The sequence below is a fragment of the Pseudomonas sp. HMSC066A08 genome (assembly GCF_001813025.1).
GTDB classification, from domain to species: Bacteria; Pseudomonadota; Gammaproteobacteria; order Pseudomonadales; family Pseudomonadaceae; genus Pseudomonas; species Pseudomonas aeruginosa.
This window is the reverse complement of record NZ_KV811312.1, coordinates 1-57,671: the sequence shown is the minus strand read 5'-3', so window position 1 is coordinate 57,671 and position 57,671 is coordinate 1. Positions and strand designations below refer to the sequence as shown.

44 protein-coding genes and 1 tRNA gene (1 of these 45 running past the window's edge) are annotated in these 57,671 nt (G+C 62.7%); 16 read left to right on the top strand and 29 right to left on the bottom strand.

Annotation, left to right across the window (positions count from 1 at the left end; translation table 11 throughout):
- A protein-coding gene (aguB, locus tag HMPREF2886_RS19460; RefSeq protein WP_033972827.1) for an N-carbamoylputrescine amidase crosses the window boundary here: on the top strand, positions 1-51 show its final stretch. 828 nt of this gene lie to the left of the window's left edge; 51 of the gene's 879 nt are visible here — the last part of the coding sequence; its start codon lies off the left edge, out of view; the stop codon is at positions 49-51.
- 87 nt (positions 52-138) lie between these two features.
- Complete coding sequence (gene aguA / locus HMPREF2886_RS19455) at positions 139-1,245, top strand: agmatine deiminase (protein ID WP_070748116.1); 1,107 nt, start codon at positions 139-141, stop codon at positions 1,243-1,245.
- A gap of 134 nt (positions 1,246-1,379) precedes the next feature.
- Here the strand turns inward: aguA and HMPREF2886_RS19450 are convergent, their stop codons facing one another.
- The 6 genes from HMPREF2886_RS19450 to desA all read right to left on the bottom strand — a co-directional run bounded on the left by HMPREF2886_RS19450 (position 1,380) and on the right by desA (position 9,278).
- Entirely contained in the window at positions 1,380-2,762 is a 1,383-nt protein-coding gene (locus tag HMPREF2886_RS19450; RefSeq protein WP_033972829.1) for an OprD family porin, read from the bottom strand.
- 612 nt (positions 2,763-3,374) lie between these two features.
- Positions 3,375-4,346 (bottom strand): GGDEF domain-containing protein, encoded by a 972-nt coding sequence (locus HMPREF2886_RS19445; protein WP_033972830.1) that lies wholly within the window; start codon positions 4,344-4,346, stop codon positions 3,375-3,377.
- Positions 4,347-4,458: 112 nt separating this feature from the next.
- Positions 4,459-5,421 carry a LysR family transcriptional regulator gene (locus HMPREF2886_RS19440; RefSeq protein ID WP_073649689.1) on the bottom strand — a complete coding sequence of 321 codons (963 nt, stop codon included), beginning with the start codon at positions 5,419-5,421 and terminating at the stop codon, positions 4,459-4,461.
- Positions 5,422-5,473: 52 nt separating this feature from the next.
- On the bottom strand, positions 5,474-6,430 hold the full coding sequence (gene speB, locus HMPREF2886_RS19435) for an agmatinase (RefSeq protein WP_033977394.1): 957 nt from the start codon (positions 6,428-6,430) through the stop codon (positions 5,474-5,476).
- Between the two features lie 55 nt (positions 6,431-6,485).
- Entirely contained in the window at positions 6,486-7,871 is a 1,386-nt protein-coding gene (locus HMPREF2886_RS19430; protein ID WP_033972833.1) for a sodium:solute symporter family protein, read from the bottom strand.
- A gap of 228 nt (positions 7,872-8,099) precedes the next feature.
- Positions 8,100-9,278 (bottom strand): delta-9 fatty acid desaturase DesA, encoded by a 1,179-nt coding sequence (gene desA, locus HMPREF2886_RS19425; RefSeq protein ID WP_033972834.1) that lies wholly within the window; start codon positions 9,276-9,278, stop codon positions 8,100-8,102.
- A gap of 171 nt (positions 9,279-9,449) precedes the next feature.
- Here desA and HMPREF2886_RS19420 point away from each other — a divergent pair, with 171 nt between their 5' ends.
- The 6 genes from HMPREF2886_RS19420 (at position 9,450) to HMPREF2886_RS19395 (ending at position 16,106) form a co-directional block, all read left to right on the top strand.
- The gene (locus HMPREF2886_RS19420; protein ID WP_070748114.1) at positions 9,450-11,732 is read left to right on the top strand and encodes a putative bifunctional diguanylate cyclase/phosphodiesterase; all 2,283 of its coding nucleotides are present in this window, start codon (positions 9,450-9,452) and stop codon (positions 11,730-11,732) included.
- A gap of 163 nt (positions 11,733-11,895) precedes the next feature.
- Positions 11,896-12,078, top strand: coding sequence for a sulfur starvation response protein OscA (oscA, locus tag HMPREF2886_RS19415; RefSeq protein ID WP_003084246.1), 183 nt, complete (start codon positions 11,896-11,898; stop codon positions 12,076-12,078).
- A gap of 176 nt (positions 12,079-12,254) precedes the next feature.
- Positions 12,255-13,253 (top strand): sulfate ABC transporter substrate-binding protein, encoded by a 999-nt coding sequence (locus tag HMPREF2886_RS19410; RefSeq protein ID WP_003084243.1) that lies wholly within the window; start codon positions 12,255-12,257, stop codon positions 13,251-13,253.
- Positions 13,254-13,414: 161 nt separating this feature from the next.
- Positions 13,415-14,233, top strand: a complete 819-nt coding sequence (gene cysT, locus HMPREF2886_RS19405) for a sulfate ABC transporter permease subunit CysT (RefSeq protein ID WP_003084241.1) — start codon at positions 13,415-13,417, stop codon at positions 14,231-14,233.
- A 10-nt stretch (positions 14,234-14,243) separates the two neighbouring features.
- The gene (gene cysW, locus HMPREF2886_RS19400) at positions 14,244-15,113 is read left to right on the top strand and encodes a sulfate ABC transporter permease subunit CysW (protein WP_033972836.1); all 870 of its coding nucleotides are present in this window, start codon (positions 14,244-14,246) and stop codon (positions 15,111-15,113) included.
- A gap of 3 nt (positions 15,114-15,116) precedes the next feature.
- Complete coding sequence (locus tag HMPREF2886_RS19395) at positions 15,117-16,106, top strand: sulfate/molybdate ABC transporter ATP-binding protein (protein ID WP_003084237.1); 990 nt, start codon at positions 15,117-15,119, stop codon at positions 16,104-16,106.
- 13 nt (positions 16,107-16,119) lie between these two features.
- On the opposite strand, the gene HMPREF2886_RS19390 is transcribed toward HMPREF2886_RS19395, so the two are convergent.
- Positions 16,120-16,818 carry an ArsR/SmtB family transcription factor gene (locus tag HMPREF2886_RS19390; protein ID WP_070748112.1) on the bottom strand — a complete coding sequence of 233 codons (699 nt, stop codon included), beginning with the start codon at positions 16,816-16,818 and terminating at the stop codon, positions 16,120-16,122.
- A gap of 93 nt (positions 16,819-16,911) precedes the next feature.
- On the opposite strand from HMPREF2886_RS19390, the gene HMPREF2886_RS19385 reads away from it, so the two are divergent.
- Positions 16,912-17,664, top strand: a complete 753-nt coding sequence (locus HMPREF2886_RS19385; protein WP_039027388.1) for a sulfite exporter TauE/SafE family protein — start codon at positions 16,912-16,914, stop codon at positions 17,662-17,664.
- Between the two features lie 170 nt (positions 17,665-17,834).
- Positions 17,835-18,593 carry a metalloprotease LoiP gene (locus tag HMPREF2886_RS19380; protein ID WP_033972838.1) on the top strand — a complete coding sequence of 253 codons (759 nt, stop codon included), beginning with the start codon at positions 17,835-17,837 and terminating at the stop codon, positions 18,591-18,593.
- A 39-nt stretch (positions 18,594-18,632) separates the two neighbouring features.
- Here the strand turns inward: HMPREF2886_RS19380 and HMPREF2886_RS19375 are convergent, their stop codons facing one another.
- Complete coding sequence (locus HMPREF2886_RS19375) at positions 18,633-19,148, bottom strand: Mpo1 family 2-hydroxy fatty acid dioxygenase (RefSeq protein WP_003084225.1); 516 nt, start codon at positions 19,146-19,148, stop codon at positions 18,633-18,635.
- A 76-nt stretch (positions 19,149-19,224) separates the two neighbouring features.
- On the opposite strand from HMPREF2886_RS19375, the gene HMPREF2886_RS19370 reads away from it, so the two are divergent.
- The 4 genes from HMPREF2886_RS19370 to HMPREF2886_RS19355 all read left to right on the top strand — a co-directional run bounded on the left by HMPREF2886_RS19370 (position 19,225) and on the right by HMPREF2886_RS19355 (position 23,149).
- Positions 19,225-19,911 carry a Crp/Fnr family transcriptional regulator gene (locus HMPREF2886_RS19370; RefSeq protein WP_003128506.1) on the top strand — a complete coding sequence of 229 codons (687 nt, stop codon included), beginning with the start codon at positions 19,225-19,227 and terminating at the stop codon, positions 19,909-19,911.
- Positions 19,912-20,019: 108 nt separating this feature from the next.
- Complete coding sequence (locus HMPREF2886_RS19365; protein WP_070748110.1) at positions 20,020-20,790, top strand: hypothetical protein; 771 nt, start codon at positions 20,020-20,022, stop codon at positions 20,788-20,790.
- Positions 20,791-20,952: 162 nt separating this feature from the next.
- Positions 20,953-22,167 (top strand): cyanate transporter, encoded by a 1,215-nt coding sequence (locus tag HMPREF2886_RS19360; protein WP_070748108.1) that lies wholly within the window; start codon positions 20,953-20,955, stop codon positions 22,165-22,167.
- Between the two features lie 49 nt (positions 22,168-22,216).
- Positions 22,217-23,149, top strand: a complete 933-nt coding sequence (locus HMPREF2886_RS19355) for a LysR family transcriptional regulator (RefSeq protein ID WP_058017062.1) — start codon at positions 22,217-22,219, stop codon at positions 23,147-23,149.
- On the opposite strand, the gene HMPREF2886_RS19350 is transcribed toward HMPREF2886_RS19355, so the two are convergent.
- The 3 genes from HMPREF2886_RS19350 to HMPREF2886_RS19340 are packed head-to-tail and all read right to left on the bottom strand — an operon-like array spanning position 23,146 to position 24,320.
- Complete coding sequence (locus HMPREF2886_RS19350; protein WP_033977404.1) at positions 23,146-23,430, bottom strand: antibiotic biosynthesis monooxygenase family protein; 285 nt, start codon at positions 23,428-23,430, stop codon at positions 23,146-23,148. The two genes, HMPREF2886_RS19355 and HMPREF2886_RS19350, sit on opposite strands and share 4 nt — an antisense overlap.
- 33 nt (positions 23,431-23,463) lie before the next feature.
- The gene (locus HMPREF2886_RS19345) at positions 23,464-23,871 is read right to left on the bottom strand and encodes a cupin domain-containing protein (RefSeq protein WP_033972843.1); all 408 of its coding nucleotides are present in this window, start codon (positions 23,869-23,871) and stop codon (positions 23,464-23,466) included.
- 11 nt (positions 23,872-23,882) lie between these two features.
- Entirely contained in the window at positions 23,883-24,320 is a 438-nt protein-coding gene (locus HMPREF2886_RS19340; protein ID WP_003106260.1) for a carboxymuconolactone decarboxylase family protein, read from the bottom strand.
- A gap of 126 nt (positions 24,321-24,446) precedes the next feature.
- On the opposite strand from HMPREF2886_RS19340, the gene HMPREF2886_RS19335 reads away from it, so the two are divergent.
- Entirely contained in the window at positions 24,447-25,868 is a 1,422-nt protein-coding gene (locus HMPREF2886_RS19335) for a MocR-like pyridoxine biosynthesis transcription factor PdxR (protein ID WP_033972844.1), read from the top strand.
- Between the two features lie 170 nt (positions 25,869-26,038).
- Here HMPREF2886_RS19335 and HMPREF2886_RS19330 read toward each other — a convergent pair whose 3' ends face one another.
- From HMPREF2886_RS19330 to gabD, 3 genes are all read right to left on the bottom strand, one after another.
- Positions 26,039-27,238, bottom strand: a complete 1,200-nt coding sequence (locus HMPREF2886_RS19330) for an HDOD domain-containing protein (RefSeq protein WP_033977408.1) — start codon at positions 27,236-27,238, stop codon at positions 26,039-26,041.
- A 325-nt stretch (positions 27,239-27,563) separates the two neighbouring features.
- Positions 27,564-28,844: a 4-aminobutyrate--2-oxoglutarate transaminase gene (gene gabT / locus HMPREF2886_RS19325; RefSeq protein ID WP_003106268.1), complete on the bottom strand. Its 1,281-nt coding sequence runs from the start codon at positions 28,842-28,844 to the stop codon at positions 27,564-27,566.
- Between the two features lie 244 nt (positions 28,845-29,088).
- Positions 29,089-30,540: an NADP-dependent succinate-semialdehyde dehydrogenase gene (gene gabD / locus HMPREF2886_RS19320; protein WP_003106269.1), complete on the bottom strand. Its 1,452-nt coding sequence runs from the start codon at positions 30,538-30,540 to the stop codon at positions 29,089-29,091.
- Between the two features lie 732 nt (positions 30,541-31,272).
- Here gabD and HMPREF2886_RS19310 point away from each other — a divergent pair.
- Positions 31,273-31,349, top strand: a tRNA-Arg gene (locus HMPREF2886_RS19310).
- Positions 31,350-32,178: 829 nt separating this feature from the next.
- Here the strand turns inward: HMPREF2886_RS19310 and HMPREF2886_RS19305 are convergent.
- The 15 genes from HMPREF2886_RS19305 to HMPREF2886_RS19240 form a co-directional block, all read right to left on the bottom strand.
- On the bottom strand, positions 32,179-33,999 hold the full coding sequence (locus HMPREF2886_RS19305; protein WP_256562552.1) for a hypothetical protein: 1,821 nt from the start codon (positions 33,997-33,999) through the stop codon (positions 32,179-32,181).
- Entirely contained in the window at positions 33,999-36,470 is a 2,472-nt protein-coding gene (locus HMPREF2886_RS19300; protein ID WP_070748103.1) for an AAA family ATPase, read from the bottom strand. The genes HMPREF2886_RS19305 and HMPREF2886_RS19300 overlap by 1 nt, the downstream gene beginning before the upstream one ends.
- Positions 36,470-37,960, bottom strand: coding sequence for a hypothetical protein (locus HMPREF2886_RS19295; protein WP_041110560.1), 1,491 nt, complete (start codon positions 37,958-37,960; stop codon positions 36,470-36,472). Before HMPREF2886_RS19295 ends, HMPREF2886_RS19300 begins: the two co-directional genes overlap by 1 nt.
- Entirely contained in the window at positions 37,944-41,339 is a 3,396-nt protein-coding gene (locus HMPREF2886_RS19290) for a DEAD/DEAH box helicase (protein ID WP_070748101.1), read from the bottom strand. The genes HMPREF2886_RS19295 and HMPREF2886_RS19290 overlap by 17 nt, the downstream gene beginning before the upstream one ends.
- A 6-nt stretch (positions 41,340-41,345) precedes the next feature.
- On the bottom strand, positions 41,346-42,782 hold the full coding sequence (locus tag HMPREF2886_RS19285; protein ID WP_041110531.1) for a protein kinase domain-containing protein: 1,437 nt from the start codon (positions 42,780-42,782) through the stop codon (positions 41,346-41,348).
- Between the two features lie 5 nt (positions 42,783-42,787).
- The gene (locus tag HMPREF2886_RS19280) at positions 42,788-43,483 is read right to left on the bottom strand and encodes a PP2C family serine/threonine-protein phosphatase (RefSeq protein ID WP_065278677.1); all 696 of its coding nucleotides are present in this window, start codon (positions 43,481-43,483) and stop codon (positions 42,788-42,790) included.
- The gene (locus HMPREF2886_RS19275; protein WP_038664489.1) at positions 43,483-44,148 is read right to left on the bottom strand and encodes a vWA domain-containing protein; all 666 of its coding nucleotides are present in this window, start codon (positions 44,146-44,148) and stop codon (positions 43,483-43,485) included. Before HMPREF2886_RS19275 ends, HMPREF2886_RS19280 begins: the two co-directional genes overlap by 1 nt.
- 199 nt (positions 44,149-44,347) lie before the next feature.
- Positions 44,348-46,144 carry a GmrSD restriction endonuclease domain-containing protein gene (locus HMPREF2886_RS19270; protein WP_070748099.1) on the bottom strand — a complete coding sequence of 599 codons (1,797 nt, stop codon included), beginning with the start codon at positions 46,142-46,144 and terminating at the stop codon, positions 44,348-44,350.
- Between the two features lie 29 nt (positions 46,145-46,173).
- On the bottom strand, positions 46,174-49,104 hold the full coding sequence (locus HMPREF2886_RS19265) for a UvrD-helicase domain-containing protein (protein WP_083318581.1): 2,931 nt from the start codon (positions 49,102-49,104) through the stop codon (positions 46,174-46,176).
- A 48-nt stretch (positions 49,105-49,152) separates the two neighbouring features.
- Positions 49,153-49,299, bottom strand: coding sequence for an ATP-binding protein (locus HMPREF2886_RS34330; protein ID WP_139148410.1), 147 nt, complete (start codon positions 49,297-49,299; stop codon positions 49,153-49,155).
- A 14-nt stretch (positions 49,300-49,313) separates the two neighbouring features.
- Positions 49,314-50,525: a restriction endonuclease subunit S gene (locus tag HMPREF2886_RS33540; protein WP_083318580.1), complete on the bottom strand. Its 1,212-nt coding sequence runs from the start codon at positions 50,523-50,525 to the stop codon at positions 49,314-49,316.
- On the bottom strand, positions 50,522-52,105 hold the full coding sequence (locus HMPREF2886_RS19255; RefSeq protein ID WP_070748093.1) for a type I restriction-modification system subunit M: 1,584 nt from the start codon (positions 52,103-52,105) through the stop codon (positions 50,522-50,524). The genes HMPREF2886_RS33540 and HMPREF2886_RS19255 overlap by 4 nt, the downstream gene beginning before the upstream one ends.
- A gap of 32 nt (positions 52,106-52,137) precedes the next feature.
- Entirely contained in the window at positions 52,138-55,521 is a 3,384-nt protein-coding gene (locus HMPREF2886_RS19250) for a type I restriction endonuclease subunit R (protein WP_070748120.1), read from the bottom strand.
- A 48-nt stretch (positions 55,522-55,569) separates the two neighbouring features.
- On the bottom strand, positions 55,570-57,051 hold the full coding sequence (locus HMPREF2886_RS19245) for a sigma-54 interaction domain-containing protein (protein ID WP_083318582.1): 1,482 nt from the start codon (positions 57,049-57,051) through the stop codon (positions 55,570-55,572).
- Between the two features lie 224 nt (positions 57,052-57,275).
- Positions 57,276-57,560: a hypothetical protein gene (locus HMPREF2886_RS19240; RefSeq protein WP_043105886.1), complete on the bottom strand. Its 285-nt coding sequence runs from the start codon at positions 57,558-57,560 to the stop codon at positions 57,276-57,278.
- Positions 57,561-57,671 lie beyond the last annotated feature (111 nt).

Genomic DNA, 57,671 nt, shown 5'->3' with positions numbered 1-57,671 from the left:
CCGAACCTCTACGGTCCGCTGAAGACCCTCGACGGTTCGCTGGAGTCCTGAGGCCTCGGGAAACGATCCGCGCGGGAACGCCCCGCGCATCCCGCGCCGGCGCCCCCGCCGCGCATAGCAACGATTTCAGGAGCAGCGATGAGCAACCCGACCAGCACCCCACGCGCCGACGGCTTCCGCATGCCCGCCGAATGGGAACCCCACGAGCAGACCTGGATGGTCTGGCCGGAGCGCCCGGACAACTGGCGCAACGGCGGCAAGCCGGCCCAGGCCGCCTTCGCCGCGGTAGCCAAGGCCATCGCGCGCTTCGAGCCGGTCACCGTCTGCGCCAGCGCCGGGCAGTACGAGAACGCGCGCGCGCGTCTCGACGACGGCAACATCCGCGTCGTGGAAATCAGCAGCGACGATGCCTGGGTCCGCGACACCGGCCCGACCTTCGTCATCGACGACAAGGGCGATGTACGCGGCGTCGACTGGGGCTTCAACGCCTGGGGCGGCTTCGAAGGCGGCCTGTACTTCCCCTGGCAGCGCGACGACCAGGTGGCACGCAAGATCCTCGAGATCGAGCGACGCGCCCGCTACCGCACCGACGATTTCGTCCTCGAGGGCGGTTCGATCCACGTCGACGGCGAAGGCACGCTGATCACCACCGAGGAATGCCTGCTCAACCACAACCGCAACCCGCACCTGAACCAGGCGGAGATCGAACGGACCCTGCGCGACTACCTCGCGGTGGACAGCATCATCTGGTTGCCGAACGGCCTATACAACGACGAGACCGACGGCCACGTCGACAACTTCTGCTGCTACGTACGCCCCGGCGAGGTGCTGCTGGCCTGGACCGACGACCAGGACGACCCGAACTACCTGCGCTGCCAGGCCGCCCTCCGCGTGCTGGAGGAAATCCGCGACGCCAAGGGACGCAAGCTGGTGGTGCACAAGATGCCGATCCCCGGCCCGCTGTACGCGACCCAGGAAGAGTGCGACGGCGTGGATATCGTCGAGGGCAGCCAGCCGCGCGATCCCTCCATTCGCCTGGCCGGCTCCTACGTGAACTTCCTGATCGTCAACGGCGGCATCGTCGCGCCGAGTTTCGACGATCCCAAGGACGCCGAGGCCAGGGCGATCCTCCAGCGCGTATTCCCCGAGCACGAGGTGGTGATGGTCCCGGGGCGCGAGATCCTCCTCGGCGGCGGCAACATCCATTGCATCACCCAGCAACAACCGGCGCCGCGCAAGGCCTGACGGGCATCCCGCAGGGCGGATGGCCAACCGCGGCGCTGTTCGCCCTGGCCGGCCCGGCACCCCGAGTGGCGCCCTGAATGAAAAAAGCCCGCGTCCTCCAGGAGGACGCGGGCTTTTTCCTGTCCGGCCGGAGCTTACAACAGCGGCAGGGTGTAGCTGACGATCAGGCGATTCTCGTCCTGATCGCGCTGGTTGTTGCTCGAACCGGCGGCCGGCAGGCCGCTGCGGAAGGAGGCGTTCTTCCAGGTGAAGCCCAGGCCCTTGAAGGTGCCGTCCGGGATCACGTAGGCCAGGGAGATATCGCGTTCCCACTCGCTCTGGTCGCCGCGGGCGGTCTTGATCTTGTCGCCGCTCAGGTAAATGGTATTGAAGGTCAGGCCCGGCACGCCGACGCTGGCGAAGTCGTAGCCGTAGCGGACCTGCCAGGTGCGCTCGCCGGCACGCTGGAACTTGCCGATCTGCACGTCGGTGATCAGGTACGCGGTGGAACCTTCGCCATCGCCACGGTTCAGGAACGGGAAATCGCTGTCGCCGTTGAGGATCTGGTAGCCGGCGCCGATGCTGTGGCCGCTGACGGTATAGGTGAAGAGACCGCTGAAGGCGCGGTTGTCGACTTCGCCCTTGGTCACGCCGCTGCCGTAGTAGCCGCTGCTGACGTAGCCGTCGGCACGGCCGGAACGGCTGCCGTTCTTGCCGTCGGAGCTGCTGTCGAAGGCGCGCAGGTCGGTCTTCAGGACGCCCGGGCCGATCTGCCAGTTATGGATCAGGCCGAGGAAGTGCTGCTTGTAGAAGTCGTCCAGGTTGCCGTAGTAGTACTGCAGGGTCAGGTCCTTGTTGACCTTGTAGTCACCACCCGCGTAGTAGAACTTGTTGCTGTCGCGCGAACTGGCGCTGCTGCCGTTGGCGCCGGCGATGCTCAGGCTGCGGTTGTCGGTGGAGTTACGGCCCTTGGAGTGCTCCAGTTGGCCGGCAACCAGGGTGAAGTCCTTGAGGTCGGTCGAGGTGACCTGGCCGCCTTCGAAGGTGACCGGCAGCAGGCGGCCGTCGTTGTAGGTGACCACCGGCAGCTTCGGCTGCAGGGTGCCGTAGCGGAACTCGGTGTTGGATACCTTGGCCTTGGCGGTCAGGCCCAGGCTGGCGAAGTCGTGCACCGGCTCGCCGTCGCTTTCCAGCGGGAACACGGTGCCCGGCTGGCGGTCCAGGCCGCTCTTGCCGGCACGGCCGCCGCCGTCCAGGCGCACGCCGAGCAGACCCAGCGCGTCGACGCCGAAGCCGACCGTGCCCTGGGTGAAGCCCGACTGGTAATTCAGGATGAAGCCCTGGCCCCACTCTTCCTGCTTGCTCGGCGAGGCGGTGCCATTGCGGTTGTCGGTATTGATGTAGAAGTTGCGCAGGGTCAGCGATGCCTTGCTGTCCTCGATGAAACCGGCGGCGACCGCCTGTTGCGCCAGGGCACCGAGGGTACCGGCAGTGATGGCCAGGGCCAGTCGTGACTTGTTGATCTTGCGACTCTTCATTGGTCTTTTCCCCATTGGTATTGCTAATTGTCTTCCGGTCGGGGGAAGTGGAACGCGTGGGCCCGACCGGTCGTTGAAACACTGAGCGCCGTACCATCCCGGAAGATGGCGCGCGCGAAACTCGGCATTCGATGGATCAGGAAACGGCGCAACCCGCGACGATGGAACGACGGGGCAGGCAAGCAGGCAGGGAGGCAGCGAACGGAAGCGTGTGCATGGGCGTACTCGTGTCTTGTTATTGTGCGGCGGGTGTCTCGACCCACCGCCAGTGAAGGCAATTTGTAAGCCAATCTTTCCATCGGGCTCCGCCTTCGCGTCCTCTCGGGTTTCCTGCCCTTCTCCCGGCTGACGGGCCGAAGGGTATCGGCAGAAAACCGCCTATTACAGCTTCCTTTCTGGCGAGTTACCGCCACGTTTCAGAAGTCGTTATTTCCCACGCTTTATAACGCGTGGGTAATAAACAGTAAAATATTCGCAATAAACCTAAAAAGAATTAATTATTCATATTTAATATCTTTAAGGAATATTGTACCGCAGCCGCGACCTACCGGTCGCCTCCCCAAAGAGGTATTCCGTGGCGCCGTCGACAAAACGGAAACGTTTGCCCAGCGGTCAGCCCACGACGATGCAGTCCTTGCCCTGGCGCTTGGCCGAGTACATCGCGGCGTCGGCCCGGCTGTAGAGGGCGCCGAGCCCCTCGTCATCGGCCTGGAGGACCGTCAGGCCCTGGCTGACGGTGATCCCGAAGCTGTGCTCGCCCTCCTGGAAGCGCAGGCGTTGCACCTCGCGCTGCAGGCGTTCGCCGATCTGACGCGCGGTCTGCTCGTCGCAGCCGGGCAGCAGCACGGCGAACTCCTCGCCGCCGATCCGCCCGAACAGGTCGCCACGGCGCAGCGCGGCACTGCCGCTCTGGGCGATACGCTGGAGGACCTGGTCGCCGACCTGGTGGCCGAAGCGGTCGTTGATCTTCTTGAAGTCATCGACGTCCAGCAGCAGGAACGCCAACGGTATCCCCTCGCGGCGACACTCCTTGAAGGCCGCCTCGGCACTGTCGAAGAAATAGCGACGGTTGCTGCTCTGGGTCAGCACGTCGGTGGTGGCCAGCCGTTGCAGCTCGCTCTCCATGTGCTTCTTGTCGGTGATGTCCTCGGCGATGCCCACCACCATCAGCGGCAGTCCCGCCTCGCCCTGGCGGCTGACGAAGCACTTGTCGTTGAGCCAGCGGACCTCGCCGTCGCCGCGCACGATGCGGTATTCGCGTTGTTCCACGGCGCCACGCTCGAGCACCTGCCGCAGGCTGCTGTCGGCGTAGTCGAGGTCGTCCGGGTAGATGCTGTTGCGCCATTCCTCATAGTCCGCCAGCAGCAGTGCCGCGGAACGGCCGAAGATTTTCTCGTAGGCGGGACTGACGTAGACCATCCGCCGGTTCTGCCAGTCGTAGGCCCAGAGCACCGAGTTGACGCTGGCCAGCAAGGCGCTGAAGAGTTGCTCGCGCTCCTTCAGCCGGGCCACTTCGGCACGGCTGTGCAGCAAGGCCAGCGCGGCCTCCTGCGGGTCTTCGGGAATGCCGGTTAGGTCGTCCATGGATCGTCGCTCTGCTCGCGGAACGGGTTCGACCGCCAACTTAGCGCAGGGGTCGCGGCGATACAGAAATGCCCGCCGAACGGCAGGAAAAGCCTCTGGCCAGTGCGCTCGATCACAATTGCCGAGCGATGCCGTTCGTATTCGCCGGAACCTGCACGCCCAGTTGTTTCTGCGCCTCGAACAGCGAGCGCAGGAACAGGGTCAGGGTCGGTCGTTCTTCGTGCCCCTGGCGGGTAATGCAATGGAATTCCGAGTCGTAGGCCAGTTGCCGTGGCCGGATCGCCCGCATGCGCCCTTCGGCGACCCAGGTGGCGGCGTAGTGCGTCGGCAGGTAGCCGATGTAGGTGCCGCTGAAGACCAGGGTAGCGATGGCCTCCATGGTGTAGGCGTCGGTCCCCTGGTTGAAGCGCAGGTCGTGCGGGCGATGGTTTTCCGCCATGTAGCCGCGGCCGACATAGTCGGCCGCGCAGATCTCGTCCAGCGTCGGCTCGTCGCCCGCCCGGGCGAAGAAGGGGTGCGCGCTGCCGCAATAAAGGTTCTGCTCCTCGCGGAACAGGGGTTGGTAGTAGAGCCCGGACAACCGGTGGTGAAAGGCCCCCACCGCCAGTTGCAGGCGCTCTTCCAGCACCGCGTGCTCGAGTTCGTCGGGACGCCGCGTGTGCAGCTTGAGCAGCACCTCCGGGGCGCGCTGGCGAAACAGCCGGATGGCCAGCGGCAACGGCAGGCAATGCTGGCCGATGACGCCATCGACGCAACCCAGGTGCAACGCCTCGCGATCGCGCCCGCCGAGGCCGCGGACCTGCTCGCGGAAACGGGCGATGTCGCTGAACAGGCCGAGCGCGGCGTCGTATAGCTCCTGCCCCTCCTCGGTCAACTGGAAACCGCCGTTGCCGCGCCGGCACAGGGAATAGCCCAGGCGCACCTCCAAGTCGCGCACCAGCACGCTCAGGCGCGACAGGCTGGTGTTCAGGCGAGCCTGGGCGGCAGTGAAGCCGCCGGCCTCGACGATGGCGCAGAAGGTGCGCAGCATGCGCAGGTCGATGTCGTTGAGGTTGCCCAGCATTCCCGCCCCCATGGCGTTCGGTCCGCCTTCGTTATAGCGCCAAAGCCAGGCCGGCGGAACGCCGTCAGGCGCTTCGCGCGGCCGACTCGGCAAGCAGGCAGAGCAGTTCGAACATCATGGTCGCCCCCACCAGCGCCGTGGCGCCGCCGACATCGAACGGCGGCGAGACTTCCACCACGTCGGCACCGACCAGGTCCAGCCCGCGCAGACCGCGGACCAACTGCTGGGCCTGGAGGCTGGTCATGCCGCCGATCTCCGGGGTGCCGGTGCCGGGCGCGAAGGCCGGGTCGAGCACGTCGACGTCGAAACTCACATAGGTCGGCCCTTCACCCACCACCCGCCGCGCTTCGGCCAGGGTCGCCTCGACGCCCAGTTCGACGAACTCCTCCATGTGGATCACGCGGATGCCGCACTCGCGCGCGAAAGCGTCGTCGTCCGGCGAATACACCGAGCCGCGGATGCCGATCTGCACCGTGCGCCGCGGATCGAGCAGACCTTCCTCGATGGCCCGGCGGAATGGCGTGCCGTGGGTGTAGGGGTTGTCGCCGAAATAGCGGTCGTTGGTATCGGAATGCGCATCGAAATGCACCATGCCCAGCGGCCGCTCGCGCCCCAGGGCGCGAAAGATCGGCAGGGTCACCAGGTGGTCGCCACCGACCGACAGCGGCAGGGTGCCGGCGGCATGGACCTGGCGATAGAAGCCTTCGATGCGGCGCAGCGAATCGAGCAGGTCGATGGGATTCACCGGCGCGTCGCCGAGGTCGCCGACCCGTACCAGGTCGTAGGGCGCGATGCGGCTGACGTGATGCACCTTGCGCATCAGGCTGGACAGGTTGCGCACCTCGCGCGGGCCATGGCGGGCACCGGCTCGGTTGGTGGTGCCGCCGTCCCAGGGCACGCCGATCAGGCCGACCTGCACCGCCGCCGGGTCGGTGAACGCCGGCAGGCGCATGAAGGTCGGGATGCCGGCGAAGCGGGGAATCTCGGCGGCGTCGAGGGGCTGCGGATGGTCGTTCGACATGGGGCGTCTCCGTGTGGCAGGAAGAAAGCGCCGGGCGCCGCCCGGCGCGGTGGGTTCATTCCGGCTGGGCTCGCAGGCTGGCGGCAGGACGAGTGGCCAGGCTGACCGCGACGAAGGTCGCCAGGCTGGCCAGCAGGCCGTAGACGATCGGCGAGTTGGCGAGCAGGCCGTCGCGGGCCATGCAGGCGATCACCGCCAGGCAACCGGCGACGATGCTGGCGATCGCCCCCTGCGGACTGGCCCGGCGCCACAGCAGCGCGCCGACGATCGGCACCAGCAGGCCGCCGACCAGCAGGTTGTAGGCGATGCTCAGGGCCGCGATGACATCGTTGACCAGGCACGCCAGGACCAGCATCGCCACCCCCATCAGCAGGGTGATGCAACGGCTCAGGCGGATGTCGCTGGTGGTACCGGGGCGCAGGAAGCGCGCGTAGATGTCTTCCTGCAGCACAGTGGCCGCCGCCAGCAGGCACCCGCTGGCGGTGGACATGATCGCCGACAGCGCGGCCGCCACCACCAGGCCGCGCAGGCCCGGCGCCAGTACCTCGCGGGTGATCTCGGCGTAGGCGTTCTCCGGCACTGCCAGGTCCGGCAGGAGGACCCGCGCCGCCGCGCCGATCAGCGCGCAGGCGGCGCCGTAGAGCATGCAGTAGATGCCGGCGCCAAGCCCGGCGTAACGCACCACCGTCTCGCTGCGCGCGGTGAATACCCGCTGCCAGATGTCCTGGCCGATCAGCGCGCCGAAGAAGTACAGGAGGAAGTAGGTGAGGATGGTATCCAGGCCGATGTGGCCGAGGTCGAAGAAGCCCGCCGGCAGCACCTCCTGCATGCGCGCCAGGCCACCGGCGCCATCGATCGACAACGGCAGCAGGACCAGGAAGATACCGACGGTCTTGATCACGAACTGGATGATGTCGGTCAGCGTAAGCGACCACATGCCGCCGATCACCGAATAGACGATGACGATCCCGCCACCGCAGAGGATCGCCGGGATCCGCGGGATGCCGAATACCACTTCGGTGACCGAGCCGATGGCGATGGTCGCGGTGACCGCCACCATCAGGTCGTAGGCGACCATGACCACCCCACCGATCAGGCGCGAGGAGGCCTGGTAGCGCTGCTCCAGCACCTGGGTCACGGTGAACACCCGCAGGCGCGCGATCTGCCGCGAGAACACCAGGCTGAGGACGATGATCCCCAGGCCGAGCATGAACACCAGCCACAAGCCGGACAGGCCGAACTGGTAGCCGAGCTTGACCGTACCGATGGTCGACGCGCCGCCGAGCACCACCGCGGCCATGGTTCCCAGGTAGAGGCCGGGGCCGAGGCGGCGTCCGGCGACGAGGAAATCGCTCTGGCTCTTCGCCTTGCGCATTCCGTACCAGCCCAGGCCCAGCATGGCCAGGGCGTAGACCAGCATGATCAGGTAATCCAGCAACATCGCCCGCGCTCCTTTTCTTGTTGTTCTGCGTGACGCCCGGCGTGGCGCCTGGGCACGCCGAAGATAGGCCGGGCGCCGCCCGGGCTGAATCCCGGATCGGGCAAGTCGACTTGCGGAGGAAGAAAAGTATCGGCGGGGCGTCGCACTGGCGACGCCGAAACGCAACGCGCCGGCAGGAGCCGGCGCGTTGCAGAGGCGGCTGACGCACCCGCGAGGGCGCGCCAGGCGTCAGGCGGGACGCAGCGAGTAGGTCTTCAGTTGCGCGGCGAACTCCTTCAGCGACTGGATACCGCTGGCTTCCGCCTCATGCACCCAGTCCTTGATCGCCGCCAGCATGTCGTGGCCGTTGGCGCTGGTCTTGGCCCAGATCTGCTGCAACGCCAGGCGCTTCTCGTAGATCACCTTCAGCGCCTGGCTGTGGGCGAGCATCGAGTCGATGCGCACGTGGTGGCGGTCCTGCAGCAGGCTGGTCTCGCGCGACAGCAGGCGCTTGGCGCGGCGGAACAGGTGGCGCACCGACTCGTCGGCCTTGGCCACCTCCTGCTTGACCAGCGGCGCGATCACCAGCTTGCGGTACTGCGCCATGATCTGGAAGCGGTTGTTGAGGATCGCCATGGCGGTGTCCATGTCCAGGCTGTGCTTGCCCTCGACCCGATGGGCGATCGGCGCGACCCGGGCGACCCTGGCCAGGCGCAGGAAGCTGAACAGCTTGATCCAGGCCCAGCCCAGGTCGAATTCCCACTTCTTCACCGATAGCTTGGCCGAGTTCGGGTAGGTGTGGTGGTTGTTGTGCAGCTCTTCGCCGCCGATGAGGATGCCCCAGGGCACCAGGTTGGTGGCGGCGTCGCGGCATTCGAAGTTGCGATAGCCGACCGCGTGGCCGAGGCCGTTGACCACGCCGGCGGCCCAGAACGGAATCCATGCCATCTGCACGGCCCAGACGGTCAGGCCAAGGGCGCCGAACAGGGCCAGGTCGATGAGCGCCATCAGCACCACGCCGCCGATCGGGAAGCGCGAGTAGAGATTGCGCTCGACCCAGTCGTCCGGGCAGTTCTTGCCGTAGATGCGCAGGGTGTCCTGGTTCTTCGCCTCGGCCTTGTACAGCTCCGCGCCTGCGCGCAGGACGGTGAACAGGCCCTTGTGCACCGGGCTGTGCGGATCCTCGACGGTCTCGCACTTGGCATGGTGCTTACGGTGGATCGCGGTCCATTCGCGTGTGTTCATCCCTGTGGTCAACCACAACCAGAAACGGAAGAAGTGCTGCAGCGCGGGGTGCAGGTCGAGTGCACGGTGGGCGGAATAGCGATGCAGGTAGACGGTCACGCTGACGATGGTGATATGCGTCAGCACCAGGGTAACTGCCACCAGTTGCCACGGCGACAGGTCGAGAAAACCGTTGAACCACATAGGCGGTACTGAACCTCGGGGGGATTTGGGAGTGATGAGGGCCTTGTCTGACAAAACCTGGGGGCATTATCACCAAGCGGCTGGGGATTACCATCCGTTCTTTTAGATATGAACAGGGCCGGATGGCCATCATTTATACTGCCCGGCCAATAATTGCCCACTGAAAATCCCATGAGCCCCCGCCTGAGTGCCCTTCGCCTGAGCCTGGCTTATCTCGCAATCGCCATCGCCTGGGCGTTCCTGAGCGATCATTTGTTACAAAACCAGGTCCAGGACCACGACCAACTGGTGTTCTGGATGACCGCCAAGCGGCTGTTCTTCTTCGCCGCAACCGGCCTGCTCCTGTACCTCTACCTGGTACGCCAGTTCCGCCGCAAGGCCCAGGCCTACGACGAACTGCACGGCAGCGAGCAGCGCCTGAACCGCGCCCTGGAAGCGGTGCGCGACGGACTCTGGGATTGGGACCTGGTGACCGACCGGATGTTCGTCTCGCCGGGCTACGCCGCGCTGATCGGCCTCGCTCCGGAGGAACTCGGCGACCCCATCGAGACCTGGAAGAAGCGCCTGCACCCCGAAGAGTACGCCACCGTGCTGGAGGCCCACCGCAACCACCTGCAGGGCCTGACCGACAATCTCGACCACATCTACCGCCTGCGCCACAAGGACGGCGACTACCGCTGGATCCACTCGCGCGGCCGGGTCCTCCGCAACGCCCTGGGCAAGCCGCTGCACTATACCGGCGTGGCCCGCGACATCACCCTGCAGCGGCTCAAGGAAGACCACCTGCGCCAGGCCGCGGCGGTATTCGACAGCACCCGCGAGGGCGTTCTGGTCACCGACGCCCAGGCGGTGATCGTGCACGTCAACCCTTCCTTCGAGCGCATCACCGGCTACCGTTCCGAGGACGTGCTCGGCAAGACCCCGGCGATCCTCCGCTCCGGCCGCCAGGACCAGGCGTTCTACCAGCGCCTGTGGCTGGCCCTGCGCGAGCAGGACGTCTGGAGCGGAGAAATCTGGAACCGTCGCAAGAGCGGCGAGATCTACCCGCAGTGGCTGCACATCCGCGCGGTGCGCAACGACCAGGGCCAGCTGACCCACTACGTCGGGGTGTTCTCCGACCTGAGCAGCATCAAGCGCTCGGAGAACGAGCTGGACTTCCTCGCCCACCACGACTCGCTGACCGGCCTGCCCAACCGCGTGCTGCTGCGCGAGCGCATCGAGCAGGCGCTGGAGAACGGCAAGGACCGGACGGTGGCCGGGGCCCTGCTGCTGATCGACCTCGACCACTTCAAGCACATCAACGACAGCCTCGGCCATACAACTGGCGACATGCTCCTCAAGGAGGTCAGCAAGCGCCTGCAACACCAGCTCGACGAGCGCTGCCTGCTGTCGCGACTGGGCGGCGACGAATTCGCCATCCTCGTCGAGAACGACGACCCGGAAGCCGTCGCGCGACTCTCGCAGCGCATCCTCGACGGTTTCAACGCGCCGTTCGACATCCACTGCCAGCCGATCTATATCAGCGCAAGCCTCGGTGTCAGCCTCTACCCGGAAGACGCCAGCGACGTCGACCACCTGATGCAGCACGCCGACGCCGCGCTGTTCCAGGCCAAGGACAGCGGGCGTAACGCCTACGCCTTCTACACCCGCGTGCTGACCGCCCGGGCCCGCGCCCATGTCCAGGTGGAATCGGCCCTGCGCCATGCGCTGGAGCACGACGAACTGCGCGTCCACTACCAGCCGGTGCACGACCTGGCCAGCGGACGGATCGTCGGCGTCGAGTCGCTGGTGCGCTGGCAGCATCCCGAGCGCGGCCTGGTGCCGCCAGGCGAGTTCGTCCCGGTGGCGGAGGAATGCGGGCTGATCGCCGCGCTGGACAACTGGGTGCTCAAGCGTGCCTGCCGGCAGATGCGCGAATGGCAACAGCGCGGCGTCGAACTGGAGTTCGTCGCGGTCAACGTCTCCAGCCGGCTGTTCAACCGCGGCGGCCTGGAGGAAAGGATCGCCAACGCCCTGGAAGAGTCCGGACTGGAGCCCCGCTACCTGGAGCTGGAAGTCACCGAAAGCGCGGTGATGGAGGACTTCGAGCAGTCCCTCAACCTGCTCTGCCGCCTGCGCATCCTCGGCGTGAACCTGGCCATCGACGACTTCGGCACCGGCTATTCCTCGCTGATGCGCCTCAAGCGGCTGCCGGTGCACAAGCTGAAGATCGACCAGGGCTTCGTCGCCGGCCTGCCCGGCGCGGTGGACGACGCCGCGATCGCCCGGGCGATCGTTGCCCTGGCGCAAAGCATGGGGCTGCGGGTGGTTGCCGAGGGCATCGAGCACCAGGACCAGGCGCTGTTCCTGCGCGAACATGGCTGCGACTTCGGCCAAGGCTACTGGTACGGACGGCCGCAACCGGCGGAAGCGCTGCGCTTCGACCTGCAGCCCGTGGCGCTGCCGGAAGACTGAGCCTGGCGGCGAAGCCGGGCCGCTTCGCCGCCTTATAACCACTTTACCTATAAAGATTCTTAAACAATATTTTTAAGAATATTGCCCACTGCTTACTATGCACCTCACGCCGCCTCCACTTCGTCGAGCAACGCGGCACCTCGAGCCACAGGAGCAGAGACCCATGAGCGCAACCCTCAGAAGCCTGGATGGCCAGGACGAAGCCACCATCCTGCGTGAAATCCAGAGTGCCCTGCGCGGCCTGCGCTTCGGCGCCGTCGAGATCACCGTGCACAACGGCCAGGTGGTGCAGATCGAGCGCAAGGAAAAATTCCGTCTGCAGCAACCGGCCGTCAAGCAGGCCTGAAACACACGACCCGACTGGACCACCGGAGGCGTCTCGCCATGAACATCCGTTCGATACCCCATCCGCACCGGTACTGCAGCTGTCGGCCGCGAATGCGCGCCTGACGCCCCGTGTTCCCGTCGTTCCGCCAACACCCCATTAGAACAATCGAAACAGCACACACCTAGGAGCTGCACATGTCCCTTCGTCGTTTCGCCCTGGCCGCACTCGCCAGCGCCCTGGTCTCCGGCCCGGTTGCCGCAGCCACGCAACTGCTGAACGTTTCCTACGACCCGACCCGCGAGCTGTACCAGGCCTACAACGCGGCCTTCATCAAGCACTGGAAGGCCCAGGGCGGCGAGGACCTGACCGTCCAGCAGTCCCACGGTGGCTCCGGCAAGCAGGCCCGCGCGGTGATCGACGGGCTCAAGGCCGACGTGGTGACCCTGGCCCTGGCCGGCGACATCGACGAACTGCACAAGCTCGGCAAGCTGCTGCCGGCCGACTGGCAGGCACGCCTGCCGGACAACAGCACCCCCTACACCTCGACCATCGTGTTCCTGGTGCGCAAGGGCAACCCCAAGGGAATCAAGGACTGGGGCGACCTGACCAAGGAAGGCGTGGAAGTCATCACGCCGAACCCGAAGACCTCCGGCGGCGCGCGCTGGAACTTCCTCGCCGCCTGGGCATGGGCGAAGAAGCAGTACGGCAGCGACGAGAAGGCCAAGGACTACGTGCAGGCGCTGTACAAGCATGTGCCGGTGCTCGACACCGGCGCCCGCGGCTCGACCATCACCTTCGTCAACAACCAGATCGGCGACGTGCTGCTGGCCTGGGAGAACGAGGCGTTCCTGGCGAAGAAGGAACAGGGCGGGGAAAACTTCGAGATCGTCGTACCCTCCATCTCCATCCTCGCCGAACCACCGGTCGCGGTGGTCGACAAGGTGGTCGAGAAGAAAGGCACCCGCAAGGTCGCCGAGGCCTACCTGCAGTATCTGTACAGCGAGGAAGGCCAGCGCATCGCCGCGCAGAATTTCTACCGGCCGCGCAACCAGAAGGTCGCCGCCGAGTTCGCCACGCAGTTCCCGAAACTGAACCTGGTCACCGTCGACTCCGATTTCGGCGGCTGGAAGACGGCCCAGCCGAAGTTCTTCAACGACGGGGGCATCTTCGACCAGATCTACCAGGCGCAATGATCGCGACGGCAGACCCGTCGCCCGAACCACGGCCCCTCTCCCAGACCCACTCCCGGACGGGCGAGGGGGCTAGCAGGCCCGGTCCCGTACCGGGCCCACTGCCGGAAGGAACCGGCACCGGGAGAGCCACCAAGCGTTCCAACGCAGAGTAAGGACAGAACATGTCACGACGCATTTCCCCGGTCATACCCGGCTTCGGGCTGACCCTGGGATACACCCTGGTGTACCTCAGCCTGCTGGTCCTGATCCCGCTGGGGGCCATGTTCCTCAAGACCACCCAGCTCAGCTGGGAGCAATTCTGGGCCATCATCAGCGCGCCGCGGGTGCTCGCCGCGCTCAAGCTGAGCTTCGGCACCGCGCTCGCCGCCGCCGTGCTCAACGGCTTGATCGGCACGCTGCTGGCCTGGGTCCTGGTGCGCTACGAATTCCCCGGACGGAAGATCATCGATGCCATGATCGACCTGCCCTTCGCCCTACCCACCGCCGTCGCCGGCATCGCCCTCACCGCGCTCTATGCGCCGGCCGGCCTGGTCGGCCAGTTCGCCAGCGACCTCGGCTTCAAGATCGCCTATACCCCCCTGGGGATCACCCTGGCGCTGACTTTCGTGACCCTGCCGTTCGTGGTCCGCACGGTGCAGCCGGTGCTCGCCGACATTCCCAAGGAAGTCGAGGAAGCCGCCGCTTGCCTCGGCGCCAGGCCGCTGCAGGTGTTCCGCCATATCCTCGTGCCGGCTCTGCTGCCGGCCTGGCTGACCGGTTTCGCCCTGGCCTTCGCCCGGGGCGTCGGCGAATACGGCTCGGTGATCTTCATCGCCGGCAACATGCCGATGAAGACCGAGATCCTGCCGCTGCTGATCATGGTCAAGCTGGACCAGTACGACTACACCGGCGCCACCGCCATCGGCGTGCTGATGCTGGTGGTGTCCTTCATCCTGCTGCTGCTGATCAACCTGCTGCAGCGTCGCATCGAAACCCCGTAAGGAGGGCGCCATGTCCAGTGCAAGCATTTCCGCTGCCACCGCCAGCGCCTCCCGCCGCGGCACCGCCGGCGGCCGCCTGGCCCTGATCGTCCTGGCCTGGCTGGTCTTCGCCCTGTTCCTCCTGCTGCCGCTCTACGTGGTCCTGAGCGAGGCGCTGAAGCAGGGTTTCGGCACCTTCTTCGAGGCGATCCTCGAACCCGACGCGCTGGCCGCGCTGAAGCTGACCCTGATCGCGGTGGCCATCTCGGTGCCGCTCAACCTGCTGTTCGGTGTCGCCGCCGCCTGGTGCGTGAGCAAGTTCGAGTTTCGCGGCAAGAGCATCCTGGTGACCCTGATCGACCTGCCATTCTCGGTCTCGCCGGTGATCGCCGGCCTGATCTACGTGCTGTTGTTCGGCGCCCAGGGCTACTTCGGCGAATGGCTGGGCGACCACGACATCCAGATCGTCTTCGCGGTGCCCGGCATCGTCCTGGCGACCATCTTCGTCACCGTACCCTTCGTCGCCCGCGAGCTGATCCCGCTGATGCAGGAGCAGGGAACCCAGGAGGAGGAGGCCGCCCGCCTGCTCGGCGCCAACGGCTGGCAGATGTTCTGGCACGTGACCCTGCCGAACATCAAGTGGGGCCTGATCTACGGCGTGGTGCTCTGCACCGCGCGGGCGATGGGCGAGTTCGGCGCGGTGTCGGTGGTTTCCGGGCATATCCGCGGCGTCACCAACACCCTGCCGCTGCACGTCGAGATCCTCTACAACGAATACAACCACGTCGCCGCCTTCAGCGTCGCCAGTCTGTTGCTGCTGATGGCGCTGGTCATCCTTCTGCTCAAGCAGTGGAGCGAATCCCGCATGTCCCGACTGAAAAGCAATGCTGACGAGGAATGAACCATGAGCATCGAAATCCGTAACGTCAGCAAGAACTTCAACGCCTTCAAGGCCCTGGACGACATCAACCTGGACATCCAGAGCGGCGAGCTGGTGGCCCTGCTCGGCCCCTCCGGGTGCGGCAAGACCACCCTGCTGAGGATCATCGCCGGGCTGGAAACCCCGGACGCCGGCAACATCGTGTTCCATGGCGAGGACGTCTCGCAGCACGACGTGCGCGACCGCAACGTCGGCTTCGTCTTCCAGCACTACGCGCTGTTCCGCCACATGACGGTGTTCGACAACGTCGCCTTCGGCCTGCGCATGAAGCCCAAGGGCGAGCGGCCGGGCGAATCCGCGATCAAGGCCAAGGTCCACGAACTGCTCAACATGGTGCAGCTCGACTGGCTCGCCGACCGCTATCCCGAGCAACTCTCCGGCGGCCAGCGGCAGCGTATCGCCCTGGCCCGCGCGCTGGCGGTGGAGCCGAAGATCCTGCTCCTCGACGAACCCTTCGGCGCCCTCGACGCCAAGGTACGCAAGGAACTGCGCCGCTGGCTGGCACGCCTGCACGAGGAGATCAACCTGACCTCGGTGTTCGTCACCCACGATCAGGAAGAAGCGATGGAAGTGGCCGACCGCATCGTGGTGATGAACAAGGGCGTGATCGAGCAGATCGGCTCGCCCGGCGAGGTCTACGAGAACCCGGCCAGCGATTTCGTCTACCACTTCCTCGGCGACTCCAACCGCCTGCAACTGGGCAACGACCAGCACCTGCTGTTCCGCCCCCACGAAGTGTCGCTGTCGCGTTCCGCGGTGGCCGAGCACCGCGCCGCCGAGGTCCGCGACATCCGTCCGCTGGGGGCGATCACCCGGGTAACGCTGAAGGTCGACGGCCAGGACGAACTGATCGAAGCCGAAGTGGTGAAGGACCACGACAGCCTGGCCGGCCTGGCCCGCGGCGAGACCCTCTACTTCAAGCCGAAGGCCTTCCAGCCGGTGGCCAATCTCTGATCCCGCGGCGGGTTCAGCCCGCCGTGCGTTCCGCCAGGCCGCGCAGTCCCGCGCGGCCCTTCGGCGACACCTGCAACGCCCGCGAGCCGTCCTGCGGCCGCAACCAGCCCTGGTGCAGACAGGCCTCCAGCAACGCCGCCCCCAGCGCGCCGCCGAGGTGCGGCTTGCGTTCGCTCCAGTCGGGGCAGGCGCAGGCGAACTGCCGACGGCGGCGACGGACCTCCACCAGGTCGATCCCCAACCCGGCCAGCCCGGCCTCGCCGGTCGCGCTCAGGCGCAGCGTCCTGCCCTCCTGCTCGATCCAGCCGGCATCCAGCATCCGTGCGAACACACCGACCGAGAGTTCGCCGGCCAGGTGGTCGTAGCAGGTCCGCGCCTCGCGCAACGCCGACGGCGTGCCGTGGCTCGGCGGCAGGCTGCGCCGCTGCGGCTGCAGGGCCAGGGAGGCGCTGGCCAGCGCTTCCACCGCCTGTCCCACTTCCGGCCCGGCCAGGCGATAGAAGCGATTGCGCCCGCGCGCTTCCAGGCTCAGCACTCCGCCCTCGACCAGCCGCCCCAGGTGGCCGCTGGCGGAGGACGGCGAGACGCCCGCCAGTAGCGCCAGCTCGCTGGCCGGGCGGGCACTGCCATCCATCAGTGCCCAGATCATCTGCGCGCGGCCGGGATCGGCGAGCAGCGCCGCCAGCGAACTGAAGCCGGGATTGAATTGCATGCTTCACCTCCGGATGAAACGTTGCCTGTCGACGACGAGAGATACTGGCCGCCATCGCCCGCTCGCGCCAGCCCGAGACAAGGAAAAGCCCGCATGTCCGTCGACCTCCACGCCCTGATCCCACTGATCGCCCTCACCTTCCTTCTCGCCGGCTTCGTCAAGGGCGTGGTCGGCCTGGGCCTGCCGACGGTCTCGGTGGGCCTGCTCGGCCTGGCCATGCCGCCGATGCAGGCGGCGGCACTGCTGATCGTACCGTCGATGGTGACCAACCTCTGGCAGCTCGCCTGCGGCCCGCGCTTCCTCGGCTTGATGAAACGCCTGGCCGGCCTGCTGCTCGGGGTGATCGTGGGCACCCTGCTGGTCGGCGCATGGCTCGGCGGCGACGCGCCAAGGCAGGCCACCGGCGTGCTCGGCCTGGCCCTGGCGGCCTACGCGCTGCTCGGCCTGGCCGCGATCCCGCTGCACCTGCCGGCACGCCACGAGCCCTGGGCCGGCCCGCTGGTCGGGCTGGCGACCGGCGCGCTGACCGCGGTCACCGGGGTTTTCGTGATTCCCGCGGTGCCCTACCTGGGTGCCCTAGGATTGCAGCGCGACGAACTGGTCCAGGCCCTCGGCCTGTCGTTCAGCGCCTCGACCCTGTCCCTGGCGGTCACTCTCGGCGTGCATGGCGACCTCCTCGAACCGCAGATGCTCGGTGCCTCGTTGCTGACCCTGGTCCCGGCGCTGGGCGGGATGCTCCTCGGCCAGTGGCTGCGCCAGCGGATCAGCGCGACGCTGTTCAGGCGCTGCTTCTTCGTCGGTCTCCTGCTGCTCGGCGCCGACCTCGCCTGGCGCGGTTTCCACTGACGCCAGGGACGCATTGCGCACCCGCCAGGGCGGGCCTGCGGCCTTCGCGGGACTTCCGACGAACGGCACAAGCCGCTATCATCCGCCGCCGCGCGACCGCCAACGGCGCGCGGCACCGGGCGGAACACGCCCGTCCGGCACGGAACGCCACCTATCGCAAGGAGCACACGATGAAGACCCGTCTTTCCCTTTCCGCCCTGGCCCTCGCCTGCGCCGCCCTGGCCGGCTGCCAGAACCTGCCCCAGGGGGACCTCATGCAGCACGGCATGATGGCGGTGAAGGCTGCCACCCTGAGCGACGCCGAGGTCCGCCAGGTCGCCGACCAGGCCTGCGCCGAGTCCGACCAGCAGAACCGCATCGCCCCGGCCAACAGCAAGTACGGCCAGCGCCTGGACAAGATCGCCAAGGCCCTGGGCGACCAGATCGACGGCGTGCCGGTGAACTACAAGGTCTACCTCACCGAGGACGTCAACGCCTGGGCCATGGCCAACGGCTGCATCCGCGTCTACAGCGGGCTGATGGAGCTGATGAGCGACAACGAGATCGAAGGCGTGCTCGGCCACGAGATGGGCCACGTCGCCCTCGGCCACACCCGCAAGGCCGCCCAGACCGCCTACGCGGCCGCCGCGGTGCGCGGCGCCGCCGGCGCCTCGAAGAGCGGCACGCTGGCCGCCCTGTCCGGCTCCCAGCTGGGCGAACTCACCGAATCGCTGATCAACGCGCAGTTCTCCCAGTCCCAGGAATCCGACGCCGACGATTTCTCCTACGAGCTACTGAAGAAGCGCGGAGTGAACACCCAGGGCCTGGTCACCGCCTTCGAGAAGCTGGCCAAGCTGGGCGGCGGCGACAGCAGCATGTTCGATTCGCACCCGGGCTCCCAGGCCCGCGCCGATCACATCCGCCAGCGCATCGCCGCGGATCGCAAGTAACGCTCCGGACCCGGTCTCCCGCGCTCGCGGGAGATCCTCTCACGCCGCCCGCTTGTGCTCGCGAATGCAGGTCGGGCCGGCGCGCTCCTCGACCTCGCGCTGCACGTCGCCGCGCAGCCCCAGCAGAAAGGCCAGTTCCGCCAGCACGAAGAGCGGACCGACGATCAACCCGCTGAGATCGTCGACGAAGGCCGGCTTGCGCCCTTCGTAGTAATGACCGACGAACTGGATGATCCAGCCGACCACGAACAGGCCGACGCCCCAGCCCAGCCAGGCCGCGGTAGTCCCCGCCGCCAATTGCGCAGCGCCCCACACCGTCAGCGCCAGCAGCGCCGTCATGGCCGCGCCGAAGCGCAGGTCCAGGCGCAGGTAGAACAGCGCCGCGGCGAGCGCCAGCAGCAGCGCCGGAGACAGGCCGAACCCCAGCGCCGGCCGCGCCAGCAACACGGCGATGGAGAGGACGATCATCGGAATGCCGATGAAATGGCTGAAGATGTTGCGCCGGTCGCGGTGGTAGGCGGCGTATTGCGCAAGGTGATCGACTAGGGTTTTCATTGTTGTGGGTCTCACGCCAGGGTTCTCGCATCATCGCGCCGCCCCGGTTTTCCACTCTGTCAGCTAGACGACAAACATGAACGAGCGTACCGACTACCGTTCGCAACTCCAGGCCGGCCGCTGGTTCCAGGGTTTGCCGGAGGCCTTGCAGACGCACCTGCTGGCACTCGCCCAACCGCGCCAGTTGCCGCCGGGCCAGCGCCTGTTCGCCCGCGGCGACGCGCCCTGCGGACTGTACTGCGTGGTCGAGGGCGCAATCCGTATCAGCGCGGTCAGCGAGAACGGCAAGGAGGCGCTGCTGATCCTGGTGGAAGCGCCGCACTGGTTCGGCGAGATCGCCCTCTTCGACGGCCAGGCGCGCACCCACGACGCCTACGCCGAAGGCCACACCCAGCTACTCCAGGTACCGCAGGCGGCGCTGCTCGAACTGCTTCGCCGCGAGCCGCACTACTGGCGCGACATGGCCCTGCTGATGAGCCACAAGCTGCGCCTGGCATTCATCGCCCTGGAAGAGATGGCCCTGCTGCCGGCCGCACAACGCCTGGCGCGGCGCCTGCTGATGCTCGCCGAGGGCTACGACAACAGCCGCAGCCGGCAGGTCCTGCACCTGCCGCAGGAACAGCTGGCATTGATGCTGTCGCTGTCACGGCAGACCACCAACCAGATCCTCAAGGACCTCGAAGCCCAGGGCATCCTCCAGCTCAGCTACGGCGGCATCGAGATTCTCGACCTCGCCGGCCTGCGCGCGGCCACCCACGGCTGAGCGCGAATCACACTTTCGAACGCTTGCAGGCGCACGATGGCCGGCTACCGTGTGCAGGGCACCTACCCTCGGTGCGGATATCCATAACGACAACAACAGGATCTCCCCATGCCCCGTCCTGCCCTTTTCGCTGTCCTCTGTGTTTACTGCCTGCTGCTGGCGCTGCCGGCGCGCGCTGCCCTCGACGACCAGCAACGTGCCCTGCAACAACTGCAGGTCCAGGCCTGTCGCGCAGTGGGCAGCCTGTTGTTGCTGCGCGGCGAGGGTTTCCAGGAACATCACGCGGCGCAACTGGAGAAGGACCTCGCCAGCCTCGATCGGGCGCTCACCGCCGCCCCCGAGGGGGTGCTCCTGCGGCAAGGCGAAAAGACGCTGGTGGCGCGCATCCGTGAAGGCGCGGCCTACGGCCCCCGCGAAGAGGACCTACCCTGGCGCTACCCGCAGCAACTGAGCCGCGCCCTGCGTGACTTCCTCAACCTGGTGGAACGCCAGGTGCCGCCGCCCCCGCCAGGCCAGCCCCTGCCGCTCTGGCAGTTGCCGGTGCGGGTCGAGTACCTGTCCCTGCAATACCTGGCGCGCGCCTACCTGGGCGGGCTGGAGACTGCCCGCGAGCAGCCCCGGGACTATCTCGGCCAGGACGAGAGCGTGCTGGTCCCGCTGATCGACCGGCGCATCACCCTGCTGGTGGCGCAAAGCGCCAACCCGGCGGGACTGAAGAAACTGGAAAACCGCTGGGAGTACCTGAGCCAGGCCCTGCGCGACCTGAACAGCAAGAGCAGCGCGCTGGTCAGCGCTTCCGGCAGGCCCTGGGCGCCGATCATCGTCGACCGCCACGCGCGGGCCCTGAGCGAAAGCCTGATGCGCTTGAGTGCGGAGTGAGACCACGCGCCGCACGGGGCGGATAACCTCGCGACTCGCCACGCTGCGCCAGCGTCCGCCCCGACTCCCTGGCCAGCGCATTTTTTCGAATCCGCCCTGCGGATTTTGATTTGCCGCCACGCCCTGGCACAGGCGCAATGGTGCTCCCGAAAGGAGATCGCCATGCCCACTGCCAACCCACCCGGCCGCACTCTCTGGCTGATGGCCGCCATCGTCCTGGTCGGCCTCAACCTGCGGCCCTCCATGGCCGCCGTCGGCCCACTGCTGAACGCCATGCGCGGCGAGATCGCATTCAGCTTCGACGACGTCTCGCTGCTGACCGCCCTGCCGGTGCTGACCCTCGGCCTCGGCATGTTCTTCGGCCTGGGCATCGCCCGCCGCGTCGGCGAGTGGCGTTCGGTGGCCCTCGCCCTGCTGCTGATCGGCGCCGCCAGCGCCCTGCGCCTGGGCAGCCGAGGCCTGCCCGACCTGCTCGGCAGCGCCATGCTCGCCGGCCTCGGCATCGCCCTGATCCAGGCGCTGATGCCGGCCCTGATCAAGGCCCGTTTCGGCGCGCGCACGCCGCTCTGCATGGGGCTCTACGTCACCGCCATCATGGCTGGCGCGGCGCTGTCCGCCAGCGCCGCGCCGACCCTGGCGGAGCACGCCGGCTGGCGGCTCGGCCTCGGTGCCTGGGCGGCGCTCGCCGCGCTCGCGCTGCTGGCCTGGTGGCTGCAACCCGGCACCCGCCTGCGCCTGCCCGACGCGCAGCCCGGCAGGAGCCTCCTGCGCTATCCGCGGACCTGGCTGCTGATCCTGTTCTTCGGCCTCGGCACGGCCTGCTACACCTGCGTGCTGGCCTGGCTCGCGCCCTATTACCTGGAACAGGGCTGGAGCGCCCAGGAATCCGGCCTGCTGCTCGGTTTCCTGACGGCCATGGAGGTGCTCTCCGGGTTGCTCGCGCCGGCCCTGGCCAGCCGCTCGCAGGATCGCCGCCCGGTGCTGGGCGGGCTAGCGGCGCTGATGCTGGTCGGCTTCCTCGGCCTCGCCTGGGCGCCGACCAGCCTGCCGCTGCTCTGGGCACTGTGCCTCGGACTGGGCATCGGCGGGCTGTTCCCCATGGGGTTGATCGTCTGCCTCGACCACTTCGACGCGCCGCAACGCGCCGGTCAACTGGCTGCCCTGGTACAAGGCGCCGGCTACCTGATCGCCGGGGTCTCGCCGTGGATCGCCGGGCTGCTGCGCGACAGCCTCGGCAGCTTCACCGGCGCCTGGCTCGGGCTGGCCGCGGTGGCGGCGCTGCTACTGGGGCTGGGCCTGCGCTTCGACCCGCGGCGCTATGCGGCACTGTTCGCCGAGCGACAACCACAAGGCGTCGGCGCCGAAAGCTTGCGCTGAGGAAAGGGACGGGTTCTGATGGCGCTCCCGACGCCGTCAGGACGCCCCGATGCTGATCGCCAACGGCCTGCGCAAGGTCGACATGCAGGACCTGCTGGTCTTCCTCCAGGTCCACCAACGACAGAACCTCGTCGAGGTCGCCGAACACCTGAGCCTCAGTCCGTCGACGGTCAGCTACTGCCTGAAGAAGCTACGCCAGGCCTTCGACGACGAGCTGTTCATCGCCACCCGCAGCGGCATGCAGCCGACCCACAAGAGTCGCGCCATGCTGCCCCACGTGGAGGAAATGCTCGCCCGCATCAACGCCTGTCACGTCGCCCAGGGCAGCTTCGACCCGCGTGGCGAGCCGCGTACCTTTACCCTCTGCGCGCCGGAATACGTCGAGCTGCTGATCCTTCCGGCACTCCTGCGACGGCTCGCCGCCAACGGCCCGAGGATCGGCCTGGACATCCGCCGCCTGGGTCCCGAACTGCCCACCGAGGCATTGCTCGACGGCCAGGTCGACCTGGTCTTCGACTTCGGTCCCGAGTACCACCGACCGGCACCGGAGCTACAGGCGCTCGCCCTGTTCAGCGACGAGCTGCTCTGCGTGCAGGATCGTGCCCAGCCGCGCAGCGAGCGCCTGGAGCTGGACGAGTTCTGCCGGCGCCGCTTCGTCTTCCCGACCCCGCTCGACGCCAGCAACGCCAACCTGGTGGACACGTGGCTGCGACGCCAGGGCCGCAGCCGCGAGGTCGCCGCGCGCGCCAACAGCTACGTCGCCGCTCTGCAACTGCTGTCGGGCAGCGACTTCGTGCTGATGCTGCCGCGGCGTATCCATGCACTGCTCGACGATGGCCGCCATCACGCCTGCCTCGCACCGCCCGGGCTGCCGCCGTTCGCCCTGCACCTGTCATGGAGCCGCGCCGCCGACCAGGACCCGGCGAACCTCTGGCTGCGCGAGCAGGTACTGATCGTCTGCGCCGAGCTGGGTTTGCTCTAGCCTGCGTCATCCTGCACTTCGAGGCTCGCCGCCAGGGAGCGCCAGAGCACTTCGGCGAATACCTGCTGGATGCCGCCGGCCAGGTAGTCGAACATCTGCTGCGCTTCCCGCCACTGGCTGCACACCAGCCAGAGATCCGGCTCCAGGGCGTCCCTGCGTACCTGGTACTCCAGGCAACCCGGCGCCTCCCGCCCCGGTTCGACCAGTTGTTGCAAGCGCAGGCCAAGCCGTTCCGACTGACCGTTGCGCGCGCGAATACGGATGACCTGGCTGGCGCTCATGACGGACGCTCCTCCGGGCGAACGAGCGACGCCTCAGCGGGCGCCGCGCTCCAGTGGCTTGAGGATCGGGTCGCCCTCCTTGAGCAACTCCCAGACCAGCAACTTGGCCGGCTTCATCGGATCGGGATTGCGTGCCAGCAGGTGCGGCACGTTCGCCGGCTCGTACCAGCTCTGGCCCACCGTGTAGGTCTCCACCGGGCCGCCTTCCAGTTGCGTCTGCACGGTGCCTTCGAGCACGTAGACGAACACCGAGCCGGGATGCACATGGGGCGCGGAGACCTGGCCGGGCTTGAACGACACCGTCAGCATCAACCCACGATGGCCGGGAATCTCGGCCAGGGCCTGGTCGTGCAGGGTTTCCACCTTCTCCGCAACATGGGCGCTGGCCAGCGTCGGCAGCGCGGCGAGCAGCAGGCAGGCGATCGATCGATTGGCCTTCATCACCGTCCACCTCATTCCGGTTGCATGCCCATGCCGACGCCGAAGCGGTTCCAGGCGTTGATGGCCGAGACCGCCAGGGTCAGTTCGGCGATCTCCTTGTCGTCGAAGTGCTCGCGCAGTTCGTCGAGCAGGCCGTGCGGCAACGCCCCCTGGCTGAGGCGGGCGAGTTGCTCGGTCCAGGCCAGGGCAGCGCGCTCGCGCGGGGTGAAGTAGGGGGTTTCCTGCCAGACGCAGAGCGCTTGCAGACGCTGCTCGGTCTCGCCGGCCTTGCGCGCGTCGTTGGCATGCATGTTCACGCAGTAGGCGCAACCGTTGATCTGCGAAGTGCGCAGGTAGACCAGTTCGATCAGCGGGCGCTCCAGGCCGGCCTTGGCCAGGGCCTTTTCCAGGCCGAGCATGGCGGCATAGGCGTCGGGGGAAGCTTTGGCCCATTCGAGGCGGGTGGTCATGGCGAATCTCCTTGGCGGATTGGCAGCCGCGAGAGTGGAAAGCGGCGCGGCATGGGGTAACACTAAGCCTGCCTTTGGCTTCCACGAAGAGCCAATTACCAGAAATACCAGGTAGCCAATTTCGCCATGGAACTGCAACTGATCCTCGACGGCCGCCACGACCTGGTCGGCCAGCTCTATCGCCAGCTGCGCGACGCGATCCTCCACGGTCGCCTGGCCACCGGCGATCGCCTGCCAGCCACGCGCTACCTCGCCGAACGCCTGGAAGTGTCGCGCAAGACCGTCAGCGAAGCCTACGAGCGCCTCGCCAGCGAGGGCTTCCTCGAAGGCCGGGTCGGCAGCGGCACCTTCGTCGCCCGCGGGCCCACCGCGGAAGCGCCGCCGCAGCGCGCCGACGGTCCGCTGCGGCCGGCCGCACGCTGGGCACGCATCGAACCGCAGTCCGGTCTGATGGACCAGCAGGCGCCGCTCCGCTACAGCTTCGCCGGCGGCACGACCGACAAGCGCCGCTTTCCCTTCGATACCTGGCGTACCTGCGTGCTCCAGGCGCTACGCCTGCAACAGCGCTCGCCGGCGTTCTACAAGGAAACCGAAGGCGACCCCGAGCTGCGCCTGGCGATCTCCCGCTACCTGGCGATCAACCGCGCCGTGCAGTGCGACTGGAACGCCCTGATGGTCACCCAGGGCGCCCAGCAGGGGCTCGACCTGCTGGCCCGGGTGATGCTCGACCCCGGCGACCTGGCGGTGGTCGAGGAACCCGGTTATCCGCCGGCCCGCGCCAGCCTGCTGGCCGCCGGCGCCGAGGTGCGCGGAGTGCCGGTGGACGCCGAGGGGCTGCGCGTCGACCTGCTGCCGGACAACGCCAAGCTGGTCTACGTCACCCCGTCGCACCAGTTCCCGCTGGGCATGCCGATGAGCCTGGAGCGGCGCCTGCGGTTGCTGGACTGGGCGCAACGCCACCGGGCGCTGATCATCGAGGACGACTACGACAGCGAGTACCGCTTCGACGGGCGTTCCCTGGAGTCGCTGCGCAGCCTCGACCGGAACGGCCAGGTGGCCTACCTAGGGACCTTTTCCAAGACCCTCTTCCCCGAGCTGCGCCTCGGCTACCTGCTGCCGCCGGCGAGCCTGCGCGAAGCGGTGCTGGCGGCGCGCAAGCTGGTCGACCGGCACAGCGAGACCTTGCAGCAACGCGCCCTCGCGCTGTTCATCCAGCGCGGCGACTTCGCCCGCCATACGCGCCGCCTGCAACGCGAATACGCCCAGCGTCGCGGGCGCCTGCTGGAACGCCTGCACGGCGACCTGAGCCCCTGGCTCGAAGCGCTGCCGGCGGTGGCCGGGATCCACCTCGCGGCGCGCTGTCGCGAACCGCTGGATGTGCTGCGCATCGCCCGTCATTTGCGCCAGCAAGGCCTGGAGGTCGGCACCCTGCCGCCCTTCTACGCGGAAACCCCGGCACAGGCCGGCTTCCTCTTCGGCTTCGGCTGCATCGAACGGGACGACATCGACCCGGCGTTGGACCTGTTGCGCGCCGAGCTGCGGCGCTAGGCGCGCTTCCGCCCATCCACGGCCGGCAACTCGGCGGCGCGCACGCAGGTGCCGATATCCCCGGCCAGAGGCTCGATTGCAACCGCGCCCCATGCCCAGCGGCGCATGACGCGTTGCGTTATCCGCCCTACGGGAGGCGCCGCCCCTTGCAAAGGCCCGGCGAGGACGGCTCAGGGCTGCAGCAGTTTCGCCAGTTGTTCGCCGTCCAGCCCGAGCATGCGGGCAGCCTTGCTTTCGGCCAGTTGCTCGGTGTCGTCCTCGGGCAGGCTGGCGGCCTGGGTCGCCAGGCTGAGGATCAGCTCTTCGCGGGAAAGCACGCCACCGAACTGGTACGCCGCAGCGATCAGCCGGCGCAGCTCCAGCGGCAGCCGCCAACGCGCCCGCAGGGCCGAGCCGAAGCTGGCGCCGAAACGCCCCAGCAGCTCGTCGAGCCGCGCCTCGTCCAGCGCGCCGCCGCCATCGCACCAATCCTGCAATGTCCGCAGCAGCGCCAGGTCGCCCAGGCGATGCAACAGCCCTGCGGTATAGCAGCGCTCGACGTCCGCGCCGAGGGCGTCGGCCAGCTCCCAGGCGATGTCCGCGCAGCGTTGCGAAAGCTCCCAGAAATGCATGGCACGCTCGGCCAGCAGCGGCTCGCCGAGCTGGATGGCCCGCTGCAAGCTGAAACCGAGCACCAGGTTCAGGCTGTGCCCGAGCCCCAGCCGCCGCAGGGCCTGGCCCAGGGTCTGGCAGGCCGGACCGACGTGCCGGGCGGCGCTGTTGGCGGCGGCGATCAGGCCAGCGGTGATCTGCGGGTCGCGGCCGAACTCATCCTCCAGCACGCGCAGCGGATGCTCCTCGGCGCTCAGGCAACGATCGCTGGCGGCACGCACGTCGGCCAGCAACGGCGCTCCCTCTGCAGAGTCGCGCGCGCGTTCGAGGAAAGCCTCCAGGTTCTCGCCCGCGTCCCGCTCCGGCAGCGGACAGGCGACCACTTCGTCACCCTTCAGCAACAATCCTCGCAGGCGTTGCATCAGGTTCTCGGCCTGGAACGGCTTCACCAGGTAGGCGGTCGGTGCCAGTGCCACGGCGGCTCGCACGCTGGCCTGGTCGGCGCGGTCGCTGATCAGGATGAACGGCTGCTCGGCGACCGAGCGGCGCAGGCGCGCTTCGCGCAGCAACTCGAAGCCATCCACCTGCGGCAGGTTCAGCTCGGCCAGGATCAACGCGAAGCGCCGGCGCCGGCAATGCGCCAGCGCTTCCCCGCCATCGCCGCAGAGGACCAGCCGGGCATCGCAACGCACACCGAGGACCAGTTGGCCAAGCAGGTCGCGACTCCAGGGGTCCGGGTCGGCAATCAGGATGACGGGGGCCTTTTTCGCGGCACTCATGGCGTTCCTCTTCGAACCTGGCGAACCGAGCGGGCCGCACCAGGCATGACAGGCGGGCACGACACAGCCCGCGGGCACACAAGGGTATGACGGACGAACACGGTGCGCCTCTAGGTCCTGTCCTAATCGCCACGAACGGAACGACCGGAGGAATGCGGGAGGATTCGTATGCGCCAGGCGCCCAAGGGTAACAGGGGGAAACCGTTCGTCGGGCGTTTCGCGGAAAACCCTGGCAGAAAAAAGAGGCTTCCGTTTCCGTGAAGCCTCTGAAAGAAAGGCCCGCGCGGACGCGCGGGCCTCGGGGGTATCGCTTTGCCGGTGAAGCTTAAGCGAGTTCGTCGAAGCACTCGGCCAGGATGGCCAGGCCCTTCTCCAGTTGCGCGTCGGGGATGGTGACGGGCATGAGGAAGCGGATGACGTTGTAGTAGGTGCCGCAGGAGAGCAGGATCAGGCCCTTCTCGCGCGCACGGACGACGATCTTGCTGACCAGTTCGGCAGCCGGCTTGTGGGTATCGCCGCCCTCGAACAACTCGATGGCCACCATCGAACCCAGGCCACGAACGTCGCCGATCACCTTGTGCTTGGCCTGGATCTCGCGCAGGCCGGCCTTGAGGCGCTCGCCGACGGCTTGCGAACGTTCCAGCAGCTTCTCTTCCTCGAACACCTTCAGCACGGCCAGGGCCGCGGCGCAGGCGATCGGGCTGCCGGCATAGGTGCCGCCCAGGCCGCCGGGCGCGATGGCGTCCATGATCTCGGCCTTGCCGGCCACGCCGGAGATCGGGAAGCCGCCGCCGACCGACTTGGCGAAGGTGGTCAGGTCAGGAACGATGCCCAGTTGCTCGGTAGCGAAGAAGGTGCCGGTACGGCCGGCGCCAGTCTGCACTTCGTCGGCGATCAGCAGGATGCCGTGCTGGTCGCACAGGGCGCGCAGGCGCTGCATGAAGGACTTGGAGTTGACGTAGAAGCCACCCTCGCCCTGCACCGGCTCGATGATGATCGCAGCGATGTCCTGGGGCTGGGCATCGTTCTTGAAGATGCGCTCGATGCTGGCGATGGAGTCGTCCTCGCTCACGCCGTGCAGCTCGCAGGGCGCCAGGGCGCGGAAGATGCCGCCCGGCATCAGGCCCATGCCGGCGGAGTACGGGACCACCTTGCCGGTCAGGCCCAGGGTCATCATGGTGCGGCCGTGGTAGGCGCCGGTGAAGGCGATCACGCCAGCGCGACCGGTGGCGGCGCGGGCGATCTTGACGGCGTTCTCGACGGCTTCGGAGCCGGAGGTGACCAGCAGGGTCTTCTTCGGGAAGTCGCCCGGCACGCGCTTGGCGATTTCCTCGGCCAGCTCGATGTAGGGTTCGTAGGCCAGCACCTGGAAGCAGGTGTGGGACAGCTTGCCCAGTTGCTCCTGGACCGCGGCGATCACCTTCGGATGCAGGTGCCCGGTGTTCAGCACGGCGATGCCGCCGGCGAAGTCGATGTACTCGCGGCCTTCCACGTCCCAGACGGTGGAGTTCTCGGCGCGTTCGGCGACGACCGGGTGGATCTGGCCCACGCCGCGGGGTACCGCGGCCTGGCGACGCTTCAGCAGGGATTCGTTGGTCTTGCTCATGGCTTCCTCAGTGGCCGCTCATCGGGTCGGCCGGGTCAAAGGATGAAGGCGGGAAGGAAGCTCCCCAAGGCAGCATGCGATGATCGACTGCCTCGGGACTTGCAGGCCCGCCAGGGCTCGGAGCCGCTTCGCGATCGGCGACCGCGGCTCCCGGTTCGTCCGGTGCCACCACCGGCAACGTCGACACCGGACGACGCAGCTCTTGCCTGCCGTCCGGCCCCTCCGGATGCGTTCCTCGCCGGGCTCAGATACCGCCCAGGCAGAGGTACTTGATCTCGAGGTAGTCCTCGATCCCGTACTTGGAGCCTTCGCGGCCCAGGCCCGAGGCCTTGATGCCGCCGAACGGCGCCACTTCGTTGGAGATCAGGCCGGTGTTGATGCCGACCATGCCGTATTCCAGTTGCTCGGCGACGCGGAACACGCGGGCCAGGTCGCGGGCGTAGAAGTAGGACGCCAGGCCGAACTCGGTATCGTTGGACATGGCGATGACCTCGGCCTCGTCCTTGAAGCGGAACACCGGCGCCAGCGGGCCGAAGGTCTCGTCCTTGGACACCAGGGCATTCTTCGGCACGTCGACCAGGATGGTCGGCTCGAAGAAGGTGCCGCCGAGGGCGTGCGGCTTGCCGCCGGAAACCACCTTGGCGCCCTTGGAGACCGCGTCGGCGATGTGTTCCTCGACCTTGGCCACGGCCTTGGCGTCGATCAGCGGACCGGTGGTCACGCCGGCTTCCAGGCCGTTGCCGATGTTCAGCTTGGCCACGGCGGCCTTCAGCTTGTCGACGAAGGCGTCGTACACGCCGTCCTGCACGTATAGGCGGTTGGCGCAGACGCAGGTCTGGCCGTTGTTGCGGTACTTGGAAATCAGCGCACCCTCGACGGCGGCGTCCAGGTCGGCGTCGTCGAACACGATGAACGGCGCGTTGCCGCCCAGCTCCAGGGACACCTTCTTGATGTCCTGGGCGCACTCGGCCATCAGTTGGCGGCCGATTTCGGTGGAACCGGTGAAGGTCAGCTTGCGCACGATCGGGTTGCTGGTCAGCTCGCCGCCGACTTCGCCGGCGCTACCGGTGACCACGCTGAACACGCCCTTCGGAATGCCGGCGCGCTCTGCCAGCTCGGCCAGGGCCAGGGCGGAATAGGGGGTCTGCGAAGCAGGCTTGAGCACCATGGTGCAGCCGGCGGCCAGGGCCGGGCCGGCCTTGCGGGTGATCATCGCCGAGGGGAAGTTCCACGGCGTGATGGCCGCGGTCACGCCGATCGGCTGCTTGATCACGATGATGCGCTTGTCCGGCTGGTGGCCGGGAATGGTATCGCCGTAGATGCGCTTGGCTTCTTCGCCGAACCATTCGAGGAAGGAGGCGGCGTAGGCGATCTCGCCCTTGGCCTCGGCCAGCGGCTTGCCCTGCTCGATGGTCATCAGGCGGGCCAGGTCGTCCTGGTTCTCGATCATCAGGTCGAACCAGCGGCGCAGCTTGTTGGCGCGCTCCTTGGCGGTCAGCGCGCGCCAGGCCGGCAGGGCCTTGTCGGCAGCCTCGATGGCGCGGCGGGTCTCGGCGGCGCCCATCTTCGGCACGCTGCCGATGATCTCGCCGGTGGCCGGGTTGTTCACCTTGATGGTCTGGCCGTTGTCGGCATCCACCCAGGCGCCATCGACGTAGGCTTGTTGACGGAACAGCTTGGCATCTTTGAGTTGCATGACCTGTCTCCTTCGAGGAATGCCGTGAGCAGCGGGTCTACCTCGACTACCCCGCGTGCCTGGTTGTCTGGTTCGGTTGTAACCGGAAAGTGTTGCCTGCTGGTTATTCGAAAGGGCCAGCGCCCCGGTGTTCCATTTCCTGCGCCCTGTGCCAGCGGCGTCGCCGTTACCGGCCGGCCACCGTGCGCAACGGACGGACGCGGATAAACGCGACCGCCGGCAGGCGTCGGGGAGGATACGAAAGGCTCGTGCGGGAAAGGGATTGCGGACGAAACGCCACGCCGGCACCACGGCGGCCCGGCAGCGCGAAGGGCCGGACGGGCGACGGGCAGGTCAGAAAGAGGTCATTCCAGGGGCACGCGGCCGGCTGAACTGATGCCAATTCCCCGGTCTCCTGTTGTTGTGGCTTTGGGGGCGTTTGAAATCTCAAACGAATCCTAGGGCCACCACTGACAAAGGGCAATACCCCGTTCGATAAAATCAACGAAAGTCGGAAAATTCTGCTGCTTTTCTGAGCACATCCTCGACGGACGGTCGTTTTCGTTCGAAATCACGAACGTACGCACATGGAATGGACTCCCGCCGACGAGATGCGTATGATTGCGGCCTGCCGCGCGAGCCGCGGCGCTGCATCCGTAGCTCAGCTGGATAGAGTACTGCCCTCCGAAGGCAATACTCATCGAGTTGAGAAGGGTGTCAGCTAATGGTCAAATAGACCGCCGCAACATATACGCACCAGTAGCTCAGCTGGATAGAGTACCGCCCTCCGAAGGCGGGGGTCGTGGGTTCGAATCCCGCCTGGTGCGCCATATCTGTATGATTTAAAAGCCTTTTCCTAAGGCTCTGCCGATCCAGATCCCGAATTGGCTAATCTCTCAAAATTGATCTCCATGCGGATACTCAGATTGTGGTGAGTACTGCCCGCAGCGCTCCTTTTCGACTCATTTTCGGGCTGTGCCAATTCTGTGCCTAAACCGTGCCTCAAAGTCTGGCGCCCTATTTTGCGAGCGGGGATTTTGAGTACTAGCCATAAATCGAGCTGCAGCTACTAGTCGATGGTAGTGAAGAAATCTTGCGTCGCTGCCTGCCCAGGCGGGTGGCCGGAGGGCCGTGGAATCCAACATCCATGTCATCGGCGGAAAAAGCGTCCCGCAGGATAGGGGCTCCGACAGAACACTGGTCATTGACGACCCTGCGGTGCTCCAGGCTGTGGCGGGCGCAGCGAAATGTATGCGTATCTGCCAACGTACCAATACAGCTATTCGGGATCGTCTACGCAAAGAGTGCAGAGCGCTGTGGCCAAGGCGCAAGCAGCACCCAACCCTGAAAAGCTTCCGCCACCAATTGGGCTCAAACCTAAAAGCCTCCAGCGAGAGCGATAAGGCCATCGCCTACATGACGGGGCACCAATCCATCGAATCAATCAGCGTCTACGGGAACCGTCGATCTGGGGCTGGTCACAAATTGCATATCAGACCTGCACAGGACGCTGACTTGTCAAAAGTTCGTCAACCCAAGCAGCCTGCTGTTTTTGGTCGAGAACGCGTGGTGGGCCGTATCGAGGTGCCACAGCGCCTGGCAAACCGACGAACAACTGCACAACCTGTCGCAAATGAACGTTAGCGGCCGGGCATCATCTCAGGCGCCAGCCATCTGCCTAATCGTAAATGCCCTTCGTCCAACCACCGTAAACCCAGTGGACTCCGATATTGACTGCTCAAAAACACGCCCGGCCTGCTCCAAGCGCAGATAGCGCGTTGCGCATTTTTTATCCAAACAGTTGGCTTTGAACCCTACAGGGCTCTGGAAAACCAGCGGAGCCCTGCCAGTGCAAACCGGGCACTTTTCCAAAGCAAGAATCGCCTGGTTGTGACGTTCCAGGGCTGACGCTTGCGCAGTGGAGTTAGAGGAAACCAAAGCCTCCTTGAGCGCCGTCACTGCTTCCTCGGCCAAGGCCTCAGTAACAATCAGTTCATTTTGCTCTGAATTAACCTGAACCCCCGCAACCTGCTTTGCCTGTTCCAGCACCTTTTGCGGGATTTTTTGCAACGGCTGCGCATACGTAATCATAGCCATTCGGCAAAGCACCTGATCAACCAGCAAGCCAAAGCGCTCCGTGCAATACATGTCTGTGGGAGACAGCGGTATCCACTGCTCTGGACAATAGGCTGCATCAATCTCCTGCCCCATTGCCGGCCAGGCGATAAACCGCTCCTTGCTCTGTGGAGTCACCTCAGGAGCAGGCGCATCACTCAGCCAGGGCACAATGGTAAGCAATACGTCCTCTGGCGTTGAAAGGGCAGGAGAACTGCTAAGCAATTGCCACTCCAGCCCACGTTGCCGAAGAAGTATGTGCCTTCCGGCCCAGACACCTTCGTCCTGGCCATTCAGATAAGGCAGCAGCGCCCTCCTCATGACCAGACCAGCGTAGTGAGAGTAGGCAGAAGCAAGAGACTGGTTCTGCCTGAAGCGCTCTGCCGGCGTGGCACGTTTGGCCTGTGTCACCTTGGCCAACTGATCCCACAAGATAGCCAGATGCCGGTAATGCTGATCGTGACCAAGGATGTTGGTCATATGCAGCACACCTGTCACTTGTGCCTGCCGGCTGACCAACAAATACAGACCACTTTGCTGCAGGCCCGCAATCGTCTGGTACAAGCGTTCAAGCTTTTCAAGCGTTTCACCAAGCAACTTTGATGCGTTACTGGTTTCCTCTGCGCTGAATGTCATCCCCCACAAGCGGCAAATTTCTTCACGCAGACGGTAATCGACATTCTCCGCCTCATAGAAGCGCAGCGCCTGATTCAGCGTCGCCTGCAAGCCACGCAACTCCGCCAAGCGCGCGTGCAAATAGCGTTCAATCTTATCCAGCAAGCGCGCATAGACACGATTCTCATAGATGCCATAGTCATCTTCGCTGAAGCGGGCCAGTACCTTCTTGGGGATCACGCCACTCAACGTCTGCCGCTGCCAGCACTCCGAGTGCGAGGCCAGATGCACCAGCGCCCCTTTGGCCAAACGACGTGCACGCCCGATATCAGCAACCTCATCCTCATAGTGAAGATCGAGGCGCGGACGCTGCGAGATGTGATGCAGATGCCCTTGCTTCACCACATCCAGAAGCCGCTCCTCAAAGGGCTGCAGATGGCTCTTGGCATCGATGATGGAAGCTGGCATCAAAGGAGACATCAAAGGCGCCTGCAGTGCCTCGGCATCAATCGTCGCAATGACCTTGCTCAGCAATTCCGTTGCCGCCGCCAGACTTTTTTGCGGCGGCGTAAAAGTGCAAGCCTCATCACCCAACTGGCAGCGCTGATCACCATCACTCACCAGCACACCCGTAAATACCGGTGTATGGCCATTAAATGCAGGCCCGTCATTCACAGACTGATAGCGACCGGGCTGAATGAGTGCCGGCAACTGCCGGCACTGCTCACCCGTAAAACGATCAAACCACATCAGCTACGGCCATCCAGGCGACGAATATCAGCCTCCAACAGCTCCATAGACTTGCGCGGATCACCCGCCAGATCAGCGCTGATCCAGAAGTCCTCCAGAGCGCCTTTCAGATTGCGCAGCGTCTCGGCAGAAACGTTGTAGCGGCCGGTCACTTTGCCAGGGCGCATGATTCTCGTGGCCAACAAGTGGTCCAGCGCCTCCCCCGAAGAAGCCCCGCAAGCCAGCATGACAGGGATGAAATCCAGCGCCTGCTTTTCAAAGCGGTTCCCCCAGCCCAGCTCAAACTGACTGCCCAACTGTTCGGTGAAGGCATCGCCGGTCAGGTCCTTCAGTAGCTTGACGACCTCCTCCTTGCGCTCAGCACTTGCCTTGCCAAATGCCTTGCGCAAGGAGCGATAAGAGTAGTTGGCCGGCTCAAACGACTTGATCGTGAAGCGCTTATCCTGCTTGGGCAGAGTCATTACATGAGCACGATCATAGGTCTTGTCCGCCAGCTCATTGGTGGTTTCATCATGGTTCGCGGTACCAATAAACCAGACATTGGCTGGCACCCTGATCTTGCGGCCCTCGGCCAGCATCGCAGGTGCATTGGGCAACGACGTTTCCGAGAGGCTGATCAAGCGCTCATCGGGGTTGTTCTTCTCCAGGGCAGAGAGGAACTCGGCAAAGTATTGCTCAGGGCGCGACAGGTTCATCTCATCCAGCAGGATGATGTTGCAGGTGTCTTCCCAACGCGGGGTCTGCGCTTTGTATAGCGCCTGCAAGCAGTCCTTCTCGTAGAACCGTCGCTCAAAGGCGTTGTAATGACCAAGAAGATCATCCCGATCACGCCAACCGGCCTGCACTGAGATATCTGTGCAGAAGCCCCCCATAGCCTTGGCAAATGCCTTGGCCAAACTGGTCTTACCGGTACCACTGATACCCTGGAAGACATGCAGCTGGCTCATGGCCAAGCCCCCCAGCAACACGCGGATATCCTCGATCGGATAGAACAGCTCTACAGGCTTTTCAGCCAGGGCAATCCGGTGTTGCAACTGCTCTGCAAACGTTTTGAGATCAGGCACCGCATCCAGATCCATGCGCGCCCTGAAATCACGACCTGTATCCATCAGCGTCATTGCCGGGAATGGCGTCTGGGTCTTCTGGGCACTGGTCAGTTGCTCGATGCGGCTTTCCAGATCATTGATGTGCACCGCGAGCGTATTTTTGTGTTGCTCCAGAACGCGCTTCTCACGCGCGACAGCCTCAAGCTCTGTAGCCGCGACACGCTTGCCGCTCAACTCACGACGCAGCTCATCCCGCTCAGGGCGTAGCTCAGCTACTTCTCTTTCAAGATCAGCCTTGCTGTCACGCAGGTAGTCATTATCGCGCTGCAATTGCGCCGTATCCGATTGCTCCAGGCTGCGCTTGAGTTCACGGTTTTCCTGACGCAGCGCTTCCAGTTGCTGCAGGATCTCAGCTCCGGATACTTCGCCCAGGGATTGCTTGAGCTCCTGAATATCGAGCAGCTGCTCCTTGAGTTCATTCGCCTTGCTCCAGGCCCGCTCACGCTGCTCTTCCAGCTTGGCAACAACCTGGTGATGATTCGCCCGCTCGGATGCCATTTCCTCATCCAGACGCTGCTGCAAGGCCTTTTCCTCTGCCTGGATATCCGCCCACTCACGATCCAGGCGGCTACGCGCACGATCTAACTCGACCACTTTCTGCTTGATGTCGTGCTCACGCTGATCAAGCAACCTGACACGTTCAGCCTCTGCCTCCGTGCAACTGAACTTGACCTCCGCCAGCCGCCTTGCTGCCTGGGAAATTTCACCGTCGAGCTGGTGCTTGTCTTCGCGCAACGACTGAAGATCCGCTTCATGCTGACGCACCTGCTGACGCTGTTGCGCCTCCAGCTTACGTAAAGCCGCTTCGTTTTCCGCAACAAAGCCGGCTTGCGCATTGGCCTCTCGCATATTCAGGGAACGCTCGGCCTCCAAATTTTCGGCCATCTTCAGCGCCAATTCCTGCTGAGCCTCAAGCAGCTTGTCCCACTCAGCCTTGAGCTCAGCTTTCTCTGCATCCAGTCCGGAGCGGACGGCCACAAGCGCTTCCTGTTCGGCTACCTGCGCCAGTGCCGCCACCTCGGCAGTTTCAGCTAATTTGCTGGCAGCAGCCCACCGCTCGGCATATTCGTCATGCAAACGCTCCTTGAAGCGCACCAACTCCTTGCAGAGCGTGGCGAATTGCTCAATCCAGCGAACCAGATCACTGTCGCCCTCAAAACGCTCGCAGACGCCGCGCAACCACTCACGCTCGACAGAAATATCCAGTGTCATGTCAAAGGACTGATAGGCCTTGGAAGCGTTCTCGAAAGAAGCGCTCAATACATTCACTTGCTGCTCCACTGAAGCACGGGCCATACCGGCCGCAGACGGTGCCGCTGCTGGGATTTGCTGTGGACCAAACTTGTTCGAGCTTTTCTTGCCCATTACATCCATTCCTTAAAAAATTCGGTGAAGCCCAGCGCGTACTGGATGTTATCCAGCGTTTCCTCATAGGTGAGGGGGGCGACTTCTCGTCCGGTAAAGCGGCTCTGCGCATGGCTGCTGCGGTTACGCAAATCCGCAAGCAGCAACAGCCTGTCAAGTTGCAGCTCGCGAGCTAACAGCGTCTTGAACGGGTGCCCAGAGTGGTTGAGCGTTCCCATTGCTGCAGCAAACAGCAAAGCTTTGAGAGAATCGCTTGGCCGGGAACAAGCCCGAATAACCTGGCCAATCTTTTGCCCAGCCAGCGTACTGATAACCCCCGAGGTAAAGGCCGGTAACTGCAAGGCTGATAGCAAGCGCTCATTAAGCTCTCGATTAACGATTTTCTGTTTGGGCAGATGCCCTGCTTCAACTGGATATTGGTGAATCAACCACTGCATGAGGACCTCAAGCAGTTTCTGGCACTCCATCACTGCAGCATCCAGTTCCTGCTCACTCTGGTCGCCTTGTTCCAGCTTGTTCATACGCAGTAGCAGGGCTGCCAAATGCCGCTTGATATCCGGTTGCCGCGCCGCCCAGGGGTATTCCGTGAGCACCTGCATATCCGCCTGCTGGCGCATGGCCTGCAGCCACTGCTCAACCGTCTGATCATCCGCACGCGGAACAGAAACCAAAGGCTGTAAATGGTTGAGCAGGTACTTGTTACCCCCCTCAGTCTGCTCCCGCAAAGCATCCTGTAACCACCAGGCGTTGGCTCGCAGCGCAAACGGATCGTCGACTGCCCACAGCTCCAGCCCCTCGTCATCAGGCTTGGCCCAGAGCAGTACCCTTGCAGGCTTGGCGGTATCATCCAGCCGCTGCACACCAGACAACTTAAGGAATTGCGGGAACTGGCCGCTATCGAGCTGCCGAGCTGCCCGGCAATCATCCCGATAGTCGCGATAAGCTATCGCCAGCGCCTCATGATCCAACGTCGGCAGTGATGACTTGCCCGCCGCCATCACAAACGGCCGGATTGACTTGCCGCTTTTCCGCTCCCCTTTGAATACGGGATAGCGTTGCAGCGGATCTTCGGGCTCGATCGAATCAAGCTGCTCAGCGAAGCGTGGCCAGAACTGACCACTGATAGCATCCTGGAACAGATAACCAGCCTTCAGGTTGTCATCCTCAACAGACTCACCATCCAGCAGTTGCTCGCCTTTTTCAGTCAGCCCACGGGCACTATCAGTCAGCCAGCCGTTACTCACCCCTTGAGCCAGTATCAGCTTGATCAGATTGACATGCAGCCCGGTCAACTCAGCGATTGCCTCCGCTTGCGTCAACTGTGCCCGGATCAACCCCAGCACAGCGCGCTGGAACAGATTCAACTGAGCCTCTTTTGCCTCGGGATAAAGCACGCGATGAACCAGCACCGGCCACAACAAGGGCCTGGCCTCGCCGCGAGGCTTTTCAGCAAACTGCAGATAAATACCGGTTTCAGCGAATGCAGCCATGCTCACCCCCACACAGCTGATAAAAAGCAGCCAGAGCTGGTACAGCCTCTTGTGCATCCGGGTTACTGGCCAAAGCAGCATCCCCGACACAAATCAGCATCTGCCTTTGCCGGCTCATGGCCACGTTCATGCGGTTTGGCAAACGCAGGAAACCAAACTGACGGTTCAGTTGCAGCTCACGCTCATCCCCCTCGCTGGCAGCAGCTCGCACCGAGCGATTGGGCTGGAAACTGCGCACGCAAGACAGCAGCACCACATCGAACTCCTTGCCCTGGAAGGCGTCCACCGAGCCAACCCGCAAGCGTTCCTCTGCAACCACGCTTCCATCTGCCTGCACCTTGCGGGTCAACTTGAACTGCTCATGCGGCTCGTAGCCCCCCTCGCGCTTTACCATCAAGGGAGTACCGTCGATTTTCTGCTGAGCGAGCTTCTCCATGATCAGATCGCGCTGTGCCGCGTAGAAAGTAATGATGCCAACAGACAACGCCTCACCGCCGGCCTGCATCAGCTTTACCACTTCGTCAGCAATGCGCTGCGCCTCAATCTCTCGAACCCGGCTAGTTCCCCGGCGCTGATCACGCCCCTGTACCGCCGGCACATCAATCCACTGACAAACATGGCCACGGTAGGACTCCGCCAGCGGCCCCAGCCTGGAAAGCAGCTCCTGGCTGAATACAAACGCCTCTGCCGGCCTGCCGGAATGCAGAACCCCCAGGTTTTCACATTCGTAGAAGTGCTTACTGACAAAGTTGCCCAAGACCGGATGCATGCGGAACTGGGTATCAAGCATCACCACACGGCGAATCGAATCCTGCTTTTCCAAATCCTGTAGCTTGACCCGCATACGCTCGAAAAGACTGGATCGGAAAGCCGCCAGTTGCAGTTCGGTCAGTTCATGCTCCTCCTGTAACTGCCCCTCGATATCCGGCTCAAGCATGTGCGGGAGCTGGCGGTCATCGCCCACCAGAACAATCCGCCGCTTGGCCATGGACATCGGAATAAACAGATCCAATGGATTGGCCCGTGCTGCCTCGTCGATGACAACCGTATCGAACTCGATATCCGAGTTGGAGCTAGTGGATACCTCTTTCAACATTTCCATCTGCTTGCCCGCAGCCTGCTGGCAGGTTGCACCGACCACCATCGAATACTCATTGACCACAGCCCGCGCAGCGGAACGATCGGACTCCAGACTATCGACCAGTTGCTCCAAGACCCATGCAACCCCCTGCTTGCGCTTGGCCATGCGGTCTTCCAGATAGCGATCCACCTCATCAAGCAGCGCTAGGCCATCAGGGTCTACCTGGCGTTTCAGCGCAGCCGGCCGGTAATCCGGCAAGTGCTGATCAAGCAACAGATCCTTCCAGATCTTCAGAGCCTGAAGGGTCGCCGGCTCAACGTGCGAGCTGTCGGCAAGTTCTTCCAGCAGGCGCAGCAGCTCCGGGGCCACACCTTTTTCATGGCGCTTGAGCCAGCTCAGCAGATCCCAGGCACGCTCGCCGCCATCATCGGTAAAGGCAGCAACCTCGACACGCAGAGCACGGATACGCCTGAGCAGCTGAGAGGGAGGCAGACCTCCCGCAGCTGTAGCCGGCGCTTGACCGGCAAGCGTATCGATATACTCCTCGAACTGACTTTCAAGCCGGGGCGGCAATGCCAGGCCGCTTTGCTCCAGTTCACGCAAGTCATGCAAAAGGCGCTGGAACTCATCCGCCTGCTGTGCAGGGCCGGTACTCGCTACCCGGGCAAGGGCCAACCTCGCGGAAATGGCCCGCAACTGCTCAAGCTCAGGGAAGCGGCTGTATTCCTGCGCAATCTTGCGGTGCAAATGAGCCGCCTGGCGTTCCAGCCAAGGCTCAATCAAAGCCGCCTGATCACTCTCGCCGTGCTTGCCGCCCACCCGCGCGCCAGGTAAGCCGAATACATCGCTACGCTCCAGTGCATTGTCGACGGCATCATGCTGAAAACTGCTGACCAGTACCTGCGCCGCAATATTCTGCTTCTCCGCTCGCTCACCCAGACAACGCTGCAATGCTGCAATAACCTGGGTTTTACCGGTACCAGGAGGGCCGATGATGATTGCCAGATCAGGGGTATTGAGCGCGCAATCCAGCGCCAGCGCCTGCTTCTCGGTCGGCTTGCCACCCTTGAAAGACTCCAGCACGTATGGGGTCAGCCCGCTGATCGGGCGTCGTCGCGCAGCAGGAACCGCAACCCCTTCCAGCAGCCATTTCAATTGCGGCAGCCGCTTGCCCGAGTCAATCGACTGCTTGGCTGCCAAGCGACGCTTACCCATCGAACGTTGGCCGGCAAGAGACAGATACAACCAGCCCTCCCCCGCTTTCGGTCGGATGTTGGTCTTACCCGCCGCCTGTTTGAAAATCACGCAATCTGGCTCGAAGCGAATAGTCCCCCGCGGAGCATTGGCAGTCCTTTGAGCCTTCTCGGATGAAAGCTCTTCCAGCCAGTCCGGGCGCTGATCGCCCAGATCAAACTGATCATTGCTGCTCAGCTCCAGATCGCGCCAGCGCTCGCGGAACGCCTGATACTGCTCCTGCGACTTGGGAATAAGACGCCAGGCATTGCCACGCCCCTCCTGAAAGCCGTGGCACTCGGCGTAAGCCAGAGAACCCAAACTTTCTGCCTGCTCTAAAGCTCTTTGCCACTCTTTATCGTTGTAAAGATTCCAGAGTTCGAGATAGCTGGCGTTGTCACGCAGCGCCGCACTCAGCAGAGCCTGCTGACTGGCACTGCCGAGTGCAGCCGCAACAGAGGCATCCTTGAATTCAAATTGGCCAAGCAGGATGGAGAATGCACCATCACGATGGGTATGACGGTTAACACGCTTGAGCAGAAAACTGCCATCCTGGCGCTGCTCGACATCGGCACGCCAGCCATTACCCAGCAACTGAAAACCGCCCTTGCTAGCGGTATTGCTGAAGCGAGCAACCGTCAGCCAGTCACCCTCGGCCAGGCCCTGCACCACAAAGTGCTCGACAAACCAGCGACAGGCCAGTTCAACAGTGCTGTCGGCAATTTCGTGCTTGGCGTGTAGATCCTCAGCAAGCAGCTCATCAACGCCAAGTTCAAGCTGCATTGCCGTTACTTCAACCGGTGCGCAGTATTGCACCAGCAGCTTGTTCTTCTTCGTACCGGTCAACAACCAGCGGGTCTGATCACGCAGGGCCAGACGGCCAAACATTTCGGCATCGGCCTGGGTGCAACTGACGCGGATGCGCACATCCCCCTGAACCGCCAACCAGTCATGCTGGTAGCGCTGAAGGAAAATCGCCTGTCCGTCCTGCAAGGCATCCACGGACTCATCTGTAGAAAGCGCCAGCACATCGGCTGACAGCATGGGGAAATCTTTAAATTCCATTTGCTATCACCACCGGAACTTCCAGACGACTTTACTGGAGGGCAACCTGGAGTCCTTATGACCTGACTTCGCCGGCTCACCCACATGGATCAGAAAGGGCTCCTCATCCTTACCACGCAAGCTCTCCTTGATCCCCTGATAACGCTGCAACGTTTTAACGGTTTCCCCGCGCTGCAACTGCAACTGGCTATCCGGCAGCGGGTAAATCCCCAGGCCTTTGTCGCTGTACTCGATGCGGACATGGTCCGCCGGCCAGCGGTCATAGCTGAACGTCGGCAACAAGCGCTTGAGCTCAACTTCCCCTCCCGGCTGCAACCAGACCTTTCGCCCCGTCGCCACCAGCTCTTGAGGAATCTCCCCGTCCTCGTCCTGCTCGGCAGGCAAGGCAATGAATTCCTCAAACAGAACTAGACGGCTGTCAGCTGGCGCCTCACAGAAAAAACACTCCGCCTCGTCCGCTGCCCGCAAGTCCACTGGCAACAGGCTGGTACTGCCACAGTCCGGGCAGCAGTACATACGCTCATCCACTTCAACCAACGCCTCAAGCCACTCGGCCATAGTCGGGCGCTCATAGGGGCTGGTTCGCCCACCCTCAAAGCAACGGCTAAACAGTTGGGGCAGCTTGCTGTGCTCCAGCAACTGCAGCGGCAGATTAACGAAGCAAGCGTTACTGTCGTCCGCGCTATCGTTGATCCAGGGATGCTCACCGCGCAGCGCGGCGTCTTCGACTTCGGGCTCACCGTCACTGACCATCTCACCCTTGAACGGGTGGTTGTGTGTCAGCAACTGATAGGCAATAACGGCGAAGCTCCAGCAATCGGTGAGGCTGGACAACAACGCCTCACCACGCACCACTTCCGGTGCGCCATAGTCCACGGTGTGCAGGGTCAAGCCACTGTGGCTATCGAGGCTGATGTTGTCGCAGTCAATCAACCACGTCTCGGCAAACGCCGGATCGTCCGAGACAAAGATATTGTTCGGCGACAGATCACCGTAGAGCATGCCGCGCCCGTGCAACTGATTCAGTGTTCTGGCCATCTGGCCCAGAATACGAATACGCCGACGCAGCCCGCCCTGGCGCAGATAATCTTCATGCGCCTCTTCTTCAGCATTAGCAAAACTGTCCAGCAGCCCCTGCAAAGGCACCAGCCCGTCCATCAGCTCCATCACATAACCGCAGCGTGGCTCAGCCAGCAGTTCAAGCGGTCTAGCCAGCTTCAAATCGGCCAGATCCTGCCGGGTCAGCCATTCGATGTGCTCACGCCAACGACGGCGCGCCTGCTCATCCTTATTGGTAAACCCCTTGATCAGAGCTTGTGGGTACTGGGTGCGGTAAACAACGCCCTGCCCACCACTGCTCAACTCACTCGTGAGCTCATAAACCGAACCTTTGCTGTCCTGCACCATGCGCTGCTTCTGCGGCGCGGCCTTGTTCGTGCTCATCTGTATCAATCCGTTAAGAAAATTCCAGCAATGCTCTTGTCGTCACCATGGCGTGGCGTCGACCAGTCCAGCAGCTCACCCGTCAACCAGCGGCGCATGCGGCGCTTGCTACTACAACGCAGTTGGCGCCGGTAAATGGCATCAAAAAACGACTCAAGCTGCGATGGAATCAGGTCATCCGAGATACCATCCGTCATCAGCAGTACGCCATCACCCGGCTGGCTCAACTCAAACTCGAAACTGCGAGTATTCCGGGCATCCGCCTGGGCCAAGGTCAGGGTCTGATTACCGAAGCCCTGGCGTTGATCGGTCAGCACCTTGAAAGCGCCAGCGCTTCTTGCCAGCAGCAATCCATCGCCAATCTGCCCGGCAACAGCCCGGCCACGGGCATCCACGCGCGCCCACAGGCAGGTCGTTTCATGCAGGCGATAACGCTCGCCAAAACAGGCCAGCCAGGCCTTGCGAACCTCGTCAGTAACCGCTGCATGAGTAATGTCCGCCTGGCACCGAAGCACGTGCCGTGACAACTGCACCGCCTTGCGCGAACCGAAGTGGCTCAAGGGGCGACTGCCCAATCCATCGGCAACTGCAACGCACCAACCGCCGCGTATACCACTGACGGCCAGGGCATCCTGGTTAGGTGAGTCATCCTGCTGGTGGGCGGGGCCCCTCACCGAAGCCCCACTCGCCAACAAGCGCATCAGAAATCCCAGTCCTGATCATCCGTCGGGATTTGCAGCGGAGCAGACTGATTCGGCGTCGCCGAGCGGCTACGTGCACTGACGCTCATCGTCACAGCGCGGAAAAAACGGTGGATATCCGCAGCATTCTCGGCACGGAACAGCGGTGCCTCCGGGTCATTGGCAAAATCACCGAGCATGCTCTCATCGGCATCAGCACCGATGGCCATGGCAAAGCGAGTGGCCTTGGACGAGCGCTCGCCATTGGCCAGACGAGCAAAGGAACCCTGCCAGTCATCAGTAGGGTGGCCATCGGAAACCAGCACGATTACCGGTTTGTAGGCGCGGGAGGGGATGCTGTCCTTGTCTTCGATCATCTGGCTGGCCAGTGCCAGAGCACCACCCAGCGGAGTCGCCCCCGCAGCAGTAAGCGGGGTGAAGCCCTGCAACTGATGAGCCGGAGTCAAAGGCAAATTCACCTCTGCTTGACTGCCAAAGGTGATCAAACTGACCTGCAGTTCAGCCCGCAGGCGGCTCTCGCCGGCAAAGCTGCTGATCATGTCTTTCAGGCCCTTGTTCAGCGCCTCGATCTTGCCATCCACAGACATGCTGCCACTGGTGTCAGCCAGAACGATGATCGGCAGCGGACGGGCGGTTTGGACCTGGAATTTTTTGAGTTCTGACACTGTGTACTTCCTTGATAGTCAATTGGATATCTCCCTATAAGCGCATCCCGTGCCAACTCATGTTTTCTTTTAAAAACAGTATGTTATGCAATCTTGAAGGCCGAGAAAGATCGTTATATACGTAAAAACCGTTATTTATTGGTAATTTTGTTTACCGACACGAAGAGGGGCTCATTCACAACGCTGTGGGAAATACCCCTCACAATCCCCAGTAATACTGCTTAATCTTCTGCGCCATCAGCCGGCGGCGTTCGGTGAGGAAGGTTTCGAACTGCTCAGGCTGATAGGCAGCGAGGTCATCCGGGAGGCAGTTGGCCGCCAGGTTGGCCTTAAGGTCATCCAGGCTGATGATCGCACCATAGTGCGCTGCGCCTTGCTGACACTGGTCAAAGACCTTCGCCATATAAGCGGCCGGGGCGGTATCGCCGATCTTGATGTTCACTTCCTGCTGCACGTACACATAGTTGGCCACCTGGTTGTACTTGCTTCTGAGCAGCCCCCGCTGCTTGAGGAAGTTCTTCGGGAAGATGTGATGGATATCGCCGTGATGCGTAAGCATGTCACGCACGGTGATGTCCTTGGACAGGAAGCCCTTATCACCCCGATTGGCCTGTGCGGCCCAGAACACCTTGATAGCCGGGGCGTTGACGGACGAGGTGTTCAAGGCCTGCGGCAGACCGAAATCCCAGAAGGCATCAGACAGTTCAGCCGCTTCGATATCAGCCAGTACGTCAGCAAAGGGTCGCTCGTGTACGGCCTTGATGTCCTTGTCGAAGCGCGACTCCGGCGAGCCTGAGTAGCGTCCGGTGAGCAGCGACATGACGAACCAGCGGCGCACCCAGCTTTCGATCTTGGGGTTGTTGCCCAGGTCGCGTTTGAGCTTGAGGTACAGCACGTAGGCGAAGTTCAGCGCGTTGACTGAACCAATCATGGAGCTGTCCACGTAGCCGGCCGAACGGATGATCATCAGGAAGCGTTTGAAGTGCGTTTCATTGATGAACTCCCTGACCCCTTCGCTCAGGGTCTTGAAGGACGCTTCTTCGATTTCCTTCTCGTAGCTACGCGTCTCGAAGTTACGGCCAGAGAGCAGTCCTACCAGATCCGACAGCCGTCCACGATTGAACTTGGTGGTGAAGGCCACGCGCAGCATGTCCGAGTAGCTGGGGTCGTAGAGGTCGTCGTTTTCACTCTTCAGCCAGCGCATAGCTTTGAAGTATTCGGTCTGCACGAAGGTCTTATCGTTGTTCTCGATATGCGCGTAGAACTCCGGCGCAATGGACAGGTGGCAGAAGTAGTCGATGGTCTTGCGCAGGGTGTTGCCATCGAACTCCTCGTTAGCGGCGATCTTCGACATCACGAAGTCCGCCTGACTGAGCACCACACCCTTGGAGTTGATGCGGATAAAGATCTCGGTGACCGTCTCGATATCCAGATCCGCCGCCAGCTCGATCAGGCCGATCTGCTTCTTGGTGATATCGCACAACCTGTCCAAACGCTCGAAAACCAGATCTTCTTTCACATCTGGATTTAGCTCGAGATAGTCTCTAGCCACCTTGTAAGACCGCAGCTCGCCATTAACGATGGGGGCGATATCAGGCAGCCAGGTTTTGTCCTTCTCAATGGCGGGGGTGCTGACCTCGAAGCGTTCTTCGATGGGGTGGAAGGCAATGCGGATACGCACCTGCTGGTAATCCTGGTTGACCACCTGCTGCCCGGCGATGGCGGCGGTCAGCGCCGTGACACGCTGCTGACCATCAATAAGCACCTTCTTGCCCTCAGCCAGCGAGCCATCTTTCAGCTTCACCGTCGGGTTGCGCCAGGCAATGATGTAACCCACCGGAAAGCCCTGATACAGGCTGTCCATCAGGTCACGCACCTTGGTGGCATCCCACACAAAAGGCCGCTGGATTTCCGGGATTGCGATCTCCCCGGATTTAACCCAGCTCAGCAGGGTTTCGATCAGGTGTTGGTTAACCGAGTATTTCTGTGCCGACATAGCGTATGTCCCTATATTCGCGCCCAATTCTAAAAACGACTTTCATGACTACCCGCAACCAGCAAACCCGAATCGAACATGATCCTGTTTTCTGTATGCCTGCAGCCCTCACCCTCAGACCGATAGTTGCGGCAACCCCAGAACTCGCCATTTCGCCCCTTTCGCTGAGTCATTTCCGCACCACATTTCGGGCACGTAGGCACCCAACGTTGGCAGTCTGGATTGATACAAATCTTGAAGCGCCCAGCGCGGCGCATTTGCGAGTCGCAATGCGCGCAGCCGCGCTCCTTGTGAGCGCAGAGCGGGAATTTATTGCAGCCAAAAAACCGGCCAAACTGGCTTTGGCGTGACACCATGGTCCCGGTTTTACACTTGATGCACTTGAGCATGTGCAGCAATTGCTGACTGAGTGATGTTGAGAACTCGTCAAGATCGAGCTCGTATTCGTTCTTCAACAACTCGACAACAAAAGCCGACGCCACGGCCATATCGGCGATCAGATAAGCACGTTGTCTTGCCCGGGTAAGGGCCACATAAAACAGCCGACGCTCCTCAGCGTAAGGGAAATCCTCTTGTGCCGGCAGCAATGCCTCCAGCAACGGATGCGTGGTTTTCTGCGAGGGGAAACCATGCTTGCCCGTCTCCAGACCGAGCAGCACCACGTAATCCGCTTCTTTGCCTTTGGAAGCATGGATGGTGTGACACTCCAGCACTAACGAAGGGAATCGCGATGCGAGTCGCCGCAGTTCGTCTCTGTCTGGCAAGTTAAAGCCGTAACGCCCAAGCAGATAGACACTGCTCCCAGGGTCGGCAATTTCTGCGATGCGGGCAACGACCTTCTCCAGCCGGCTTGGCTCCTCGCTGCCGGGTTTAGGCCGGTTGTCTTCCCTGAGCAGGGATACCGCAGGGCGTTTAACCTTTTGCAGCGTATTAAGCTGCTTCCTGACCTGGATCGGGTTTGCCAGCACGAAGCGCGTCGCCACATCGCTGATGCTGTTGTTGAAGCGGAACGTCAGATCGAGGGCCGTTACTTTGGTCGTGCCAAACCGTTCACTAAATGCCGTTGTAAAGCTCAGATCACTGCCGGTGAAACGATAAATAGCCTGCCAATCGTCACCCACGCAGAATAACGAGCACTCCGGCACAGAGTCCCGCAGATACCTGATCAAGCGGGCACGCGCCTCAGAGATATCTTGGAACTCATCCACCAGAATATATCGCCACGGGCTACGGAAACGCCCTTCGCGGACGTACTCAATAGCCTTGCCAATCATGTCATCGAAATCGATATGCCCGGCGCTATCCAACAGGGCCTGATAATCGTCCAGAATGGGCCGCAGCAGTGCCAGCGCAGCGTCCACCTGCTTCGGGTTCTTCGCGCGCTTGATCGCAGCCTCCACCTGCCCTTGCTCGTAACAATTAGCGCGGTAGCGCTTCAGCAGATCGGCCAGCAGTACCGCAAAGCTATTGATTGCGCCAAACTCGCGTAGCGTTTCGAGCACCGCTTCCGGGGGCAATTCCTGGTACTGAACACCCAGTGCGGCCAGCTGCGCGTCGATGGCATCAAACAGCCCACCTTCCATTAACTGATAGTGGTACAGCTCCACCAGGCGCGTACCTTTATCGGCATGTAACTGGCGCTTCCACGCCATACCTTGGTGGTACTGCTCGCGGTCTACATAGGGGGCTGTACCGCCCTGCCGGTCGATACCGTAATACTCGATGTAGATACCCTGCTCGGGCGGATAGAAATCCGGCTGGTATTGGCGATAAAGGGGGCTGGCTGTCTTGTGCTCGTAAGCAGGCTCATACAAGTAGGCGATGCCCTGCTTGAACAGGTAGTTCGCCACCAGGCACTCACCCAGGCTTTTCACGGCCTCGCCTTTAAGGGTGCGGATATCATTGGCAAGGATGTAGTCGTAGTACTCCCCCTCTGACTCGAACTCAAAGGGGTTCGCCTCCGGGTACAAGTGGTGCTGGAAGTAATCAATCGCCAGCCGCTGGTACTCGGGAGTCTTGAGATGCTGCTCGAACCACTGGCTCACCTGCCAGGCCAGCGCCTTGTCGTCTTCCGCCAAGGGTGAAAGGGAGGGCTGCTCGCCCTCTACCTTGGCAATAATCGTCTTACCCAGTTTGTGAAATGTGCTGGTGGTGATACCGCACTTACCCAGCCGGTGATCGATGCGCTCCTGCATTTCCTTTGCAGCTTTGTTGGCGAAAGCCAGCATCAGAATATCCGCAGCCCGGGCCTGACCACTCGCCATCAAAAAACCTGCACGGCCTACCATGGTGCTGGTCTTGCCCGTACCGGCACCCGCCAACACCAGGTTGTTATCCTCATCCACGACACAGGCAACGCGCTGGCGCTCGGTAAGCGGCTGGCTCTCTACCGTGTCGAAGAACGCGCCGTTGCGCGCCAGCTGCCCATCAACGTATTGCTTGCGCAGCTTTTCCCAGTCTGCTTCCTGCCACCGGGTAACCGCTGCCAGCCACTTGAATGGGCTGACATCTACATCGGTACACCAGTGGGGCTCAGGCACACGCTGAAAACGCTGCAGGGCTTGCTCGGCCATAACCCTGGCCGCGTCCAGCCGCGATTGGCGGGGATACCCTTTGTTCAGCAGGGCCCGGATTTTACGAACGACCTGCTCTATCTCGGGCGCCAGTTTGCGTAACCAGTGCGCTCGCAGCCACTGAAATAGCCGTTCACCGTCAGCCTTGCGCAGGCCAGGGAATACCTTTTCGCCGCAGTCCGTTTGCAGCACCAGCCGGGAGAAAACGATTCCCTCCTGGAAGGTTGCCTCGTTAGCCAGCGACGTCGCTTCGATCAGGTAGTTCTCACCGCTCTTGGTCGTGACCGCTAACCCTTTGTCACCCAACGAGAAGGTGGCCGCTTGCGCGCCAAACAGGCGCATCAACCAGTGAGGGGCGACATCTATCGATGAGGATTCAGCAGTCATAGTCAGCCTGTGAGCATGTGTCAGCGAAAGACACACTGAGCGCCTTGTCTATTCAAGCGAGCTCGACCTCTCAAGGCTGGTCGATTGGCCATCGTCATTGCGACCGACGATGCCGGTCATGGCCTCGTCGATGGGAATGACGGTGGTGGCGCGGTAACCGCGGAAATGGGTGAGCTTGACGGACTTAAGACGCATGGAGATTTCCTTATCTACAGCTGGCCGGAAAATGCTTTCTGGCTTAGAGAGTCAAATAGAGGATGGGCGGCAACTAATTCACAACGAGCCTTGATAGACCTAACCTGAGTGGAAATTTTCAAAAAACTTTCTTGAAGATTTAATGGAGGATTTATAACTTCTAAATCCCTAATCTTGCCAACGTTAAGAATACCCATTGTCCCGCCATGCGACATGCCTTCGATTTTCTTAATCATTTCCTTTGTAGTGAGCAGGTATTTCATATACCAGGGGCTAGCGCACGACTCGTTAAATCTAATTTTCATCAGGCGAGGATTAATTATGCCCGGATGATAATCTTTCGGAACGACAGAAACTTTTCCAAAGCTACCAACCAGGCTAATCAAAACATCCCCCTCTGAAACAGAGCAAGAAGCCAGGGACTCATACTTTTCTTCATTAATAAAGTAATCCCCATACTCCAAGTCATCTCGAATCACCTGTTCCTGACCGTAAATCTTGTAGCCCTCGGGGACATAATCCTCTTTCTTCAAAGCCGAACCAAAGGGGCCTGCCTTGATAGCGTATTTATCTTTTGCGGCAACTTCTTCAATACGCTTTACATCCCACCCCTTCGGATTGGTCACCGGGTCGCCGAACATGTCCAGAAACACGGCGCGGAGGAAGTCGTCGGCGAGCTGGATGGCTTGCTGGCGTTTGCGGCGAATGGCGTCGGCCTTGTCGAGGATGGCGGCGATGCGCTTTTGTTCGGGCAGGGGTGGGAGGGGGATTTCCAAATCCTGAAACCTACCAACATCCAAGTTTGAAATATTTGTCGTTTGGCGACCACAGTGCCTGATCTTATGCTGAGTGGCTGGACAAGCCACCCAGTGATACAAGTATCTAGAGTCAACGCGGGATTCTTTCGCTCTTACGATTGAAATGAAGCCACCAGCAGTCGCCTCATAGGCTAGCTTTGGCACATAGCTAGCTTTTCCTACAAGCTCCCAGCTATTTGCTGAAGAAACTAAAATATCCCCCTCCCGAAGCGCCTGCTCTTTTCTTCTTACAAATCCAGAAGGCACAGCAATTAGATCACTCTGATCCAGCCCCGCCACCTGAACATTCTTTGTACGCATAACAACTGTAGAGCCCTCCGAGAATGGCTCTACTTGATCCTCGGGCGTAAAGGTGACGCCTCGAATAAAGGAAATAACTTCGCCCAATCTAGATATAGGCCAACTCACAGCATCCCCTCCAGCTCATCCAGATCCGCCATGATTTCCTGCTCCAGCCCTTTAAGCCGCTGCAGAATCACTTTCGGGTCTTCGTACTCCTCCTGCTGGTATTCCACTTCCTTGTAGCGGTTGATGGAGAGGTCGTACTTGTTGGCGGCGATATCCTCAGCCGGCACGACAAAGGCCTTTTTGCGCTTGTCGCCGAACAGGGTATTGATGGTGCTGGCGCTGATATTGCCTTCGACCATCTGCCGGTATTTGTGCCACTGGGCGATGGCGTCAGGCAGGTCGTTGCTGCCCTCGCCTTTCAGCTCGCTGCGTTTGTCGTCCAGCGAGTAGCCGTCGGCCTGCAGGTCGTAGAACCACACGCGCTCGGTGGTGCCGCCCTTGGTGAAAATCAGGATGGCGGTACTGACACCGGCATAGGGTTTGAACACGCCGCTAGGCAGGCTAACGATGCCTTCCAATTGGTTGTTGTCGAGCAGCTCCTGGCGCAGTTGCTGGTGAGCCTTGGAGGAGCCGAACAGCACGCCGTCCGGCACGATCACCGCCGCACGGCCACCGAGCTTGAGCGAGCGGAGGATGTGGGCGACGAACAGCAGTTCGGTCTTTTTGGTTTTCACCAGGCCGAGCACGTCGGGGTTGGTGTTTGTTTCGTCCAGGCTGCCTTTGAACGGCGGGTTGGCCAGCACCACGTCGAAGAAGTCCTGCTCCTGACGCGGGTAGTGCTCCTTGATGGATTTGCTCAGGGAGTCCTGGTAGCGGATGTTCGCGCCGTTCACCCCGTGCAGCATCATGTTCATGCTGGAGACGCGCAGCATGGTGGTGTCGAAGTCGAAGCCCCAGAACATCTGGCTGTTGATGTGCTGGCGGTAGGGTTCGAGCAGGTCGCCGGAGTAATGCAGGTTGCCGTCTTCGTCAGTGAAGGTGCCTTCCGGACTGGAATGCACACGGTTGAGGTATTCCATGGTACGGGCGAGGAAGCCGGCGGTGCCGCAGGCCGGGTCGCAGATCACCTCGGTGGGCTGCGGGGCAATTAGCTCGATCATCGCGTCGATGATATGTCGCGGCGTGCGGAACTGGCCGTTGATGCCGGCGGTGGTGAGCTTGCTCAGCAGGTATTCGTAGATATCGCCCTTCACGTCGCTCTGGGTCAGCGGCAGGTCGTTGACCATCTCCACGGCGGAGGTGAGCACGGACTCGTTCTTGATCTCCAGATCGGCGTCCTGCATGTATTCGCTGATATGGCCAAGGCCCTCGCGTTCACCGCCCTCGCCTTCGGCACCACCGAGCTTGGCGAAGAATGGATAGACCTTCTGCTTGAGGTGGCTGTGCAGCTCCTTGCCGCTCATGTTGCGGAAGTTCTTCCAGCGCAGCAGTTGGCCTTCCGGGGTATTGGGGAACAGGCGGTCGAAGGCCTTGCCGGTGCGATTGGCTTTGCGCTCGGCCACGTCTTCCTGCATGTCGAGCATGCGGGCGAACATCAGGTAGCTGATCTGTTCGATCACAGTCAGCGGGTTGGTGATGCCGCCGGTCCAGAATTTTTCCCAGAGCTTGTCGATATCGTTGCGGATTTTGCCGGTGAGCATTCAGTGGTCTCGATCTGTAGGTTGAGCGGCCATCAGGCGGGTGTGCCGGGCTGGTCGGGGTTCTTCAAAAAGGGTTTGAGCACGGCCACCAGCTCGGTGACATCGGCGGGGGCGAACACGCCGTCGATGCCCTCGTGGGAGATGCTGGAAAACGGCGCGTCGTAGAGTGTTTCAATCACGATGCTGCCGTGCTGGGCGATGTAGTTTTTCAGCAGATTCATAAAGCGCACCTGCTGGGCGGTCAGGCTGGGATGGGCATGGAGGAACTGTTTGAAGTGTTCCTCGATGGCGTGTGCATCCAGGCCAATAATCTCGCGTACGGTGAGGTGCAGTTGATCGGCTGTGCGACCGTAGAACTCGTTGAGCACCTCCAGGCTGACGCCGGGGTGGCTGGTGAGGATGGTCGAGGTCAGGGTTTTCAGCTCGCTCTCGACAATGGGTTCGCCCTTGTGGATTTTCTGCAGGGTCGGGTTGGCGGCGAGCATACCGGCAAGGATGTCCTTGAGGCGGCGGCGGTAGATCATGGCCTCGCTGGCGCCAGTGATGTACACCGCGCGCTCGTCGCCCAGCAGGTTGCCATCCTTGGTTTTGGTGGTTCCTATGCCATCACCCGGCCCGGTGCCGGTCTGACGATATTTCATGATGCCGCGCAGTTCCTGGCGGGCGTTTTCCAGCTTGTCGATGCTCGGCTGCAGCCAGAAGTCGGCGCTGCGTACTTCGGCGATCAGGGCATCCTTCTGGCGGACGGCCTGGATATTCACGGCGAGCTTGTCCAACTCGGCCAGCAGGGCAATTTTGCCGTCCTCGAAGCAGCTGGCCTGCTCGACCAGGCAGCACTGAATACCGGCGATCAGCTTATCCAGCGCAGTGGCGTGTTTGTCGCGCAGCACGCGGGCCGACATCAACGGGGCAATGGTGTTGGCCAGCAGGTGTTGGGTTTTGCCATCGAACTGCTGCAGCTGCTGGGTTTGCTGCAACTGGTGCACGGCGCGCAGTTCACGCTTTACCGCCACGCTGGTGTCGGGCAGGTCGTTGATGTCAGCACGCAGCAGGGCAATGGCGGCATCAAAGGCGGCGGCATGGTTATGACGCAGGGCGGCCTGGGCCAGCGCCAGGCGTGCTTCGAAGGTGGCTTGCAGCAGGGATTTGCTGCCGGTGTCTTCCGGCTCCTGATACTCCTGCTCGAAGAAATCGAAATTGCCGTAGTGGTCGAAGATCAAAAACTCGGTTTTGTCTTTACCGGGGCCAAACAGGTTGGGGCGCAGGCGGGTGCCGCGGCCGATCATCTGCCAAAACTTGACCCAGGATTTGACCGGCTTGGCGAACACCAGATTGACCACTTCGGGCACGTCAATGCCGGTATCAAGCATGTCGACCGAAATGGCGATGCGGAAGTCGTTGTCCGGCTTTTTGAATTCCTTGATCAGGGTGTCCACATGCGGGATGGCGTTGTGGATGACCTTGCAGACCTTGGTGCCGTACTGCGGGTAGAGCTTGCAGAAGAGCTTTTCCAGGTGCTCGGCGTGGTCCTGACGCTGGGCAAAGACGATGGTCTTGCCGACCAGTGAGCCGGTCTCGTCCTTGATGCCGTTGTTAATCAGGTTTTCCAGGATGATGCGGTCGGTGTCTTCGCTGAAGATTTTGCGGCCAATGTCTTTGCCGGCGATGGTGGTGCGCTTGGCTTCCTCCTCGCCGAGGTCCTCTTCGAGCTGACGCTTCTGATCTTCGCTGAGGTCGTTGTAGTGGATGCCGTCGCGTAGGAAGTCCGTGGTGAGGTCCTTCACGCGGAATGGCGCCAGATAAGGCGGCTCATTATTGATGGCAGCATCGAGGCCGAACTCGAAAGTCGGGTCTGTGGTTTCGCAGTCGAACATATCGAAGGTGTTGCGGCTGATGAACTTCACCGGCGTGGCGGTGAGACCGACCTGCAGCGCGTCGAAGTAGTCGAACAGGTCGCGGTACTTGTTGTAGATGCTGCGGTGGCTTTCGTCGGCGATGATCAGGTCAAAAAAGCCCACATCAAGCTGAGCGAAGCGATTCATCATGCCTGGGTAGGTGGCGATGTAGATGCGCGCGGTCTGGTCGACCTGACCGGTTTCACCAATCACGCAGCGCGGCTCGCTGGGCAGGTTTTGCTTGAAGGCGTCATCGGCCTGCACGCGCAGCTCTTTGCGGTCGCAGAGGAACAGCACGCGTTTGGCCCAGCCGGTGCGCAGCAGCAATTCAGCCAGGGCGATGGCCACGCGAGTTTTACCGGTGCCGGTGGCCTGGATGATCAGGGCTTTGCGGCGCTGCTGCTGGAAGTGCGCGGCGACGGTTTTGATCGCCTCAATCTGGTAGGGGCGGTCGGCAATGCTCAGCTCTGGGTTGTGTTTCTCCAGCGCGGGGACGCGGTACTGGCGCTGATAGGCGAGGTATTCCAGGCTGTCCTTGCTGTAGATGCCGTACACCGGGCGGTAGGTGTTGTACTGCTTGTCGTCCCAGATAAAGGTTTCGTAGCCGTTGCTGTAGAAAATCACCGGGCGCTGCATGCCCATGCGCTCGAAGCCATCGGCGTACATGCGCGCCTGTTCGCGCCCGGCCTGCAGGCTGACATTGCCGGATTTCTTGGCCTCAATCACGGCCAGGGGCTGACCGTTGTCGCCCCATAGCACGTAGTCCGCACGGCCCTTGCCGGAGACGTTGCCGGGGAAGACGACCTCGACTTCCTGGCCGACCTGCGCGGGATTGCTGACATCCCAACCGGCTTGCAGGAGCATGGCGTCGATCAGCAATGCGCGGGTTTTGGCTTCGTTCCACTGCAGGCTGTCGGCCACCTGCTGGCTCTGCTGCTGACGCTTTTGCTGGTCAGGCTTGGCAGGCGGGTCGACTTTGTCGAGGTGGCGGGTGCGCTCCTGCTCCAGCTTGTCCATCACGCTCTGCAGCGCTTCCTGCTGCTGGTTGAGTTCCTTCTCATAGCTGGAGACGGTTTTCTGCAGGGTGGCCAGCATCGCCGCTGGGTCTTTGACCTCGGCAAATGCGGGGATCGAAGCTTGCGCGGTGCCGTAGTACTTGATGGCCATGTACATGGCCAGTTGGTAGGCCGTTTTCAGAGCCAGCTGGGCATTGCGCAAATCGCCCTCGGCACCGTGGGCGGTGTCGTTGCCCTGGATGCGCAGGAAGTTGATCTGGTGCACCAGGGGCTTGCTGACGCAATCAACAAACACCGGGTTTTTCACCAGGTCGTAGAAGCTCGACTGCGGCATGCGCGGCAGCAGCTCTTCCTTGTAGATGGCTTTGGTCAGTTCTTCGGCAAAGCTGCGCAGACGGGTGAGCGCGCTGCCCGGATCGATGTGCAGTACAGCCTCGGCAAGACCGGCCAAGTTCGCCAGCAGCTCGTTGCCGGGGCGGAGGAACTCGAAGTTGACTGATTTCATGTAGGCGATTCTGTCCATATCGGTCCTATAGCGAGGACCGTGCCATTTTTATTCGATGCCGTATTTGTCCATCCAGTTGCTCAGCGTTTGCTGGCTTTTAAGGCCTAGCAGGCTGGCTGCCCGGGTCTTGTTATTGCCGGTAAGCGTCAGTGCCTTGCGCAGATAATGCCCTGCCACCTCGGCAATTACCTGTTGTAGATCAATACCTTGGGTAACATCCATGGCCAATACATCGGCCTGCGCTTGCGGCAGCTTGAACAGCGCCTGCTCGATATCGTGGGCAGTAATCAAATCACCCTGACACCAGAGCGCTGCGCGCAACAAGGTGGATTGCAGCTCACGAACGTTGCCACGCCAGGGATGCTGAAGGATAAGATTTTTTGCTTCTGCGGAAATTTTCTTATCACCGAGACTGGTGTCCTGGCTGGCAATGCCTGCCAGCAGCGCTTCGGACAGCAACAGCAGGTCACCTTCGCGCTCTCTGAGCGGCGGCAAGTGCAGTACACCCACAGCGATGCGATAGAACAGGTCTTCACGGAAGCGCCCCTGGGCGACTTCCTGCATCAGGTTGCGATGAGTGGCGGTGATCAGCCGCACATCCACCTTTTGCTCCTGATTGGAGCCCACCGGGGTGAAGGTACCTTCCTGAAGAACGCGCAGGAGTCGAACCTGCACATCCGATGTGAGTTCGCCGAACTCATCCAGAAACAACGTGCCGCCATGGGCTTGTTGAAACACCCCGGGGCGATCGGCAATTGCGCCGGTGAATGCGCCCTTCTTGTGGCCAAACAGGGTGGAGTCGATCAGCTCCGGCACGATGGCACCGCAGTTCACCGCCACAAAGGGCGCTGCAGAACGTGGGCCGGCATTGTGAATGGCGCGGGCAAACAACTCTTTGCCGGTGCCGGTTTCACCGTAAATCAGTACTGGGACCTGCTTCGTCGCGAGTATCTGCGCCTGCGCCTTGAGTGCCAGCATCCGCTCGCTCTGCGTCACGATGCTGTCGAAGGCTGCATCCACAGGGGCATCCAGCCCGGCGAGCTGAACCAGCTTGTCGGTGCTGATGGCATTGGCCGCTGGTACATACTCAGCCGCGATTTCAAACGGCACCTCAACCTGCTGCACGCCTTGCTCAAGTGAAGACTGGTAGAAAGTCGCCGGGTATCGCGTTTTGCCCAGCAGAATCCACACCGCTTGCATGGCCGGCGTGCCGGGGCTGAGCAGAATGGAGAGCTGGTTTGCGGGAGTATTGAGGCGCTTTAAATGCTGACTGGCGGCCTGGTAGATCTCCCCGAAATGAACGGGGGAAGACAAGGTCACGTAATGCGCGGTGACGGGTACATCGACCTGCTGGCGGAGCCAGTCCAGATAGGGTTCAACGCGTTCGGCGGGGTATGAGCAAATCAGCTCGACACAATCAAAGGACACCGTGCTCAGGGTCGCCAGGATCGGGCCTGCCTCAGCACCTGCAACTGCCTTTAGATCATTCCCGCCCACCCAACTGGCCAATACGCGTTGCTTGTTTACCACTGTCCCTGTTCTCCCGGCCTCCCTCTTGCCCATCAGCGGGCAGGAGAAAATGTGCTCTGGCTCACGTCCGGATAGTAAACCAATCCTTCAACCCGGGTCTTTAACTGCCTGACTGGATGTTCAAGTTGAGCTGTAGCAACAGCACGGCTTTTGCTCCCAGCAAATATTGGTATGAGCTGCTGCCGGGGTAGAACGATGAAGGGGCCTTTCGGCCCCTTGTGAACTTAGTTAGCCAACAGGCTTTCAAGCTTCTCGATCAGGTAATCCAGCGGGCTACGCCCCTCCAGGCGTTTTTCGAAAACTTCGTTGCGGTGATAGGCGACCCAGGTTTCGAGAGCATGCCAATTATCCTTCTCGTAGCCAGAGCCCAGGATGCAAACAAGCTCAGTGCCATGGGGGTTCTCGAGGTAGTGACTCATGGCTGAAGCCAGATGCTTGAGGTACTTATGCTCGCGAGCCTCCATTGATGGATGCAGAGGGGTCACGTTGTCACGTTTGATCAGTTTCATGGTGGAACTCCTCAGGCCTTGAGATTGGCTTTGATTAGGTTGTCGAAGGCACTGCCATCACGCCGCGTCAGGTTGGGTGGTCTGTCCCGGGCTGAGTGGACACTGACTTAA

Excerpts from the sequence above, each read along its gene's own strand:
- HMPREF2886_RS19270 (WP_070748099.1), bottom strand. The coding sequence starts at position 46,144 with ATGTCGGCACAGAAATACTCGGTTAACCAACACCTGATCGAAACCCTG.
- HMPREF2886_RS19385 (WP_039027388.1), top strand. The coding sequence starts at position 16,912 with ATGTCCGTCGACCTCCACGCCCTGATCCCACTGATCGCCCTCACCTTC.
- HMPREF2886_RS19370 (WP_003128506.1), top strand. The coding sequence starts at position 19,225 with ATGAACGAGCGTACCGACTACCGTTCGCAACTCCAGGCCGGCCGCTGG.
- HMPREF2886_RS19375 (WP_003084225.1), bottom strand. The coding sequence starts at position 19,148 with ATGAAAACCCTAGTCGATCACCTTGCGCAATACGCCGCCTACCACCGC.
- desA (WP_033972834.1), bottom strand. The coding sequence starts at position 9,278 with ATGTGGTTCAACGGTTTTCTCGACCTGTCGCCGTGGCAACTGGTGGCA.
- HMPREF2886_RS19395 (WP_003084237.1), top strand. The coding sequence starts at position 15,117 with ATGAGCATCGAAATCCGTAACGTCAGCAAGAACTTCAACGCCTTCAAG.
- oscA (WP_003084246.1), top strand. The coding sequence starts at position 11,896 with ATGAGCGCAACCCTCAGAAGCCTGGATGGCCAGGACGAAGCCACCATC.
- HMPREF2886_RS19250 (WP_070748120.1), bottom strand. The coding sequence starts at position 55,521 with ATGAAATCAGTCAACTTCGAGTTCCTCCGCCCCGGCAACGAGCTGCTG.
- HMPREF2886_RS19440 (WP_073649689.1), bottom strand. The coding sequence starts at position 5,421 with ATGGGGGCGGGAATGCTGGGCAACCTCAACGACATCGACCTGCGCATG.
- HMPREF2886_RS19445 (WP_033972830.1), bottom strand. The coding sequence starts at position 4,346 with ATGGACGACCTAACCGGCATTCCCGAAGACCCGCAGGAGGCCGCGCTG.
- HMPREF2886_RS19345 (WP_033972843.1), bottom strand. The coding sequence starts at position 23,871 with ATGAAGGCCAATCGATCGATCGCCTGCCTGCTGCTCGCCGCGCTGCCG.
- HMPREF2886_RS19240 (WP_043105886.1), bottom strand. The coding sequence starts at position 57,560 with ATGAAACTGATCAAACGTGACAACGTGACCCCTCTGCATCCATCAATG.
- HMPREF2886_RS19430 (WP_033972833.1), bottom strand. The coding sequence starts at position 7,871 with ATGTTGCTGGATTACCTGATCATGCTGGTCTACGCCCTGGCCATGCTG.
- HMPREF2886_RS19255 (WP_070748093.1), bottom strand. The coding sequence starts at position 52,105 with ATGCTCACCGGCAAAATCCGCAACGATATCGACAAGCTCTGGGAAAAA.
- gabD (WP_003106269.1), bottom strand. The coding sequence starts at position 30,540 with ATGCAACTCAAAGATGCCAAGCTGTTCCGTCAACAAGCCTACGTCGAT.
- cysW (WP_033972836.1), top strand. The coding sequence starts at position 14,244 with ATGTCCAGTGCAAGCATTTCCGCTGCCACCGCCAGCGCCTCCCGCCGC.
- HMPREF2886_RS19380 (WP_033972838.1), top strand. The coding sequence starts at position 17,835 with ATGAAGACCCGTCTTTCCCTTTCCGCCCTGGCCCTCGCCTGCGCCGCC.
- speB (WP_033977394.1), bottom strand. The coding sequence starts at position 6,430 with ATGTCGAACGACCATCCGCAGCCCCTCGACGCCGCCGAGATTCCCCGC.
- HMPREF2886_RS19300 (WP_070748103.1), bottom strand. The coding sequence starts at position 36,470 with ATGGGCAAGAAAAGCTCGAACAAGTTTGGTCCACAGCAAATCCCAGCA.
- HMPREF2886_RS19305 (WP_256562552.1), bottom strand. The coding sequence starts at position 33,999 with ATGTGGTTTGATCGTTTTACGGGTGAGCAGTGCCGGCAGTTGCCGGCA.
- HMPREF2886_RS19295 (WP_041110560.1), bottom strand. The coding sequence starts at position 37,960 with ATGGCTGCATTCGCTGAAACCGGTATTTATCTGCAGTTTGCTGAAAAG.
- HMPREF2886_RS19350 (WP_033977404.1), bottom strand. The coding sequence starts at position 23,430 with ATGAGCGCCAGCCAGGTCATCCGTATTCGCGCGCGCAACGGTCAGTCG.
- aguA (WP_070748116.1), top strand. The coding sequence starts at position 139 with ATGAGCAACCCGACCAGCACCCCACGCGCCGACGGCTTCCGCATGCCC.
- HMPREF2886_RS19360 (WP_070748108.1), top strand. The coding sequence starts at position 20,953 with ATGCCCACTGCCAACCCACCCGGCCGCACTCTCTGGCTGATGGCCGCC.
- HMPREF2886_RS19290 (WP_070748101.1), bottom strand. The coding sequence starts at position 41,339 with ATGGAATTTAAAGATTTCCCCATGCTGTCAGCCGATGTGCTGGCGCTT.
- HMPREF2886_RS19330 (WP_033977408.1), bottom strand. The coding sequence starts at position 27,238 with ATGAGTGCCGCGAAAAAGGCCCCCGTCATCCTGATTGCCGACCCGGAC.
- cysT (WP_003084241.1), top strand. The coding sequence starts at position 13,415 with ATGTCACGACGCATTTCCCCGGTCATACCCGGCTTCGGGCTGACCCTG.
- HMPREF2886_RS19265 (WP_083318581.1), bottom strand. The coding sequence starts at position 49,104 with ATGACTGCTGAATCCTCATCGATAGATGTCGCCCCTCACTGGTTGATG.
- HMPREF2886_RS19340 (WP_003106260.1), bottom strand. The coding sequence starts at position 24,320 with ATGACCACCCGCCTCGAATGGGCCAAAGCTTCCCCCGACGCCTATGCC.
- HMPREF2886_RS19450 (WP_033972829.1), bottom strand. The coding sequence starts at position 2,762 with ATGAAGAGTCGCAAGATCAACAAGTCACGACTGGCCCTGGCCATCACT.
- HMPREF2886_RS19285 (WP_041110531.1), bottom strand. The coding sequence starts at position 42,782 with ATGAGCACGAACAAGGCCGCGCCGCAGAAGCAGCGCATGGTGCAGGAC.
- HMPREF2886_RS19365 (WP_070748110.1), top strand. The coding sequence starts at position 20,020 with ATGCCCCGTCCTGCCCTTTTCGCTGTCCTCTGTGTTTACTGCCTGCTG.
- HMPREF2886_RS19355 (WP_058017062.1), top strand. The coding sequence starts at position 22,217 with ATGCTGATCGCCAACGGCCTGCGCAAGGTCGACATGCAGGACCTGCTG.
- HMPREF2886_RS34330 (WP_139148410.1), bottom strand. The coding sequence starts at position 49,299 with ATGCGTCTTAAGTCCGTCAAGCTCACCCATTTCCGCGGTTACCGCGCC.
- gabT (WP_003106268.1), bottom strand. The coding sequence starts at position 28,844 with ATGAGCAAGACCAACGAATCCCTGCTGAAGCGTCGCCAGGCCGCGGTA.
- HMPREF2886_RS19420 (WP_070748114.1), top strand. The coding sequence starts at position 9,450 with ATGAGCCCCCGCCTGAGTGCCCTTCGCCTGAGCCTGGCTTATCTCGCA.
- HMPREF2886_RS19410 (WP_003084243.1), top strand. The coding sequence starts at position 12,255 with ATGTCCCTTCGTCGTTTCGCCCTGGCCGCACTCGCCAGCGCCCTGGTC.
- HMPREF2886_RS19280 (WP_065278677.1), bottom strand. The coding sequence starts at position 43,483 with ATGCGCTTGTTGGCGAGTGGGGCTTCGGTGAGGGGCCCCGCCCACCAG.
- HMPREF2886_RS19335 (WP_033972844.1), top strand. The coding sequence starts at position 24,447 with ATGGAACTGCAACTGATCCTCGACGGCCGCCACGACCTGGTCGGCCAG.
- HMPREF2886_RS19390 (WP_070748112.1), bottom strand. The coding sequence starts at position 16,818 with ATGCAATTCAATCCCGGCTTCAGTTCGCTGGCGGCGCTGCTCGCCGAT.